This window comes from uncultured Photobacterium sp. (genome assembly GCF_947502415.1).
Taxonomy (GTDB): Bacteria; Pseudomonadota; Gammaproteobacteria; order Enterobacterales; family Vibrionaceae; genus Photobacterium.
On sequence record NZ_CANMZV010000029.1, the window covers coordinates 1 to 43,073 of the forward strand.

36 protein-coding genes and 2 riboswitches are annotated in these 43,073 nt (G+C 44.4%); of the genes, 13 read left to right on the forward strand and 23 right to left on the reverse strand.

Annotated elements, in window-relative coordinates; translation table 11 throughout:
• Window positions 1-160: 160 nt before the first annotated feature.
• On the reverse strand, window positions 161-799 hold the full coding sequence (locus Q0852_RS21110; protein ID WP_299021826.1) for a hypothetical protein: 639 nt from the start codon (window positions 797-799) through the stop codon (window positions 161-163).
• 374 nt (window positions 800-1,173) lie between these two features.
• Here Q0852_RS21110 and Q0852_RS21115 point away from each other — a divergent pair, with 374 nt between their 5' ends.
• Window positions 1,174-1,539, forward strand: coding sequence for a hypothetical protein (locus tag Q0852_RS21115; RefSeq protein WP_299021828.1), 366 nt, complete (start codon window positions 1,174-1,176; stop codon window positions 1,537-1,539).
• 259 nt (window positions 1,540-1,798) lie between these two features.
• Here the strand turns inward: Q0852_RS21115 and Q0852_RS21120 are convergent, their stop codons facing one another.
• The 3 genes from Q0852_RS21120 to Q0852_RS21130 all read right to left on the reverse strand — a co-directional run bounded on the left by Q0852_RS21120 (window position 1,799) and on the right by Q0852_RS21130 (window position 3,499).
• Window positions 1,799-2,251 (reverse strand): hypothetical protein, encoded by a 453-nt coding sequence (locus Q0852_RS21120; protein ID WP_299021830.1) that lies wholly within the window; start codon window positions 2,249-2,251, stop codon window positions 1,799-1,801.
• Window positions 2,252-2,366: 115 nt separating this feature from the next.
• Complete coding sequence (locus tag Q0852_RS21125) at window positions 2,367-2,849, reverse strand: class I SAM-dependent methyltransferase (protein ID WP_299021832.1); 483 nt, start codon at window positions 2,847-2,849, stop codon at window positions 2,367-2,369.
• Between the two features lie 134 nt (window positions 2,850-2,983).
• Window positions 2,984-3,499 carry a hypothetical protein gene (locus Q0852_RS21130; RefSeq protein WP_299021839.1) on the reverse strand — a complete coding sequence of 172 codons (516 nt, stop codon included), beginning with the start codon at window positions 3,497-3,499 and terminating at the stop codon, window positions 2,984-2,986.
• Between the two features lie 311 nt (window positions 3,500-3,810).
• Between Q0852_RS21130 and Q0852_RS21135 the strand changes: the two genes are divergently transcribed.
• The gene (locus tag Q0852_RS21135; RefSeq protein WP_299021841.1) at window positions 3,811-4,725 is read left to right on the forward strand and encodes a WYL domain-containing protein; all 915 of its coding nucleotides are present in this window, start codon (window positions 3,811-3,813) and stop codon (window positions 4,723-4,725) included.
• A 79-nt stretch (window positions 4,726-4,804) separates the two neighbouring features.
• Here Q0852_RS21135 and Q0852_RS21140 read toward each other — a convergent pair whose 3' ends face one another.
• The 6 genes from Q0852_RS21140 to Q0852_RS21165 all read right to left on the reverse strand — a co-directional run bounded on the left by Q0852_RS21140 (window position 4,805) and on the right by Q0852_RS21165 (window position 9,642).
• A complete protein-coding gene (locus Q0852_RS21140; RefSeq protein WP_299021844.1) occupies window positions 4,805-5,134 on the reverse strand; it encodes a hypothetical protein in 330 nt (109 codons plus the stop codon).
• Window positions 5,135-5,222: 88 nt separating this feature from the next.
• Complete coding sequence (locus tag Q0852_RS21145; protein ID WP_299021846.1) at window positions 5,223-5,729, reverse strand: hypothetical protein; 507 nt, start codon at window positions 5,727-5,729, stop codon at window positions 5,223-5,225.
• A gap of 65 nt (window positions 5,730-5,794) precedes the next feature.
• Window positions 5,795-6,397, reverse strand: coding sequence for a beta-phosphoglucomutase family hydrolase (locus Q0852_RS21150; RefSeq protein ID WP_299021849.1), 603 nt, complete (start codon window positions 6,395-6,397; stop codon window positions 5,795-5,797).
• A 182-nt stretch (window positions 6,398-6,579) separates the two neighbouring features.
• Window positions 6,580-7,377: a transporter substrate-binding domain-containing protein gene (locus tag Q0852_RS21155; protein ID WP_299021891.1), complete on the reverse strand. Its 798-nt coding sequence runs from the start codon at window positions 7,375-7,377 to the stop codon at window positions 6,580-6,582.
• Window positions 7,378-7,563: 186 nt separating this feature from the next.
• Window positions 7,564-8,697, reverse strand: a complete 1,134-nt coding sequence (locus tag Q0852_RS21160; protein WP_299021850.1) for a molecular chaperone DnaJ — start codon at window positions 8,695-8,697, stop codon at window positions 7,564-7,566.
• Between the two features lie 237 nt (window positions 8,698-8,934).
• Window positions 8,935-9,642 carry a helix-turn-helix transcriptional regulator gene (locus tag Q0852_RS21165; protein ID WP_299021852.1) on the reverse strand — a complete coding sequence of 236 codons (708 nt, stop codon included), beginning with the start codon at window positions 9,640-9,642 and terminating at the stop codon, window positions 8,935-8,937.
• Window positions 9,643-10,251: 609 nt separating this feature from the next.
• A riboswitch (glycine riboswitch) is annotated at window positions 10,252-10,411 on the forward strand.
• 20 nt (window positions 10,412-10,431) lie between these two features.
• Window positions 10,432-10,545, forward strand: a riboswitch (glycine riboswitch).
• 91 nt (window positions 10,546-10,636) lie between these two features.
• Here Q0852_RS21165 and Q0852_RS21170 point away from each other — a divergent pair.
• Window positions 10,637-12,013 (forward strand): sodium:alanine symporter family protein, encoded by a 1,377-nt coding sequence (locus tag Q0852_RS21170; RefSeq protein WP_299021894.1) that lies wholly within the window; start codon window positions 10,637-10,639, stop codon window positions 12,011-12,013.
• Between the two features lie 109 nt (window positions 12,014-12,122).
• Here Q0852_RS21170 and Q0852_RS21175 read toward each other — a convergent pair whose 3' ends face one another.
• Window positions 12,123-12,536 carry an ester cyclase gene (locus tag Q0852_RS21175; RefSeq protein ID WP_299021853.1) on the reverse strand — a complete coding sequence of 138 codons (414 nt, stop codon included), beginning with the start codon at window positions 12,534-12,536 and terminating at the stop codon, window positions 12,123-12,125.
• 114 nt (window positions 12,537-12,650) lie between these two features.
• Window positions 12,651-13,307, reverse strand: coding sequence for an HAD family hydrolase (locus Q0852_RS21180; RefSeq protein WP_299021854.1), 657 nt, complete (start codon window positions 13,305-13,307; stop codon window positions 12,651-12,653).
• 426 nt (window positions 13,308-13,733) lie between these two features.
• Between Q0852_RS21180 and Q0852_RS21185 the strand changes: the two genes are divergently transcribed.
• The gene (locus tag Q0852_RS21185; RefSeq protein ID WP_299021857.1) at window positions 13,734-14,039 is read left to right on the forward strand and encodes a high-potential iron-sulfur protein; all 306 of its coding nucleotides are present in this window, start codon (window positions 13,734-13,736) and stop codon (window positions 14,037-14,039) included.
• Window positions 14,040-14,134: 95 nt separating this feature from the next.
• Here the strand turns inward: Q0852_RS21185 and yegD are convergent, their stop codons facing one another.
• Window positions 14,135-15,487, reverse strand: coding sequence for a molecular chaperone (gene yegD, locus Q0852_RS21190; protein ID WP_299021860.1), 1,353 nt, complete (start codon window positions 15,485-15,487; stop codon window positions 14,135-14,137).
• Between the two features lie 186 nt (window positions 15,488-15,673).
• Here yegD and Q0852_RS21195 point away from each other — a divergent pair, with 186 nt between their 5' ends.
• Window positions 15,674-16,291 (forward strand): thioredoxin domain-containing protein, encoded by a 618-nt coding sequence (locus Q0852_RS21195; RefSeq protein ID WP_299021863.1) that lies wholly within the window; start codon window positions 15,674-15,676, stop codon window positions 16,289-16,291.
• 462 nt (window positions 16,292-16,753) lie between these two features.
• On the opposite strand, the gene Q0852_RS21200 is transcribed toward Q0852_RS21195, so the two are convergent.
• Window positions 16,754-18,382, reverse strand: a complete 1,629-nt coding sequence (locus Q0852_RS21200) for a methyl-accepting chemotaxis protein (RefSeq protein ID WP_299021865.1) — start codon at window positions 18,380-18,382, stop codon at window positions 16,754-16,756.
• 1,009 nt (window positions 18,383-19,391) lie between these two features.
• Between Q0852_RS21200 and Q0852_RS21205 the strand changes: the two genes are divergently transcribed.
• The 7 genes from Q0852_RS21205 (at window position 19,392) to Q0852_RS21235 (ending at window position 30,284) form a co-directional block, all read left to right on the forward strand.
• Entirely contained in the window at window positions 19,392-21,542 is a 2,151-nt protein-coding gene (locus Q0852_RS21205; protein WP_299021866.1) for an adenosylcobalamin-dependent ribonucleoside-diphosphate reductase, read from the forward strand.
• A gap of 17 nt (window positions 21,543-21,559) precedes the next feature.
• Window positions 21,560-22,249, forward strand: a complete 690-nt coding sequence (locus Q0852_RS21210) for an NrdJb (protein ID WP_299021867.1) — start codon at window positions 21,560-21,562, stop codon at window positions 22,247-22,249.
• Between the two features lie 536 nt (window positions 22,250-22,785).
• On the forward strand, window positions 22,786-24,444 hold the full coding sequence (locus Q0852_RS21215; RefSeq protein WP_299021869.1) for a putative transporter: 1,659 nt from the start codon (window positions 22,786-22,788) through the stop codon (window positions 24,442-24,444).
• A 243-nt stretch (window positions 24,445-24,687) separates the two neighbouring features.
• Window positions 24,688-26,376, forward strand: coding sequence for a methyl-accepting chemotaxis protein (locus tag Q0852_RS21220; protein ID WP_299021871.1), 1,689 nt, complete (start codon window positions 24,688-24,690; stop codon window positions 26,374-26,376).
• A gap of 201 nt (window positions 26,377-26,577) precedes the next feature.
• On the forward strand, window positions 26,578-27,513 hold the full coding sequence (locus tag Q0852_RS21225; RefSeq protein ID WP_299021872.1) for a LysR family transcriptional regulator: 936 nt from the start codon (window positions 26,578-26,580) through the stop codon (window positions 27,511-27,513).
• 194 nt (window positions 27,514-27,707) lie between these two features.
• Window positions 27,708-28,817 carry an NAD/NADP octopine/nopaline dehydrogenase family protein gene (locus Q0852_RS21230; protein ID WP_299021874.1) on the forward strand — a complete coding sequence of 370 codons (1,110 nt, stop codon included), beginning with the start codon at window positions 27,708-27,710 and terminating at the stop codon, window positions 28,815-28,817.
• A 60-nt stretch (window positions 28,818-28,877) separates the two neighbouring features.
• Window positions 28,878-30,284 (forward strand): YfcC family protein, encoded by a 1,407-nt coding sequence (locus Q0852_RS21235; protein WP_299021876.1) that lies wholly within the window; start codon window positions 28,878-28,880, stop codon window positions 30,282-30,284.
• A gap of 98 nt (window positions 30,285-30,382) precedes the next feature.
• On the opposite strand, the gene Q0852_RS21240 is transcribed toward Q0852_RS21235, so the two are convergent.
• The 9 genes from Q0852_RS21240 to pheS form a co-directional block, all read right to left on the reverse strand.
• A complete protein-coding gene (locus tag Q0852_RS21240) occupies window positions 30,383-32,179 on the reverse strand; it encodes a M3 family oligoendopeptidase (RefSeq protein WP_299021877.1) in 1,797 nt (598 codons plus the stop codon).
• Window positions 32,180-32,269: 90 nt separating this feature from the next.
• On the reverse strand, window positions 32,270-33,031 hold the full coding sequence (gene btuD / locus Q0852_RS21245; protein WP_299021896.1) for a vitamin B12 ABC transporter ATP-binding protein BtuD: 762 nt from the start codon (window positions 33,029-33,031) through the stop codon (window positions 32,270-32,272).
• A gap of 49 nt (window positions 33,032-33,080) precedes the next feature.
• Complete coding sequence (btuC, locus tag Q0852_RS21250; RefSeq protein WP_299021879.1) at window positions 33,081-34,073, reverse strand: vitamin B12 ABC transporter permease BtuC; 993 nt, start codon at window positions 34,071-34,073, stop codon at window positions 33,081-33,083.
• A gap of 122 nt (window positions 34,074-34,195) precedes the next feature.
• Window positions 34,196-35,242, reverse strand: coding sequence for a succinylglutamate desuccinylase (locus Q0852_RS21255; RefSeq protein ID WP_299021881.1), 1,047 nt, complete (start codon window positions 35,240-35,242; stop codon window positions 34,196-34,198).
• Window positions 35,243-35,386: 144 nt separating this feature from the next.
• Window positions 35,387-37,072, reverse strand: a complete 1,686-nt coding sequence (locus Q0852_RS21260; protein WP_299021882.1) for a DUF4105 domain-containing protein — start codon at window positions 37,070-37,072, stop codon at window positions 35,387-35,389.
• Window positions 37,069-37,275, reverse strand: a complete 207-nt coding sequence (locus Q0852_RS21265; protein ID WP_299021883.1) for a hypothetical protein — start codon at window positions 37,273-37,275, stop codon at window positions 37,069-37,071. Before Q0852_RS21265 ends, Q0852_RS21260 begins: the two co-directional genes overlap by 4 nt.
• Before the next feature lie 490 nt (window positions 37,276-37,765).
• Window positions 37,766-38,062, reverse strand: coding sequence for an integration host factor subunit alpha (ihfA, locus tag Q0852_RS21270; protein WP_299021885.1), 297 nt, complete (start codon window positions 38,060-38,062; stop codon window positions 37,766-37,768).
• 477 nt (window positions 38,063-38,539) lie between these two features.
• Window positions 38,540-40,927 (reverse strand): phenylalanine--tRNA ligase subunit beta, encoded by a 2,388-nt coding sequence (gene pheT / locus Q0852_RS21275; protein ID WP_299021887.1) that lies wholly within the window; start codon window positions 40,925-40,927, stop codon window positions 38,540-38,542.
• 18 nt (window positions 40,928-40,945) lie between these two features.
• On the reverse strand, window positions 40,946-41,929 hold the full coding sequence (gene pheS / locus Q0852_RS21280; RefSeq protein WP_299021889.1) for a phenylalanine--tRNA ligase subunit alpha: 984 nt from the start codon (window positions 41,927-41,929) through the stop codon (window positions 40,946-40,948).
• A gap of 710 nt (window positions 41,930-42,639) precedes the next feature.
• Between pheS and Q0852_RS21285 the strand changes: the two genes are divergently transcribed.
• The gene (locus tag Q0852_RS21285; protein WP_299021890.1) at window positions 42,640-42,897 is read left to right on the forward strand and encodes a YiaA/YiaB family inner membrane protein; all 258 of its coding nucleotides are present in this window, start codon (window positions 42,640-42,642) and stop codon (window positions 42,895-42,897) included.
• Window positions 42,898-43,073 lie beyond the last annotated feature (176 nt).

Sequence of the window (43,073 nt, forward strand, 5' to 3'; positions counted from 1 at the left end):
TCATAACAAAATGCCTCATGAAGATCTGGTTTGTTAAACTTGATTATAGTTGAGCAACACAGAAGTACAACAGAGCCTTATATTAACAGTAGTGCGTTACAGGGTTGCTTGCAATAGGAATAGATAAAAATACTATACGGATCAAAAACAAGATTCATGATCACGACTTGGGCGTTGTAAAAAAGCGTTGGTTTTCCTGCAAGATTGGCGCATAAACACGGGATATATCATCATCAATCACCGTAATTTGCTCTTCAACATGAGATAGCCGCCCATCAACATAGGCACTGATCACCACATCACCATTAGCTTGCTTGGTTGTCAGGAATAAATTTGAGTATTCATATTCAGAAAAAAGATTATCAGCTTCAAGCTCATAACCCAGACCTTTACAATTTATCTGGATCGTATGCGTTGTTGCTAACGATACTTTGCGTGTCGCGCACTGGTTATCGATAAGTGAAGAGTCAACGATATCTCGCCCCAGAGTGTAATATTTAGCCTTATCTCTAACGCCATGAATTTGCTTTATATGGCGTATCTTGGTCAAGGTATTATTAACTTTATCTATCTGCTCTCCGGACAAAAAAGCCAACTTATTACTTTTTATGGCTTCAAATCGGCCCTCAAACGCAAGAACCTGCTCCAATTGATCACAAAACGATTCACCGATCTTTTCATAATCGTACATCTTACCGACTAACGGATTCGCATTTGCCGGCAGCGACATTACAATCACTGCCATGACTAAGCCACCAATCATTATCCACGGTAGTATTGCCTGTATAAGCCTTCCCATGCTTACCTTCCCTAAGCGCAAGACACATATAATCCATACGCAAAAAGCATTACAATAAAAACTATCTCTTTAAGGTATCGATCAGATATGAAATAATTTTAATACAAAATGATTCCTCATTTTCTGATCTGAGTTTGAAAAAAGACTATGTAAAGCAACCTAAACAATACAAAAGAAGAAAAATTTAGCCATTAAGTTGGGATACACAGAGTCACCTTTGAGTAGATCTTTTCCATCCATCATCGCGATGGAGCTAGCGCTTATTACTGCCTATTCTTTGAGCAGCCAATTCGCTCAAATTGATTATTCCTTTTATCCGTATCATTGCTATTTTACTATTCCAACCTAAACTCGAACCGAAGGACAAACTTGCAATGCAACAAGTGAATATCATCGCCAACCCACAACTTGCTATTATTTTTAAAGGCTGGGCTACCGATTGGGCTAAAGAAAGCCAATCAGGGCAAAAAAACATGGCTAACAAATTCCACACGGTATACACCATTGCGGCCAAGCTATTCATCGATGGCGGTGAAGTTGAACTTCAGTTCTTGAACGCTCTACTTGCAGACTGCAAACAGAAATCAGAAATGGCAGAAGCCATGAACGAAAAAGTAAAAACAAGCCTACAAGGCAATGATGATCGTGCCCAGGCTATCATCGAAAAAATCAACAAAGCCGCACAAGATGCAGCCTACGTGGTACGTTACCTGGAACAGCTGTTGATGCCTGCGAAGTAGCGACCTCTGCTATATTTCAATAAATGGCATCGAACAGCTATTTCAACTGATGCCATTAATTCTGTATCTTATACCAAATTGAATAATAATCTGGCCTATCAGCGAGAATTAAAAGGTACAGATACAAGGCACTTGATTAAAGGTGTATACATATCCATCAAAATCAAGTAACACAGTAGCGCTACCTTTTAAACTCGCCCTTCTGGACACGTGCTTCAGAAACAAAAAATTCAAATGAGCTTATTGCTGCAACAGGAAATTATTGCGCCGCAGTTTGCTTCATAAAGTAATCTTTTGCATGCTGGACTTCAGCTTCAGTTGGAGTGTATGTCAACCACTCATCTTCTTCGTTTTTCTTATATTTCACTACGCCAGCATCAAGATCAAACTCATAGAATGGATAAACTTCTCGTAAATTAAAAAACATTGCTGGAGCGAAGAAAAGGATATCAGCGGCCAGATAACCGCCATTAAATTTCAGAGGTATTAAGCCATACATAGGTTCTTTACCTTCTTTAGCTGCTTTAAATTTATATTGCCCAAAACTTGTTGTTGAATATGTCTTTGATACTGGTTCTTCAATTAACATTGAACCCTGATCATTAACTGTCAGGTTAACACCGCTTTCATTTGATTGAATAACCGAACTAGCAGTACAACCAGATAGAGCAAAAATAGCACCAACAGCGACTAAAGAAATTTTATTCTTCATATATATTCTCTTTATTATTAGCCTATGAAACAGTAGGCATAATAATACCAGCTAAATGAATGCATTTCTCTTCCTCTATCGAAAACTAAACAACCCCATTGCTACTTTTTCATCACTACCGTCTGCCACTGCACATCAGAGCGCCCCATAGTATCTGGAGATAATTCCTTTTCAGGCTCACATGCAAAGCATGCTCTTTAGCTAGCAGATCTATTTCGTCAGTAGAAACACCATGATGAATTCTTCCATCTTCGAAAATACCATGACGTAATGAGAACACCAGCTTTCCATTCGGCATTAAAAGCTTTGCAAGGTTACGAAAAGCTCGTTTACGCTCAGAGCGAGGAATATGCATCCATACCGCGGAAACAAGAATAAGCTCAAAGCGAACTCCTAGCTCCATTACGGATGTTAACTCAGCAAACCACTTAGCATCACGTCCGCTTCCAGCACCTATATCTAATACACGCATATATTGTTCATTAGCCCCAAGCCAATACGGTTTCCAAGAAGCATGGACACTTTCAAACGACACATCCAGATAATCCCCAGCAAGACGCTGAGCATTCCTTTGATAGAAATGAATATTTTGACTCATAGCAAACACACTTTAGCTATGCAACTAATGACACCCTGCTCTTGATAAGCTTGAATTTCATCAATTAAATCCAAGGCAGGTAATCATCAAAGGTACGACTTTATTGTCAAAAAGGTAAGGATGAAAAACAGCGGCTACGCCACCACCAGCAACTGTTCCTTGCAGCATTCGCAGGTCTGAACATCATCTATGTACCCGCTAGGGCGGTAGTTTTTACACTGTATGCACTGGCTGAAATGTTCATCATTACCTAAAACAGCAATTAATGCATGGATGGCTTCTTCAATTTGGTCTTCAGAATAGCTTGCTACCGTAGTCCAACGATGAATTGAACAAAACCCTTCTTGTGGGATCACCTTACACAATTTTAGGCTAATAGGCTTTAAAATAGACTCGTGATACAAAGGTAGAGCGACATCAGTAGCTTGATTTCCAAAAAAGTTAATCGGCATATATGAGCCCATTGACACATACGGGAATGAACTCTGAAGATTTTCCAAAGTTAAATACTCATCACGTGCAATACCGAACTCAACTGCTTTGGCCTCAATATAAACCAGTACGCCCAGGCTAAGCTTTTCATCCAGGTAAACAACGCCCTGAGCTAACACTTTATAGGCTTTGATCAATTGCTGCTTTGTTAGCGCCACTCTTGCTACATCCTAAACTGCTGAACGACAAGTTGCTTCAACGCTCATGCTTGATAACAAAAATTTTGAACGGCGTATTTTCCACATCCGAAACAAAATGTCACCTTCAATAGCCCTTTTATTAAAAAGTTACTGTGAGGTCGTAGCTATTAAGTGAGATTTGATGAAATTATGCACTCTAACTTTCGATTAAATTCATAAGTTACTATGTAAAAAGCTAGAAATTCCATAAGTACATAATTCCCCTCCCCCTTGCATCTACTGATTTTCAGTATATATTAAGCCGCTTAATTAATACTGGATAAATATACATGACTCTACAGCAATACGATCACTCTTTAGATATAGCCACTAAACTCAACTCCATCAGTTCAGCTCAACGCGATCGTTTGACGTTTATAGACTTTGCTCTCTATTTTTTTGGGGAAGTGACACGCAAAGACTTAATCGATCGTTTTGCGGTAGGACATGCAGCAACAACGCGTGATCTCGCTCTGTATAAAGAGTTAACTCCAGATAACCTAAAACTGGATATGCGCTCCAAGAAATATTTCAAGCAGCTAGACTTCAAGCCGATGTTTAAACTTGACCTTAAGAAAACCCTGGCAACAGTTTCTCTTGGTTATGGCGATGGATTCTCCGGCCATCAGGGTTTTCCGATCAACTGCGAGTCACCTGAATCTCTGACCATTCCCAAAACCGCCATTATGGCAATGCTTTGCGAAGGAATTTACCGCAACAAAATTGTCGAAGTGGAATATATTTCAACTTCCAGTGGTAAAGGCATCCGCCAAATTGCTCCACACAGTTTAGTCGATTCAGGTAACCGCTGGCATGTTCGATCCTACGACCGCAAAAACCAGCAATTTATAGATGTGGTATGTAATCGCGTGATCACGGCTCGCATTTTGGAAGAATCACCAATGAGTCATGAACAGGTTGGTGAAGATCGCCAATGGCAGAAATATATCGAATTAGAATTAATCCCCCACCCCAAAATGAGCAATCAGGAAGCCATTGAACTCGATTATGAAATGCAAGACGGCAAGAAAACCATTGAAGCACGTGCAGCGCTGGCTGGCTATCTGTTACGTAAATGGGAAGTAGATTGTAGTGAAGATGGCCGTCTTCATAAATGTGTGGGCTACCAGCTTGCGCTAGCAAACCCACAAGCGTTATATCAGGTTAACAACGCCAAGCTAGCACCGGGATACAAAACACAATAGTTCTTATTCATGGAGCATCCAGAGTCGAGAGGGTTTACCACCTCTCGATACCCTAATTCTCGAATAACCTCTTCATCCCTTACTTCGGCACATTGAAGTTCTTATCATCCATACAAGTAAAGGTGTAATAACTACTGCGCTCATTGAAAGTTCGGAATCCTTTTCCGTGGCAGTAAGCGCCGTTAAGCTCGTGCATATAAGCTAACGTTTCTTCATTTTTTACCAAGAAGTAGCTTTCGTTTTCACAGATCACCCGGATCTTACCGTCATCTCCCTGTGAAAAAGCTTTAACTTTGGCGCCGCAAAGCGTAAAACTAACATCGACATAATCATCAGCACGTTGATCGACCGACTTTGAGCAAGCCGCTAGTAGCAATGACAAAAAAATAACACTAAAAATCCGTTTCACAGGCAGCACCTCACGTAAAAAGTGTTTGTTAACAGTGTAGTAACAACTTTTAATTGTAAGCAGAAAACTGCGCACAAAAACAGCAATTTTATCCTTTAAACTGTTTTTTCTTGCCCGGCTTCTCATCTATGCGTCGACGATGCCAAATTGAATAATGTCGCAACCCTGCCGGCCCATGAGCTATCAGCACCGACATCAATACAATCGTGATAAACAACGCAGGCTTATGCTGCGGAATCAATATAAATGAGCCAAGCAGCCCCAATTTAACAAATGTCAGCACGCCCTTGAGCTGAATCAGCCACAACTTAGAACGACTGATTTCCAGCGACATCATAATTACGCCGGTCACCATTGCCAAAACCCACCAGTTAAGCCATAGCTCCCGCTCAACGCCATACAAAATACCACCAGCTGAGCCCGCAATACCTAAGATATGCAACGCTCTTACCGAAGTCTTACTAAGACGCTGGATCCAAAACCGTGTTTCGGAAATAGAATATTGTTCTTTCGAAGCAGTAGAAGGATTCTGCTGACGCGAGTGCGTCGATTCTGGATTTGATTTTTTCATGGTGTCATCAGGGTATTCTTTCATTGGACAGAAGAATACCCTTTCTTGTAACACGTGTAATCAATTTTCAAGATAAACAAACGACTCACCTAGTGGCGAGATGCTTTCGTCAGTGAAGTGATGGCACCATCAACGACCATAACACAATCCATCCCAGCAGCCAGTGCGGCTTGCTGGCCAAGTTCAGTGTCTTCAAAAACCAGGCACTCTTCCGGAGCTAAACCAATTCGCCTAGCAGCTTCCAAAAAAGTATCCGGGTGCGGCTTGTGCCTTTCCACATTATCAGCCGTTACCAGTGCATCCAACATAGGTAAAATACCAGACGATTCCAGTAGAGGCACAGCATTCAAGCTCGCACACCCCGTTCCCACTGCGACCTTCTTGCTATCTTTATGCTCAGACAATAATTCAAAAGTACTGCTAATCACATCACCCTTGAATTCAATTTGATCAAAAAAGTGATATTTCGTATCAGCAAGGCGCTTGGTATCAAAATTTTGTTGATAACGGTGATTGATCTGCTGTGCCGTTTTAATTGATGGCATACCACCAAGGCTATAAATCCATTCTTCATCGAATGGAATCTCATACATTTCACAAGTTTGTTTCCAAGCTTGTATATGGGCTGGCATCGAATCGATTAACGTGCCATCCATATCAAAGATTAGTCCTTTATAAGCTGATAAATCCATAATGCTCCTGAGTTACTCTTTCTTAATAGCGAAAACCCTACCTACACACCATTTCAGTATTATTTCACTATTTCTACCATACGATGCATTACAAACATTTATCAAGTAAAACAATCACATCATTAAAACATTAATCCAGATTGAGATGTAATCATTCACAATCTTAATACACAATCACCATGTTATAAATCCAGCCTCACCAGCCCCCATTTTTCGGCAATACGATCAAAGAAACCTTGTGCTTTTTTCAATTCGATCCAGTGATTAATGTAATTGATCCATATTTGATCATCCCTGGGTAGCAGCATGGCAATTGGCGTGGGACGTCGCATCCCTTCAACCCGAGCAACTGTTAGTTGCGGGAACCGATTTGTAAGCATTGCAGCTTCAATATTAGAGGTAACAATCGCGCTGGATTTATTGGCAAGTAATTGCTGGTAGTCTCGAACAGGAGCCTGAACAACATCATGTTTTGCCTTCGGGAAAAACTCTTTAACTAACGTTTCTTGAAGTGTTCCCCTCGTTGATGAAATAATCACCGAGGATGAATTGAAATCACTCCACTTCCGATAACGTTTAAAATTCTGCTTTTGAATCACAGGTACAAAAGCCAGATTGAAATAAGGCTGACTGTAACCCGCAACTTTGGCTCGAGCCATATTAAGTGATGCGCTGCCGGTCATATCGTATTTATTGGTCACCACGCCTTTAACCAAGGATTTCCAGTCGGTCGCAACATACTCAACGGTTACGCCTAAGTCTTTAGCCAGCTCGGTGGTGATATCGATATCGAAGCCTTTATAAAAATTTGTCGCCGGATCACGTATAGTCATCGGGTTCCAGTCTCCGGTAGTACCCACACGGAGTACACCACTGTCCATGATCTCTTTCAGTCGACTTGGTGCAGCGAAGGAAGAACTAGAGAAAGCCGGCAGTAAGAGAACGACAGTAAGAAAAAAAGCTTTGATAACGTGCAACATTCCCATACACACCTCTCACCCAATTAACCTGAATTCACAAGCACGTAGGATTAAAGATAGCAGTATTGAAGTTATTTGATCCGCAGAAAAGTGACACGCTAAAAATCGTAACGTTACTATTAAAAAAAGGCACAAGTTGTGCCTTTTCGCTTCTTAATCCGCTTATTCGCAAACAATTACTGATAATTAATAAGGGCAAACCTGCTGCAACTGGTAATACGCCTCAGAAAAACCATCATTAGGAAAATACTCTTTATTGATCAATAAGCTTTTGCTTTCCGACCAGTTAGCCGCAAATGAGCCATTACCATAAGGGATGTTATAAATCATAAAATGACGATCCCTTCTGTCAAAAATCAAATTTGCCGCTAATCGACCAGCTCGAAGGTTAGAATTCTTGTAGTACTGAAAACCATTGTCACAACTTTTAACAACGTACGACCCTTTATCGCTTCGAACGCTGATATATGGCTGTTGAGTGTTACCAAAGTAGCGTAACTGCCAAAGGCCAGCGATATTCTCTAGCTTAATGCGCGGCTGTGGTTGTGGCTTTTCCTGAATCACGCTCGTTGACTGTGCCTCAACGTGAGAGAAAGAAGTCTGTTCATCGTCCGGGTTAGTCTCCAGAATCGTCACCCTGGCTTCAGGTTTTTTCTGTGGCTCTTCAAAGATATTAAGCAAAGCTAACCATGGCTCTTTTCCGAGAGAAAATAGCAAGCCGGCAATGATAATCGGCATCAGAAGCATCAAGGCAAAACGGCGAAAATTGACATGACCCAGAGCTTTGATCTGGCTTTGCACTTTCGGTGAGATATCACCTAACGAAGTTGAAAGCGACGAGCCAGATGTAGCTGAAACCGGAACCACTGCGCGAGTAGTATCACTCAGTTTCCAGCGCGCTTCATCCAGCTGTTTGGTTAGCCTGCGGTTTTCACGGCGCAACCATTTCAGCTCATCTTCAGCAGCATTGGTATAACGTTCACTTTTTTCACTGGATTGCTTATTTCTTTCTTGCTCTTCCTTAAACTTCTGATTTAGCTGTTCATTTAGTTTTTTCAACGCAATAAAATCACGCTCAAGCTGCTTCAGCTTTGCTTTTTCACCTTCAGCTAAGATGTCTTTGAGTTGAATCGTACGAACAGCTTCTTCATAGCCCTTACCAAGGTTCACCTTCTCATAAGCCTGAACAATCATTTGCATCAAGGCCTTTGAACCGCCTTTATCGGGATGAAGACGGCTGGAAAGCAACTTATAGCGACGCTTTACATCGGCACTGGTCGTTTTTTCGTCGGTGCCTAAAATATCGTGAAAAGAGGTCATTCTTATCTGCAGATGCCATTAACTACGATTACTATGCGCTATCATATAACGCATTCAACAAAACAGCATGCCTCATTAACCAACAAATCAATATATAAATTAACTTGCAACTAGATATGTTGACTTATACAGGCACGCTGAGTGTATGATATATATTATCGGCAAACCCTCAGCGATTTATACCCTACAGGCATAAATTGCTCGAAATTCAGAGATAATTGCTATTCTTATCACATTTTATGAATTCAGATTGTGCTTTCGCATTCTGAACTCACCTGGCGAGCACCCCATGTGCTTCTTAAACACCCGTGAAAAATAGGATACGTCCTTGAAACCAGCAGAATTCGCCACCTGTGAAATTTTCTCCCGGTCCGAACTCAACAAGCCGCAAGCCAAATCCAGCCGTTTCTTGATGATGTACTGTTTTAAGGTCACCCCCATAATGCTATGGAACAACCGGGAAAAGTAGGTCGGAGAATAATGGCAGGCATTTGCCAACTCTTCCTCTCGAAGCGGCGCACTAATATTTTCATCAATGATCTTCAGTGCAGGCCTAATAGACAGTTCGCGATGCTCAAACCCAGAATCTGCTTCACTTTCAACATGATGGGTATGCAAGCGACTAAAACATTCGTCCAGTTCCTGACGGGTTGCCGATGCTTCAATCACATCTTCACCGCCAGCACGGAGAACATTTAAAGCCAGGTTGGCGTCCAGTTTATGGTACACAACAACCACTTTGGCCAATGGAAAACGGCTTTTGAGCGAACGTAATAGCTCAAACCCTTCCGATGATGAATCAATAACCTCAAGGAAAATCAACTCCTGTCCAGTCATTGTCGAAAGTAACTCAAAAGGTGAAACATCAACGACATTGTGTGACAGCTTAAGATTATCTCTAGCTTCTGCCGATTTGTCATAATGACTACAACTAACCCAAATCACAAATTCACCTTACTAATAGTGTTATGATTGCACGCAAATAATTGCATGACGTGGTAAAACACTCCTTGTCGATGAATACAATTAATCGTTATAAGAATTGTTATGAGTAAAGCATCAAAAAACTGATGACATATGAATTATTAACGTTCAGAAACCTAAATAAATCCAGTTCACACCTTTTGTTTCAAATTTAAGCAATAACTTCCTAATTCTCTGCTACATTCTCACCTTCAATGGCTTACACCGTAAAAAACATTAAACTGACAAATTTAATATTCTTTTAGCGACTTAGTCGATGAATACATATAGTAAAAAAATCTATATAGAGCACCATTACAACTCAATATAAAATAGTATAGCTGACAATAAAAAAATAACATTGCAACCTTTTTTGCTACCACAAGCCACTTTTAAAGTACAACTGATTACATATCTTGTCTCAAATAGTCAACAAGCTTAGTTATAAGATCTAACGCACACTCTCAAATCCTTAGACTATTTTTTAGACTTTATCCTCACTAATATGGCAAAAAATTCAATTTCAGGAAATTTTTTTGCAGACAATCACATTTTTATCTATTAGTATTGCGGTCGAAAAATTGAGTTCCGATGAAGACAGCAGGAGAGTGGCACGATACGTAACGGTTTCTATATGATTTCCTAACGTTATCCGCCCGCCGAAGAAGTAAGCACATCACCCGACCCGAAGCTTTCTGGTCATGATCTGTAAATCTTTCAGGCACCGGAATATCAACACTACAGGTTGATATTTTGGTATGGACTGTTGTTGGAGGAGCCTCTGGAGAGATCCGTTAAATCGGACGCCGAAGGAGCAAGTTTTTGTTGCTGTGTAATTAGAGCAACAAAAGTGAAACTCTCAGGCAAAAGGACAGAGGAGATAAGATCAACAGCTCAGAAAATCTACAAACACTTTTCTGTAACACACATTTCCTGTTGTTTTTTATCTCTTCCTTTGATGTTTAAGGGGAGAATGATGAATTCGCTACATAACTTACTACAAACCATTGATAGCTTTGTTTGGGGTCCGCCTCTACTAATCCTGCTTGTAGGTACCGGTATCTACTTGACAGCACGCCTTGGCTTTATCCAGATCCGTTACCTGCCGCTTGCGTTAAGCTATGTCTTTTCCGGCAATAAAAACGGCAAAGGTTCTGGTGACGTTTCCAGTTTCGCAGCCCTATGTACCGCCCTTTCAGCAACCATTGGTACTGGTAATATCGTTGGTGTTGCTACCGCGATTAAACTTGGTGGTCCAGGTGCCCTACTCTGGATGTGGCTAGCAGCCCTGTTTGGCATGGCAACAAAGTATGCAGAATGCCTGCTGGCAGTAAAATACCGCGAAACCGACTCAAACGGCCAGATGATTGGTGGCCCGATGTACTACCTTGAAAAAGGTGTCGGCAGCAAATGGCTGGCTAAGCTGTTCGCTATCTTCGCCCTGGGCGTTGCCTGCTTTGGTATCGGTACTTTCCCGCAAGCTAATGCAATTGTCGACGCAGCTTACCTCTCGTTCGAAGTACCTCGTGAATATGCTGTTGTCATACTGACAGTACTGGTAGCAACCGTAACCCTTGGCGGTATCAAGTCGATTGCAAGCGTTGCCAGTAAAGTCGTTCCAGTAATGGCAGGCCTTTATATTACAGCCTGCATTACAGTGCTGTACTCTCAGGCAGATGCCCTACCGGCTGCTATCCAGCTGGTAATTACGTCTGCTTTTAACGGCCATGCAGCAACTGGCGGTTTTGTCGGTGCCGGTATTATGCTGGCAATCCAGTCTGGTATTGCGCGAGGCGTATTCTCAAATGAATCTGGTCTGGGTAGTGCACCTATGGCTGCTGCAGCGGCAAAAACCGATTCATGTGTTCGTCAGGGCCTGACGTCAATGACAGGTACTTTCTTCGACACGATCATCATTTGTACGATGACAGGTCTGACACTGGTAGTTACCGGTGCATGGGAAGGTGAACATGTCGGTGCGGCTATGACTACCTATGCCTTCGCCAGCGGACTAGATTCGTCTTTCTGGGGGCCGTTAATGGTATCGGTTGGCCTGATGTTCTTCGCCTTCACGACAATTTTAGGCTGGAACTACTACGGTGAGCGCTGTGTAACTTACTTGTTCGGTGTTAAGGCTATCCTGCCATACAAGCTATTCTTCCTGATTTTGGTTGCCGGGGGAGCGTTCCTGAAGCTGGATATGATCTGGATTATCGCAGATATAGTAAACGGCCTGATGGCAATACCGAACCTGATCGGTCTAATTATGCTACGCGAAGTTATTATTGCGGAATCGAAGCAGTTTTTCGAGCAACTGAAAGTTTCTCAAACTGCCAACGCCCAACCAGCGTAATTACAATTTCTGCGTCAGATAAAACATTAAAGCGGTATCAGTAGATACCGCTTTTTTTATTAATTGCGAGAGTGATAAGCGCCTAATACCAAACTGAACAATACGAATGCTAATCAAGATATCTTGTTAGTTGCTGGTATAAATCAAAACTGCTGTCTTCCAGCCAGCAATCAGAAATCAATCCGCCCTCTTGTTTGAACATAACCATTCCTGTCATGCCAACATGTTGTTTCTTGGCGGGGATCCTTGCCCACCCTCCATTATAGGTAGCGCTACAATGGTATAACGCGACAGTTTTATCACCATCGTTCACTATGTCTTTCACCGTAAATTTAACGTTCTTGAATCGCTGACACCATATCGAAATAAAATTCAGGTATTCATTGTGGCTCAAGGTTAAAGTTCGCCCTCCGGCCAAATGAAAATTAAATGGATCAGCTGCATATTCAGCTAACAATCGACCATCCGCCCGACCCCAAACATCAGTAAACCAGTGAACAACCCAGTCATTTTTATTATCCATGCACGACATCACTCCACTGCACATATTTTTGCGCTTCCTTAGGAAAGGGTAGATAAAAAAATGATAACTTGCAGTGATAGCTGCAACGCATTCGCTACTTAGTGGCAAAATTTGTTAGTGAATAGACAACTGAGAAAATGCCGCCTGGTAATGTACCAAATTAGGGATATGCGTATGGTGCTGGGTATTTTCCCCTACCGCGACAAAATCATATCCTAGCTCCTGCGATGCAAACTTGTTCCATTCACCATGCCCAAAAAAGACACGTCGCTTAAAGCTAAAACCGGTATCTTGCTTAGCTCGGAATGCCGCAAGGGCCATTATTTCTGTTCGGCTCATCGCGTCAGAAGAAGAAGCAAATGTAATATTGGAAACATCAATACCTACCGCTCGTAACTTAAGTTTCGCAACTGATTCCCAGCCTCCGGTCGCAATAGCCAGGTAAGTATCATCGCGCTCTTTCATCTGTTCAATAAAATCCTTGGCACCCTGTACCTGATTCAGTTCTGCAGGGTGCGTAGCCAAAAACTCACGAAGCCGTTCAAGATAACGCTTTTCCACTTGTCGGTGTATCAACAAACGGTTCGCTATCACTTCATTCCTGGCAAGAATCTCATCAAGCACACCAGACTCAGTTACATTCTGGTAATGACTCCAATCAGCATCAACATCAACTCCCAGAACATCTTTAATTGCCCGGCTATAGCATTTCGTATCAACACTTTCGCAATCAACTAAAGTGCCATCAATATCCATTAAAAATAAGTTCATTTTACTACCTTTGTTTTTTTCATGATTGGTAATGGGGGCATATCATGTGCTTGTTGGTTGTTGGCGGCAAGCAAGATCCCCATCCAATTTGTCGTTTTATGGTCGACTTCAAACCTTTAATAGTCAATGACTTAAAATCTTAATGAACAATGATCAAATATTAAACAGACACCCAAAAGTGTAATCCATTGCACTTTCTCGCGTTGTCGCTAACTCCTAATCCACACCATTTGGGCTTCCTTTCCTTCCAATTCGGAACTGGCAAGGCACTCATTTGCCAGCCAAACTTGTAATGCAAACCTGCATTGGTTGCACCGTAGCCGCAGAAAATTAATCTAAAAACCAACAAATAAAACCTGCTTGATCGGTTACCCCGGCCAAGCTGTTAAATAAACAGCAATGTCGAAAATACAAAAGGAAGTAGTAATGAAGAGCCAGTCTAGTCGCAGAAATTTTTTGAAACTCAGTCTTGCAAGTGTCATCGGAGTGACGGTAGGAAACAAAGTACTGATTAAACCTGCAAATGCTGCAGATATGGTGAAACTTACAGAAGATGATCCCCAAGCGGCAGCATTAAAATATGTTCACGAATCACCACACAGCGACAAGAAATGTTTTAATTGCGCCCTACTCCAAGGCAACGACGGCGACGAATGGCGTCCCTGTGCGATTTTCCCGGGTAAAACAGTCTCAGCTAATGGCTGGTGTTCAGCCTGGGCAAAGAAACCTTAAAGTGCGCCCTACTCCATTGTGGAATTGCATACACTACAGGCCCAGTTAAACGGGCCTGTAGGTTAAATTAATGGAAATGATTTACAATAGGCTCATCAAGCGAAGCAGTGATCAGCCCAACGCGCCAGACCTGCTGTTACGGAACCAAAATAGCTACCACTTACGACAGGTACATCCGGCAACTGTTGCTCAATACAAGAGCGCAAGATCGGTGAACGAGCTGTACCACCAGTCATATACGCAACATCTGGTTTCTTACCGCTTTGTGCAATAGCCTCGGTGACAAGCTGGCTCATTTTCACCCTTGGAGATTCTATAGACGCAGCCAAATCCTTCTGACTCACCGTAATATCCAGCAGCTCAGACAAGTTATCCAATGCCACTCGACAAGAAGATGTCTCTGATAAAGCAATCTTACACTCTTCAGCCTTTCTCACCAGCTGATAGCCTAACGTTTCATGGTAAACACGTAACAGGTTGAGCAGCTTCTCCGGCTCAGCAGCATCGCGCTTCAGTTGCTCCAGTGCTTTCAGGTTAGCACTACTGTAAAAATCAGTCTGTGCAACGATATTGTTAATAGCGATAGGATTCCAGAACTGGCTGAGCGGCATATCAATCCCTTTCAGGGTTTTGCTTCCCATGCCAAGTAATGGCATCAACTGGCGAAACGCAAGATGGATATCCAGATCATTACCACCAACCCGCAAACCGCTGTGAGCCAACAGACTGGCCTGGCGATCGGCTTTGCCCCGCCACTGCGGACCCATTTCGATAATTGAGCAGTCTGTAGTACCACCGCCGATATCAACCACCAGCACAGTCTTGTTTTCAGTTAATGTGCTTTCATATTCAAGGCCAGCAGCCACCGGCTCGAACTGAAATTCAATATTTTTGAAGCCGGCTCGTTTAGCTGCCTGTGTCAGGATCATTTCTGCTTGCTTATTGGCAGCCCCCCCTCCGGAGCCCTGAAAGTTAACAGGACGGCCAATCACTGTACTCGTAATATCTTGCTGTATCGTACGTTCTGACTGGTTTTTGATGTTTTTCATCATGGCGCAGACCAGATCCTCAAAAAAGCTGATCTGAACATCACGCAATCCGTTCGCACCCAGGAAAGATTTTGGTGACTTAACGTAATACACTTCCTCCGGATCCTCGAGGTAAAGATCCAAAGCTGCCTGGCCAAAATACAAATCACCTGGTTCAACAATGATGTCTTCGTCCCGATTCATGGCGATGGCGCGACGCAATACCTGCTCACCGACCTCTCCGAAGGGTGAAACCCCCATATGGCGGTAAAGGTACTCACTTACCGCTTCGCGTGTCGGGGCGCACAATGTGGAAGGAATGTACTTCTTATCGCCTTCAAGTGACAGCATCAGCGGATTGCCCTGCTTCATCACCGCAACCGAACAATTTGCCGTTCCGTAATCAAAACCTATGTACATACCGTACCTCCACATAGCAAAAGGCCGGCAATCATACTTAAATTATCGAATTGTTCAATCACTTAAACTCATCACAAACTATTACCATATAGGGTAAATTATTGTAAGTTTTGATTTAATACCGCGTATTTTCTAACGAAGTCAGCCATAATTAGGCATTACTATTTTTTAATTATCTCTGTAACCATGTTTAAATCAATCATTCCTTTGTTTATCGCCCTTCTTGCCATCACCGGCTGTAACGACATTTCAGCACCGCAAGAAGGAGAGAAATACACCATTGTTAACGAAACAGTAAATACCGCAGATGTAGTCGAAATATTCTCGCTTGGTTGCGGACACTGCCGTAGCATGGAAACCATGCTGCCGGAAATCAAAAAAATGGCAGGCGTCGACATCGACAAAGTTCATGTCACCTTCAACCAAAGTGCCCAAGTTGCCGCCTACATTTTCTACACAGCTGCAATCCAGACTGACGGAAAACCTGATGGTGCGCTGATGGAAGAGATGTTTGCTTACGTTCAGGATAGAAGTGACAACGTCACTGAAGAGCAGCGCAAGGCACAACTTACCAAAATATTCAAAAGCCGTGACCTGTCCAGCCCTTTTGATTTGACTGAAGAAGATCAAAAACAGGTTTACAAGAAAATGAATGAAGCTGAAAAGCTGGTTTCAAATGCGCAAATTGCCTCTGTTCCAGCTTTCTTAGTTAAAGGAAAATATCTGGTACAAACAAGTGCTCATGAAAGCATTGAAGATATGGCTGAAACCATTCGCTATCTATCTACAATGGAAAGCAAATAACTGAGATTTCTAACAGCCCCTATTAGGGGGCTGTTATTCCTTCACCTATTATCCTTCATCAAAGCCCCATTATTTCCCTATCAGGCTCATCACTACGTAGCCAACCCAAGAACGGGTGACACCAAACTGTACAAAAACCCCACTAATTTACCGCGAGAGCATACCTGTCCAATTAATCTATGTAATCAATAGCTTAGCCAGGACATTTTGTATGATAATTGGTGAAACAGATCACAAACGATTACCGTAACTTATGATAATTTACGAACCATACTAACAATCTACACAATCATATTTCTCCCCATTCACCTGTCTGAATGGGGAGTTTTTTTATCCAGAGTATGTCATTTGATTATTTCCGTAATCATTATCAGTCCAAAACTCCTGATCGCGTTCAAAATGGTGATAGACCGACAATAAGAAAAATAGATAATGTTAAGTATGATATTTTAATTTCACATATTAGATCTTGAATTGTTCAACAACTGTGTGAAGATTCTCAGAACGTTTTTTCAACTCTTCTAATTCAACTTCAGAATTTCTTGTCGCCAGATGGTTCTCATCTGCACTCATACTTAAAGATGAAACATTCCCTGACAGATGTTGTGCAGCATCCGATTGTTCTTTCATCGATTCAGAAATCTGTTCCATGCTATTTAGCAAAGAAATAATTTCTTCGGAAAATGTCACCAGTGAACTTCTGGCGCTATTGGCATGAGATGTACTCTCATTCACTAATTCAACTGATGAATGCATATTCGTTGTGGTCTTATTGGTGTCCGTGCGAATATTGTCCAGCATAGTTTCAATTTCGACTGTCGCAACCGATGTTCTCTCCGACAACTTCCTGACTTCATCAGCAACAACGGCAAAACCACGACCATGCTGACCGGCGCGCGCGGCTTCAATGGCTGCATTCAATGCCAACAGGTTGGTCTGATCTGCAATACCTTTAATCACTGAAACGATTGAATTAATTTCATTCGTACTCTTATCAAGGTGCTTCAGGTCGGACGCAAGATTAATGACTCCAGTCTGCACATCTTCCATGTCACAGACGACCTGATCTACAGTCGTCACAGTTTCCTGGGTCTGGTGTTCAAAGCGTTTAACCTGAGCATTAATATCATTAGCAATCATTGAAACACTCTGAATGCTGGCCGCTAGCTCTTCAATTGCAGCGGCACTGCTTCTTACATTTTCAGCCTGATCTACAGAACGCTGTGAAATACCATTAAAGATTGAATCCAGATTGACTGTAACTTCTTTTATTGAATGAGAGCCATCATTAATATCATGGATACGATTTCGCAAAGATGAGATAAAAACATTGAATGAACGCGTTATAATACCAATTTCATCGGTATTTGTTACCTTCAGGTTCCGGGTTAGATTCCAGTCACCATCAGCAAACTCCTTCAAAACGAGGTTGAGGTAATTAATAGGCTTCACCATTTTCACAGCAATGTAGTAAGTCATCAGAAGAGTTATGACCAGCAACGCAGCAGCAAATCCGACAACTTGAATAATCACTTGCTCTTCATGGGCTTCAATGTCACTCATCGCAACATCAACACCAATGACATAGTATTCACCATTTCCATTCCGGAAAGGGACAAAAACAGAACGCCATAAACCATATTCACCCTGGTATTCTTCAAACTGTACCTGGTGAGTTATAAATGCTCTATTCAAGCCTTTAGGTACAACCTTATACTCTTCTAGATACCAACTTTGATAATTACCTGTTCTCAGTTCATCTTCTGCCTGGTTAATGTAAGTATAATAAACTTTTCCATTTCTCTGAACTGTTGAATACGCCCAGTTAACATTTGCTGCTTTGACGTAAGAACTTATGCGCTGGCTGATTTGATCATAGTTAGTTGCTTTTTCTGGTAATTGATCGTGAGTTGACTCACCTATGATCATGTTTAATGCATATGCTGATGAAATTAACTTTGCATCTAGGCCTTTGATTGCAGTTTTATCTATTTCATTATAAGAATAAGTTGAATATGACGTTATGATAAATAAAGCAAAACACGAAAAACAGGCAAGAAGTTTGCCTCTTAATCCCCAATTAAAAGTCATGATAATACCCTTCAAGTTAAATCAATAATGATTTAACGATTCAACACAGATACCTAGCTTTACTGAATCAAACTAAAAATAGTAAATATAATAATTTTATTATTTGCTTTGATGTGAATGTTATAGCCATAAAAAAGTTAAAACGGCATTCGTAATACAATTCACAAGGCAAAGGCGAGATTACTGACTTTAATCATTAATATCAATAACCCTTTATTGAGTTATGTATCAATACATTGCAGAATATGACATCGTGACAGAATTTCACCCCTCAGCCATGAGCGCGCATAATATACTGATATTTAAAAGGTATTCCTTTCATGCGCCCATCGGACCTGAATAAAAAATCAGTCGGGAATGAATATAAATTCAACTGGTACGATCAGTGTTATTTATTCATTATCCCTTTAAGTCCCTCTCTCCCTTTAGTGTAAGCTACTGAATTGCGTCATATTTATGACTATCCAGCAGTTTTATTGACGCTCAATTGACACATCTCGCTTAAGCTTTAACAGACGAGTAGTGTTGTTTTTCTCCATGCGCCACTATTTTACTGATCATTTAATTAAATTGAGACTATTGATCTCATTGTACTACATTTATATTCGATATTACGTCAGATACTACATTTATTAAGAATAAAAATTATTTTTTGAAGACAAAACAAAAAATTAGTAATTAAAAGGTAACTATAAAATAATTTAGCCGACATAAAAAAATTGAATAAGAGCTTAGAACTGGCAAGAGTATTAATTAGTTTACAGAGGAGGACACTGAAGTGATCGATGGAAGCGCGCCACGGAATCGAACGGAGGTCCACAGATTTGCAATCTGGCTCAAGTCAACTCGCTTTCAAGACTTAAAAGAACAATATATAGTGGTTTGATCACCAACAAACCACAACATACCACGCCACACGCTCAATGATGTGCTATTAACATAAGTTAGGAAAGTAAATCCCGAACTATCCCATGTGTTGTATAAAAGACAAACATAAGGTGCACTCATAATGGCGAAGACTCCCGCAGCGCCTGAAGAATTTCAAGCAATCAATATCGCTTACCAGCCCACTTCGATGGAAATCTGGAACAGCAAATATCGCCTCAAGTCAAAGCATGGAGAAGCTATTGATGAAACGCTAGACGATACCTTCAAACGCATTGCCTGCGCACTTGCCGATTTAGAAGAAAATAAAGTCAGAGATCACTGGTACAACGAATTCCTATGGGCACTCCGTAACGGTGCGATCCCAGCAGGCCGTATTACCTCCAATGCAGGCGCCTTCGAACACAAACCTGCAACCTCAACCATAAACTGTACTGTATCTGGCACCATCCAGGACTCGATGGATGACATCCTTGGCAAGGTCCATGAAGCAGGCCTCACGCTGAAAGCTGGCTGTGGTATCGGCTATGACTTTACTACCCTGCGTCCCCGAGGCGCATTCGTCTCCGGTGCCGGAGCTTACACTTCCGGCCCGCTTTCGTTCATGGATATCTACGATAAAATGTGCTTTACCATCTCCTCTGCTGGCGGACGCCGCGGAGCGCAAATGGGCACCATGGATATCCGCCATCCGGATATTATCGAATTTATCCGCGCCAAACGCGAAGACGGCCGCCTTCGCCAATTCAATCTCTCTTTGCTAATCACAGAAAACTTTATCGAAGCCGTCAAACATAATCATCAATGGCAGCTGATTTTCCCTGTAACCGCCAAAGAAGTCCGTCAGGACAAACTGGATCTGAACAATGATGAATCGATCGTCTGGACAGACTGGCCTACCAAAGAAGAGCTAGTCGAAGACAGCGAAGGCCGTGTTGCATGTAAAGTCTACCGCACCCTGCCTGCCCGCAACCTTTGGAACGTCATTATGACGTCAACCTATGACTATGCCGAGCCGGGCTTTATCCTGATCGACAAAGTCAACCAGATGAACAATAACTGGTTCTGCGAAGAAATCCGTGCAACCAACCCATGTGGCGAACAGCCATTACCCCCCTATGGCGCATGCTTACTCGGCTCGATCAATCTGACGAAATTTGTCCGCGAACCCTTTACTGACAAGGCTTATTTTGATTGGGATGCCTATCGTCACGTCGTTGCCATTTTCACCCGCATGTTGGACAACGTTGTTGAAATCAACAAGCTACCATTAGAAAAACAGCGCCATGAGATCATGTATAAGCGTCGCCATGGGATGGGTATCCTTGGACTTGGTTCAACAACCACCATGCTCAAACACAAATATGGCAGCGCTACTTCTGTGGCATTTACCGAACAAATCGCCCAAGAGATGGCACTGACAGGCTGGAAAGAAGCGCTTAGCCTCGCCAAGGAAAAAGGCGTTGCGCCTGTGATGGAAGAAGAATTCGAAATCACCGCCAAAATGATGCGTCTGCGTCCGGAAATGGCCAAAGACGGAATCAAGGTAGGCGATAAAATCAAAGGGAAAGTCCTGCACGCCAAATATAGCCGATACATGCAGCAGGTTGCCGAAGTAGAACCGGCACTGGTCGAAGAACTGGCTAAACACGGCGCGCGATTTACCCATCACAGCTCAATTGCCCCAACAGGAACGATTTCGCTCTCTCTGGCCAATAACGCCAGTAACGGCATCGAGCCAAGCTTTGCCCACCACTACAGCCGCAATGTGATTGTGCCAGGGAAGAAAACCAAGGAAAGTGTCGATGTCTATAGCTTTGAACTCCTCGCTTACCGAGAGCTAATTAACGACAAGGCAATGCCTTACAGCAACGATGAAGCCTCGAAGCTACCGGAATATTTCATCACTGCCGATGATATTACCCCGAGTCAGCACGTTGAAGTACAAGCAGCAGCACAGCGCTGGGTCGACTCTTCAATATCAAAAACCGCCAATGTGCCGACCGACTTTCCGTACGAAGACTTTAAAGATATCTATATGGATGCCTACGACAAAGGGCTCAAGGGCTGCACAACGTTCCGCTTCAATCCGGAAGTCTTCCAGGGCGTATTAGTAAAAGAAAAGGATCTTGAAAACACGACCTATGTATTCACCCTAGAAGACGGCACCACCTTTGAAGCCAAAGGTAATGAAGAAATTGAATACGACGGCGAAACCCATACCGCAGCAAATCTTTACGATGCGCTAAAAGAAGGTTACTACGGCAAATTTTAAAGTAAGCAGGTCTTATCATGGTCAAAAAAATTGACAGCAAAATTATTGGATTCAAAGTCAAAAGCCAGGAGCAGGAGGCTCAACCAGCAGCACAAGCTAAGCCAGACGTTGAGCTTGAGCAGATGCATGAAGATATGAATCGCCCGGAGAAACTACTGGGAACAACCTACAAGTTAAAAACACCGGAACATATTTCTGAACACTCGCTGTTTATCACCATCAATGACGTGGTGCTAAATGAAGGTACTGAGTATGAAGACCGTCGACCGTTTGAAGTATTTATCAACTCAAAAAGTCTTGAACACTTCCAATGGATTGTGGCCCTGACCCGCATCATGTCAGCAGTGTTTCGCAAAGGGGGAGATTGCACCTTCCTAGTCGAAGAACTTCGCTCTGTCTTCGATCCCCGTGGCGGTTATTGGAACAAAGGCAAATACGTCCCTTCCCTGATAGCTGAAATCGGTAATGTCATCGAACAGCACCTAATCGAAATCGGCATGTTAACCAAACCAGAGGTTAACGAACACCAGCAAGCTTTTATCAACGCAAAAAAAGCAGAGCTTGCAACCAATTCCAAACAACAAGAAGAGGATTATGGTAATTTCCCGCCAACCGCGACCCTCTGTTTCAAATGCCATGCCAAAGCCGTTATCGTCAAAGATGGTTGCCAGACCTGCCTGAATTGCGGTGATTCTAAGTGCGGATAAGCTTTACTCTCCAGGCATGTATTCCATCGTTTACGCTCTCCTTCCAAAGCTGCCTTCGGGCAGCTTAACCGTCGCGAGCCGATTCATCACATAATCTTCACCCATAATTTACATGTGGTTATCTATCAAAAAGTTTATTCCAGCATATAGCACATTTTTCCAAACACCCCCTTAACTCCTTGTTTCTTTTTAGGTATTAATGGTTACTAAGTTAAGGCAACATCCCGACAGGGCATACTACATCGATAACTCAGATGGTCATTTTGTGAATTTATTTGGTTTCTCAATGTGGTATGAATTATTGATAAAAGAGATATCACCAGCAGTAGACAAAACTCCCTAACCACTCCTTTCGTTACCTGAAACGAAATCAGTTCTTACTGAGTTCTTTCGCCTACCCCTGGCGCCACAATACCGTCCCGGCGGTTTGTTGCCACTAAACCGATGCTGATAATGACGCTTATCTCAAGTGTGCCTTCCCTGTGTTGTAACTGACATCGGTTAAAAAAGATTTTTCATTAATCAGGAGACTCACCATGAGTGACATTGCACTCTCTATCAGCATATTGGCGCTGGTAGCGGTGCTTGGACTTTGGATCGGGAACTGGCGCGTCTATGGCGTGGGCCTGGGGATCGGCGGGGTGCTGTTCGGCGGCATTTTCGTTGGCCACTTTACCCACGACTGGGGGCTGGCTCTCGATGCAGAAACCTTGCACTTCATCCAGGAGTTCGGGCTCATACTCTTTGTCTACACCATAGGTATACAGGTAGGTCCCGGTTTTTTTGCCTCACTTAGAAGCTCCGGGCTAAAGCTCAATGGTTTTGCTGCCCTAATCGTGCTAATCGGCTGCATCGTAACCATTATTCTGCATCAACTGTTTGATGTACCATTGCCTGTTATTCTCGGCGTTTTCTCCGGGGCGGTTACCAACACCCCATCCCTCGGTGCCGGTCAGCAGATTCTGTCTGAACTGGGTGCCCAAGAAGGAATGCTGGATTTAACCGGTATGGGTTATGCCGTAGCCTATCCTTTCGGCATCTGCGGTATCTTGCTAACCATGTGGATCCTGCGTCTGGCTTTCCGTGTCGATGTTGATGCTGAGGCGGAAGAGTTCGAACGTAACCACGGCCATAAAAAAGAAAGCCTGCATACCATTAATGTGGCTGTCAAAAACCCCAACCTGAACGGCTTGCTACTTAAAGATGTTCCAGCTCTGACTGAGGGTGACATTGTCTGCTCTCGACTGAAGCGTGATACGCACTTATATGTACCTAAACCAGACACACTTATTGAAACCAATGACCTTCTGCACCTGGTCGGTGATAAACGTGCGCTTGAAAGGGCTCGTTTGGTTATAGGAGAAGAAGTAGATGCTTCACTTTCTACCCGCGGAACCGAACTTCGGGTTCAGCGCTTAGTTGTAACTAACGAAATTGTACTGGGTAAGAAAATCCGCGATCTGGACTTAAAAGAAAAGTATGACGTTGTGGTTTCGCGGCTCAACCGTGCAGGTGTCGAACTGGTGCCTACCAGCCAGTCCACACTACAGTTTGGTGACATCCTTAATCTAGTCGGCCGCCAGGAAGCAATCGAAGCGGTTAGCGGTATTGTCGGCAATGCTCACCAAAAACTGCAACAAGTACAAATGTTACCTGTATTCGTTGGTATCGGACTTGGGGTCTTGCTGGGTTCAATTCCTTTCTATCTGCCTGGTTTCCCTGCAGCTATCAAGCTGGGTCTTGCTGGCGGGCCGCTGATTGTAGCCTTAATCCTGGCTCGTATCGGCAGCATAGGTAAGATGTACTGGTTCATGCCACCGAGCGCCAACCTTGCTCTGAGGGAAATAGGTATTGTCCTGTTCCTTGCCGTAGTAGGCCTGAAATCCGGCGGTGGTTTTATTGATACCCTGCTTAACGGTGACGGTCTGAGCTGGATGGGGTATGGCGCCCTCATTACTTCAATTCCACTCATCAGCGTCGGTATTATTGCCCGCCTGTTCGGCCAGCTGAACTACCTGACTATTTGCGGCATGTTAGCCGGCTCGATGACCGATCCACCAGCACTGGCATTTGCTAACAGCCTTCATTCAACAAGTGGTGCGGCGGCCTTGTCTTACGCCACTGTCTACCCTCTCGTAATGTGTTTGAGGATCTTATCTCCTCAGCTACTTGCCATCCTCCTCTGGGCTATGTAGCGCTCTAGCAAGTCACCCTGCCAGATGATGGGCGGGTGACTTGCTTTTTTGTATTCTTATCCTGACGCCTTATTACTTTTCAGCACAATAAATGTGAGCCACATACAATTTTTTTACCTTTACTGCCCAATTGTCATAACACTCAATAAAGGAATTATTCCTTGTGCCGATAAAATCTACATCTAATAAGCGGCATTGAAGCTGCAAAATTATTTTTTTGATTGTAGAAGAGTCCGAGTTGTCATGAATAAATTGAAATTAAAAAGCAAATTGCTTTTACTCAGCTTGTTACCAATGTTCATTTTTATGGGCGTTGCAATAAGCATCGTTGTTTCACTGGAAAACAAAGCTTTAAACGAAGAGGTTACACACTTCAAGGAGCGTTTGGTCCAGGAACGTAAAGACAAACTTAAAGATGCTATTACTGTCGCCCAACATGGCGTCGATGCAGTACTTACTGACAATGACAACCCGGCAGTTGCACTGGAAAAAGTTCGCAAGCTATTAACTCCATTGCGTTTTGCCAACGACCGTTCAGGTTATTTCTTCATTTATGACATGAATGGTGTTAACCAAGCCCATGCAACTTCACCCGCCAACCATGGTCAGAACCGTCTGAACTTACAGGATGCAAACGGAGTTGCCTACATCAAAGAAATGATCCAAGCTGCGCGAAGTGGCGGTGGATTTGTCGGTTACAGCTACCCGAAAAGTAGTGGTGGCCAGCCTCAGCCGAAGCTGAGTTATGCTATCTCAGTTAACAATGGTAAGTGGTTTATTGGTACCGGCCTGTACATCGATGATATCGATACTGAAGTCGCCGAATACCACGGACAAGCAAAAGCCAGCATGGAAGAACGCTTTGAACTGGTTCTGCTGAGCGCGCTGGTTCTGGTTACAGTTTCCATTATCTGCATTCTGTTTGTTGCGGGCCGCATGACACGCCCAGTTCAAAATATGGCTCAAACCCTGAATGAAATTGCTGACGGTGAAGGCGACCTGACTCGCCGTCTGGACGTTCAAGGCCACGACGAAATTGCCGAGCTTGGTAGTGCTTTCAACCGCTTCGTTGAAAAACTACAGACCATCATCTCGCAGGTTTCTGATGTTACCGACAACGTAAATGGCGCTGCGGGCAATATCCATGAGCAAACCATTCGCCTGACACAACAGCTACAAGAGCACAATAACGAAACAGAGCAGATTGTTACCGCGGTAACTGAAATGAGCACTGCTGCTAGCGAAGTAGCAATGAATGCCAACGAAGTTGCCAATGCCACCAGCAATGCAAGTACAGACTCCTATTCAGCCCAAGAACGCGTTGATACCTCTGTGGTATCAATCACTGCCCTGGTTGATGAAGTAGATCAGGCAGCTCAGCACATTCACTCACTGAACCAACAGTCACAGAAGATCGATAACGTCCTTAAAGTTATCGGTGAAATTGCTGAGCAAACCAACCTGCTGGCACTAAATGCTGCAATCGAAGCAGCACGAGCTGGTGAGCAAGGTCGTGGCTTTGCCGTGGTTGCTGACGAGGTTCGCGGGCTTGCAAGCCGTACCCAGTCTAGCACTAAAGAAATCAAGGAAATGCTGGATGAGCTACATACCCTTGTTTCCCAAGCGGTATCATCTATGACTCACAGCCAGTCAACCTGTAACGAGGCAGTAGGCGCAGCTAACTCAATCACTGACAGTCTGTCAGCGGTGACCGGCGCAGTCGAGACAATTAATGATATGACAAGCCAAATCGCCACCGCTGCAACCGAGCAAAGTTCTGTAACAGATGAAATCAACCGCAACATGGTTGCTATCCAGGACATCGTCTCTGAGCTACTTCAGGCTGGTGGCACATCTGAGCAAGTGGTTAATGAGTTGAACAATGCCGGCACCGAACTGCAACAACTTGTTGGTCAGTTCAAAATTAAATAACTATTACAAATTCGGACATTCACCAAAAAGCCAGACAGGAAGTCTGGCTTTTTTTCTCTTCTTTTTTAGCCATTACATCCTAATTTCAACCTGAATAGTTTCCACTAACCATGTGATATTGTTTGATTTATCAAAAAGTCTCGCTGTCATGTGACTCCGAATCTGATACTTTATTTCAATGTGTTACTGATCAATATTGTTATGAAACTATCCCAACTCAATGCCTTTAAGGCTGTCGTCGAATGCCAGACTGTTACAGCCGCAGCCGATCGCCTGAGCCTTAGCCAACCCGCTGTTAGCCGATTATTATCCGGGCTTGAACAACGCCTGAGCTTCAAGCTGTTTATCCGTAAGGGAAACCGTCTAGAACTTAGTGATGAAGGACAAGCATTTTATCTCGAAGTAGCAAAAGTGTTTGATGCCGTATCGGGGTTGGATAATGCAGCCGATTCAATCCGCTCCCGCCATTTCGGTAGCCTGAATATTGCGGCAATGCCCCTGCTCTCTAATGCCTTCTTGCCCCGAATACTGGCGACGTTTCTGAAACAGGCTCCAAAGATGAAAGTCGGGTTCAAAACCTATCGCTCAGAAGATGTGATCCGTCGGGTACAAAGCCAAACAACAGATATCGGCTTTGCTTTTGTCGATGAGCACTTAGCTGGGGTGAAAGCACAGAAAGTGGAATCTGAGTGCGTTTGCCTGTTGCCCGCTGATTCTCCCTTAGCAAAACGTTCCGTAATTGATATCTACGATATCGCCGGACAGGTGCTGATCCGCCATGAAAAAGATGTTACTCAACGACGAATAGATTCTCTATTACGTCGCTATGATCTTTCTACCATTGAGCAGATCGAAGTCTCCCTCGCCAGTACTGCTGCCGCTCTGGTTCGGGAAGGTGTCGGTATAGCTATCACCGACCCTTTCACTGCCTATATGGAGAACGAACACCCTCAGGTTGTCATGCGCCCGCTGGTCTTCAGCCTGCCGTTTGAATTCGACATCCTTTACCCGGCATTAAAACCGGTTCACCGCCATGCAGAGCAATTCATCGAGCAATTTATGTTGCAGGCCGATCAAATGGATATCTACCTTAAAATCGGTCCAATGCGAGACCTTGACGAACGGCTTACTGAGTGAGATCACAGTTAACATGACCGTAACCAACAGAGGTGAACACGGTAAAAACCCCTATTTATCAAAAGGATAAAGCTATACCACTTACTAAGCATTACCTTTTTGCATACTAGTCCCCACCTTAGTCATTGGCAGCCATGAACGGTTCTTCCTTAGTCTGGAAAGCAGATAAATCAGATAACAAGAAGGAAGAACCTATGAACCCTCGTGTATCAGTGATCGGCTCTGGCAATGCTGGCCTAACCGCAGCCTACCACTTCACACTACAAGGCGCAGATGTCTGCCTGTATGGTGCTCCGGGATATGATCAACCACTGACTGATATTGAACAGCAAGGCGGTATCCATGCCCTGGACAGTTTTAATGATGTTCCTCTTACCTATGACGGGTTCCAGAAAATAGACAAAGTGAGCCGTGATCTGGCCGAAACCATCGCATACGCCGATATACTGGTGCTTCCTGTGCCTTCATTTGCCCAGGAACCACTATTTATCAACATGCTACCCCATCTTCGAGATGGTCAGATCATTATGCTGATGCCAGGTAACTACGGCTCACTGGTTCTGAACCAAATCAAGAAAGAACAAGGCTATGCGAGTCTTAACCTGACTTTTGTCGACGCTATTTCAATTCCTTGGGCAACCCGTATTGTCGGGCCAGCGGAGATTGCCATTCTGGGTATGAAAGAATTTTTGCCTGTCGCAGCCTTCCCGGCTAACCGTACACAAGAAGCGATTAATGCTCTACAGCCGGTAATGCCGCTGCCACTCAAGCCTCTCAATAATGTGATTGAAGCAGGCTTGGAAAATATCAACTTCGGTGGGCATCCATTGCTTACGACCCTCAACATGGGTCTGCTTGAAAACTTTGACGGCCAGTTTAATTACTACAAAGACTGCTGCTCAGTATCAACCGCCAAAGCGGCAGCTGTGATGGAAACTGAACGTCAGTCAATCGGTAAAGCATTGGGGCTGCAACTTCTTCCTGAGCTGGATGCAATGAACGCCTTGTACGACATGGACTGTAAGAGTGTTTATGAAGTAAACCGCACGTCAGAAACTCACGGCAAACTGAACAGCGCGCCAAATTCAGCAAGCAACCGCTATATCACTGAAGATGCCGCCTACCTGCTGGTTCCTTGCTATGAGCTGGGTCAGCTGGTTGGTATCGATACTCCAATGATTACATCATGCCTGCATATCGATAACGCCTATAACGAGACCAACTATTTCGAAACAGGAAGAACACTGAAACAAATGGGCTTAGACAACATGTCAGCACAGGAAATCATAGACTTTGTTGCATAACTAGGGTGTTGCCACCCATTTATGGGGTGAAAGCCCCATTTGAAACAAGAGGACACCCTTATGACAAAAATTAAATTTCCCTCTGCCTACACAATCCTGATGATTCTGACGGTTCTCATGGCTGTACTGACCTGGGTTATTCCGGCTGGACAATATCAGATGGAAACCAACGAAACGCTGGGACGCATGGTACCGCTGGTCGGAACGTATCAAACCGTGGACTCCAACCCACAAGGTTTCGTGGAAATATTAATGGCACCTATTCAGGGCTTCTACGATCCAAGCAGCTATGCTGCACGTGCAGTAGATGTAGCGCTGTTTGTTCTGGTAATTGGGGGCTTCCTTGCAGTTGTCACCCAAACTGGTGCTATTGATGCAGGTATTGCAGGCACAATGAAGCGTCTGGCCGGACGTGAAAAATGGATGATCCCTATCCTGATGGGCTTATTCGCGCTGGGCGGCACCGTATATGGCATGGCAGAAGAAACCATCCCCTTCTACGCACTATTGATCCCTGTAATGATAGCTGCAGGCTATGACAGCATTGTCGGTGTTGCGATTATCATGATTGGTGCCGGTATCGGCTGCCTGGGCTCAACCATCAACCCGTTTGCAACAGTGATTGCTTCCAACGCTGCTGAAATCAACTTTATGAACGGTTTTGCCCTTCGCGCCGTAATCCTGGTACTTGGCTGGCTGGCCTGCGTTATTTATGTGATGCGCTATGCCGAAAAAGTGAAACGCAATCCGGAACTATCCATTGTTGCTCACCAGAAAGAAGCAAACCTCAACCATTTCCTTCATAGCAAGCAACAGCAAACACCGGAGCTGAACAATACCCGAAAAGCCGTATTAGCTATCTTCGCTCTGACCTTTGCCGTCATGATGTGGGGTGTCTCCGTTGCCGGTTGGTGGATGGCTGAACTGTCAGCCCTGTTTATCGGATCCAGTATCCTGGTTGGCTTTGTCGGTCGCATGTCAGAGGTGGAAATCACCGACAGCTTCGTAAACGGAGCCCGAGATCTGCTAGGTGTCGCCCTGATCATCGCTATTGCGCGCGGTCTGGTTGTGGTGATGGACAACGGCAACATCACACACACAATCCTTCACTACGCAGAAAGCTTATTGGGTGGACTAAACGATGTCGCCTTCATCAATGCTATCTACTGGGTAGAAGCTGTAATGTGTCTGGTGGTGCCATCATCATCCGGTCTTGCGGTACTTTCAATGCCAGTTCTGGCACCACTGGCTGACTTTGCAGGTGTTGGCCGAGAGCTGGTAGTGACAGCCTATCAATCCGCATCCGGCCTGCCTAACCTGGTTACCCCGACATCCGGCGTCGTGATGGGTGGCCTGGCAATCGGTCGCGTCGGCTACTCATCATGGCTGCGATTCATCGGCCCGCTGCTAGGGTTCCTGACGGCTATGGTGATGGTGCTGTTGAGCCTTGGTGTCATGATAGGGTAATCGGTTATTAAGCCAAACATCTAAATGAAACTCTCCACAACGCGGTAGCTCAGTTGGCTATCAAAATAAAGCCAGACTTCATGTCTGGCTTTCTCTTGTTATAACGAATTTACTAATCGCTCAAACTCATCAATTTGCTGTTTAACCATATCAACGCTCTGCTGCCAGAACTCCGGCTGACGAATATCCATCCCAAGATGTTTCTTAACCACCTCTTCAGCTGTCATAGAACCCGTATCACACAACAAGGCTTTATAGTCCGAATAGAACTGCTCACCTTTCGCTTTGCGCTGGGCATAAACACCTTTACTGAACAGATAACCGAACAAATATGGATAGTTATAGAAGCTGATTTCAGGAATGCTGAAGTGCAGCTTGCTGGCCCAGAACATGCTGTTGGTTTCATCCATCACATCGCCATACCATTCATGCCAGGTCTCTGACATCAGCTGTTTTAGCTGCTCCGGTGTAAACTCTCCATCTTTACGCTGTTCGTAAAAGGCATTTTCGAACTCGTAACGAACAGGGATATTGACCATCAATGCCAGAGCGGATTGTGCTTCTTCCCACAGCATCATCAGCTTATCCTGATCATTCTGTGCTTTTTCCAGCAACGCATCACGAACGATATTCTCAGCAAAAATAGATGCTGTTTCAGCCAGTGTCATCGGGTACTCAGTTTGCACCAAAGGCATATCACGCATTACCCAGTTGTGGAAAGCATGACCCAGTTCATGCGCCAGAGTAAGAACATCCGACATGCTGCCGCCCCAGGTCATAAAGACCAGAGGTGTTCGAGTATCAACAAACTTAGTGCAGTAAGCACCTAAACGCTTTTTCGGCTGAGGTGCGGCATCAATCAGTTTCCTTTCGACCATCATGTCGACAAAGCCTGCCATTTCAGGATCAACTCCAGCGAACGCATCGCGGATAATCGAAATACCCTGCTCAAAACTATAGCTTTCGCCTTTGCTACCTTGCAGTGCAGGCATTGAAGCCAGCTCATCCCATGGTTTGAGCTTGTCTGTTTCAAACAGTTTTGCCATTTGCAGCCCGGCATTACGACCGACTGACTGGTTGTCTCTGGCAACCTGAATCATGGCATCCAGTGTTTGCTTCTCAATACGACTGGTGTGCAGACTCGTATCAAGGAAGTGTACCTGCTCGGTGTGGCTGCGCTTTTCATACTCCGTTAAGCGCCCACCAGCCAAGCCGTTAAGAATAGCGGCGAAGGTCTGCTCATGTACTTCCATGATGCCAGAAATCGCTCGCCATGCTGGTTCACGGCGTTCACTGTCCGGGCCATAAAGAATGCTCGCAGCCTGCGATAGACCCATGGTTTCTTCACTGCCGTCCGCAAGTTTGAGTGTTACTTTCAAACTACCAGTCAGGTTGTCATAAAGACGTCCCCAGGCATTACGACCATCCACATTCATTGCAGAAAGCAACTGCTCTTCGGCCACAGAAAGCAAGCGATTTCGCTTCAGGCGGTCGCGCTTGAGGCGAAAACGGTGATGCGCCAGACTGCCGATTTCCTGATTGCCGGCAAGCACAGCTTCAAAATCACCATCATCCAAATTAATCAGTGCCTGCAAATACGGATTAAGCGCCTGCTCGAACTTCGAAAATAACTGATCCAACTGGCCTGACAGCTTTTTCGCGCCATCATTCGCAGCATCGACTGAAGTTAAACAGTTGGCATAGCTGGATAAAGTACGAACTTTAACTGCAAGCTGATCTTTAAGAACAATAGCCTTCATCAGCTCATCAAGGCTGTCCGGATTTAAAGACGCCAACTGGATAGTTTTTTCTTCGATTGTTTTAATGTCTTGTTGAATTTTCGGATCAGAAAGATCCTGATAGGCAATCGACAAATCCCAGCTTGGTGCAGTCATTTATCACTCCTTTATTAAGAATAGTTTTAAGTAACTATACCCAAGTAACCTCAGATTACCGTTTTCAGAATGAGATCACTTGGGTATGACTTAATCAGAAAAAATCAGACATGACTTTCCGTCATGTTCAACCCGCTGAACACGGGTTACAAACGTCTGTTCCAGCCGCTCGACCGTCATTACGTCTTCCGGTGCCCCCTTCGCCACACAGGAACCGTTTTTCAACAGCAGCACTTTATCGGCTTCACGCAGGCTGCGATTCAAATCGTGATTAGCCATCACAACGGCGATGCCTTTTCCTGCCATCATACGGATCAGCTTATACATAGCGGCTTCCTGTCCGATATCCAGCGCCGCAGCAGGTTCATCAAGGAGCAACAACTTTGCTTCAGCATTCAGTGTAGGCCAGACCTGCAAACAAGCCGCCGCCAAACGAACACGTTGCCATTCACCGCCGGATAACTGCTGAATATTGCGCGTCAGTTTATCGGCAATATTCAGTGCCTGGCATACTTCATCTAAGGCTTCCTGGACTTTTTCAGGTTCAGCCTCTGTCAAAGCGGACAAGGCCAGCGAAAGATAATGGTAAACACCGACTGAAAATGCTGGGCGATCCTGCTGGGCAAGATAGCAACGCATCCTTGCCAACATCTGCAGGTCATAGTCGGTAATAGGCTTTCCAAGCAGATTGATCTCACCGTCCCCGTCGAACAAGCCGGAAAGCATCGACAACGCTGTACTTTTACCGCTGCCGTTTGGACCGATAAAGTGAATAATCTCACCCGCTTCTATTGAAAAAGATACAGGCAATAAGCGCGGCGGCATAGCCAAATTCCTGGCCTCTAAAATCAACCTTTCATCCCTATTGTCATATATGCTTTTTGATGTCATAGCGAAAAACTCAATCGATTGGGGATCTCAGCAACATCCAGATAAACACGGGGGCACCGATGCTGGTGATCACCACCCCCACAGGAAGTTCAGCAGAAGGCAGGATGATCCGCGATGTCGTATCGGCAACCGCCAACAGTAAGCCGCCAGCCATCGCTGATAGCGGCAGTAAATAGCGATTTTCCGTTCCCAACGTTAAACGCAGCAAATGCGGGACAACCAGGCCAATAAAGCCAATGACACCGCCCAGCGCTACCGCAGCACCAACCAGCAGCGAAATCACCAAAATCAAGCGCCAGCGAAAAGACTCTACATCAAGCCCCAGCTGTTTGGCCTGCCCTTCTCCCAACATTAGCAAATCCAGTTTTTTTCCTTGTATACACAACCAGGTCAAAACAGGGATAACCAACAGCAAAAGGGAAAGGTGTGTCCAGCTAACGCCGCCGACACTCCCCATCAGCCAATACATCAACTGGCGAAGGTTCAAATCATCACTGAAATAAAAAGCCCAGGTGACAATAGCGCCAGACAAGATCCCCAGCGCAACACCAATTAACAGCAGCCTGGCCGTAGAAACCTTACCCCGCCGGGACAATCCGACCAATATCGAAGTAAAACACAACGCACCAGCCATCGCAGCCAGCATCATCAGCATAGGGCTGGGATCTAAAGGAAAAGCGAACAACACAATAACCAAAGCAAGGCTGGCTCCGCCGGAAATGCCCAGTACACCCGGCTCAGCTAAGGGATTACCCAGCAATACCTGAAGAACGGCACCTGAAACAGCCAATGACGCTCCGATGGCAACCGCAGCCAGCAACCTTGGCATCCGCAGCTGAAGCAGTAACTGCTGCTCTAACCCACCATCCGGAGACCAGGGCAGGATAAATAGTTCACCGACTGCAAGGGAAAAAAAACTGGCAGTCAGCAAAGCAAAAGCCATCAAAATGAAGCTAAACTTCCACTTTGCCTGCTGGCGTGTAATGAGATCATTTAAATGCATTGGTCAAACACGGTAAAAAAGAAGCCTTAACCATACCTTTTCACCGTAAGATTGAAAAGCGAGCGCCACAGATTTGAATTATATATCAGTCAATTGCTGGCTTTTCGCCAAATTAAAGCACTTCATTGACGCAGTGTAACCTGTTCACCAAAGTCCACATCGGCCTGCCGGACCAGAAGGCAGGCCCGTTGACCTAGCGCGACACGGGAGTTCGGGAACACTACAGCCTCGCCTCCTGACAATGAAAAATATTCAACGCCTTCGTCGCTTCCCAGCAATTTGCCCTGTTCAAAAAACGTGAAATTGGCAAGATCATCAGGAAACGTAAAGCAAAATTCTTCAGAGTGTTTAATCAATGTACGGGTTACTTTGTAGATTTTGAGTTTGTCACTATACCACTCTAAAGAAAGCTCCGGCTCTGTCACTAATGTAAGCAACGCATCATAAAATGGCTCTAACGGTGACAAGTCGTTATCACCAAACTTAGCGACCTTCCCTAGCTCAAGCGTTAATGCCTGAGCAGCATAATACTCAGCACTGTGCCAACTGAAGGTTGGCGAAGGTGTATTCGACATCAGCACCGCTTCTATCCCTGCCCGCGACAACAATGAAAACATGCGATTACTGCGGGTTGGCTTAACGGTAAACGGGCTGACTGCAAAAGTATAATGTTTTGAATCTCGAATCGCGCTATGCATATCAAAGTGCCAGCGATCTTTGTTCTCTGACCTTGAACCGGCATAAAAATGGCTGACAGCCTTCTGGAGCTGATTTGCCACTATGCAATCAATGTTGCGCTCTTCATTATGGCCCTTGAAAAGACGATTCATGTTCTCTTTGATATAGCGGGTATGGACATTGATGGCTTCCGGGTGACCGATAATCAATAAGAGTCTGTGAGCAGGTATGAGCCTGCCCAGCAAAATCCCTTCAGCCAGTCTCTGCACCAATTCGATAGGGCTGGTTTCATCACCATGTATACCGGATGAAATTACAATGTCTTTCTCTCTGCCCTTCAAATTCGGAGGGGTAACCTGAAGTACACCACGCATTATCAACTGGCAATGCGCTCCGGATGAAGCAGTCCATCCAGTGGCTTCAAAAGGGTGTGATAAATCCAGCGTCGCACCAAGAAAGTCTCCGTCCTTGACCTGCTGTACTAACGCCATACATAACCTCCGTGTTATTACTGTTATTTAGTGGATGTCACTAAACAACAATACACAAAATAGTTACACATGTGTAATGCAAATGTTTCACCCCGTAACCAACGGAAACCGGCATAATCCTACAGCTCCCTCCCCCGCCTGTTGTTACTTCAGCCGATTTAACTCAAGAATGTTATTCATGGTAGTGTTCATCTGCTGTGTTGCAGCAACAACACGTAACCATTGTGTTTTCTCCTGTTCACTAACATTCACGACCGAGAAAATCTGCACCAGTTGCTTACGGGCTTTCATACTCTGGCATGCAGGCGACGATGTCAGTGCTGGGATTTCTTCCTGATCAGGAATGCCCTGAAGTCGTATTACCGGCCGGGTAATTTGTTTTACCGGCTGCAACAAGCAAGCATCAAACAACTTGTTCTGCTTCGGGTTTAACTGGCTGTGAATTTGATCAATTCTATTCTGGTTATCCAATTGCTGAAAATACCGTGTTCCTTCCGCCATCATCCGCCGTTCATTACGAACAAAAGCCAGCTCTTCAAGCAATATCTGAGCATTAAGCAGAAATTTGTCGGTCTTCAGACGTGCATAGTAACGATAATCACGCTTGATATTTTTCATCCGCTGCGCAGGCTCAATTGCCAGATAACTATCCATATCCGCAAACGTCGGATAACTCATCGATTCGTTAACAAAATCAATCGCATCGCTATAAAACGACTCTGTGCTTGAGAAGTAATACCCTTGCTGTTCGGCTGTCTCCAATGGGTAGAGCTTGTCCCCCTGAGCCAGCGGTGATGTTCTGACTGCAGCAAATAGCTTATCAGGACGGATGAAATCTTTGTTCAGCGCTTTATCAGTATTGATTTGCGGCATCAGTGAGCGCAGGTTTTGCTGCAACAAGGAGGCACAGTTCTGACTGAAAAAGCGGTATTCCCCGGTAAATCGCCAGTGGATATCAGCCAACTCCCTGACCATTTGCTCATTTTGTTGTTTATCAAGTGTTAGCGGCAATGAATAGACTTCCCGAAATTCGCTGATAGCGTAATCGCGGTAGACATCTATAAACGGGAATGCAAATAGATAGGCTTTATATCGGCCGGTCAGCGCCTTCACGGTATCCAGCTCAAACTCATCAATATGGGCCATATAGCCCAGAACCAAATGCTCGAAAATATTTGTGTCGCAGTCTTCTTTTTCTGGCAGCCCCTTTTCTGAGCTATCTTCAGGACAGATCACCAGACGCAGTGCAACATGACCAAAACGAGAACTTAAGTTCTTCCCTTCACCAGCAAAGAGCAAGTGAATTTCACTGACTCGTTCCGGTGCCACCCACACGACTTTTCCGCCTTTATAGCGGTCAACAACAAAGAACGGGACTTTATCCTGACACTTAACACCAATGGAAGAAGCTTGATAACGTTCCTGAAAATAACGGGCATAAACCGGCTGATAGCAGGCAAAGTCAGGTTGCAATAAATAATCTGACAAAACGTCAGCAAAAACAGGTGTAGCTTCACCTTCCTCCCCGCTGACAACCTCATTTAGCTGGTAAAAAGATTCATCAGCAACCAACAAAGGATTATCAGCAGACTGAATAAGCTCAACCAATAATTTCTTTCCTGACAGAGGCTGGCTTTCCGGTGATTTAGCCTGAAATATACGGGCCTGAGCCTCCTTAACAATAGCCTGGTGTAACTCAGCAGGCCCTTCAGTTAACTTCGCCTGCAATAATTGCCAGTCGTTAGCTGAGATAGGTTTCGATACTTGCTGAACAGATTGCTGAGCACACCCTCCCAGTAGCAGGGTGATAATTATAATTAATCGTTTCATCGTGAAGCCAATAGCGAGTCATCAAGTTTTGGACATTTGCCCTTATATTCGTTGTTAATGAAGATTCGTGTTTCAGTGTCATTCTTGTCGCATTTAACCCGGACAACAGAATAACCGGCACTAGCTGTGCCGCTTACCATCAGTAAGCCTGATAACAAAAAGAGGCTGCGGGATAGGTTGTTAGAGTATTGTGGTTTCAGCATTCGAATTATTGCTCCTGACGTTGTTATATCCATCCGACGCCGGAATAATACGGATATACCGATAGGCAATAATTGACTGACATCATCATCAACTACCTGAATGACAATAGAAAGCACCACATCTTAATTGAATGCCATTCCTTTATGTCACATAGGTAGGCCTATATAGACAAGAATACTCAACAACTATCATATCAACAGTTGTCACCCATGATTTCTGGGAAATCTATTTTTATACCAAACTGAATAATAATCTAATCCAATCAGAGCACTCTCAGCGGATTGAGAACAACCCAAATTGATGAAGATATAGTGGCTCTACACCAAAACAATTTGGGGCAGTTATCGAGCGGCTGAAGTGCTCCCAAAGGGCGAGTTTATTGTTCAGTTTGGTATTACAGGGCATCAATGGTAGTAGATGGCAGAAAAAGAAAACCCAAGTGAGCCTACACACCTCACTTGGGTTCTGTTGTTATCAAACTCAAAACTGCTATTTTTCGATTTCGATACTTTCTACGCGAGCTTTAAGTTTTTGGCCTGGGCGGAAAGTAACAACACGGCGAGCAGAGATTGGAATATCTTCACCCGTTTTAGGATTTCTTCCTGGTCGCTCATTCTTGTCGCGAAGGTCAAAGTTACCAAAACCTGATAGCTTTACCTGCTCACCACATTCCAGAGCTTTCCTGATTTCTTCAAAGAAGACTTCCACCGTATCCTTGGCGTCCCGTTTGCTCAATCCAACATTCTCAAACAGGTTCTCAGCCAAATCGGCTTTTGTGAGCGCCATAGATCATTCCCTCAAGACTATGTTGAATGGATAGTAGACATAAAACTAGTTATATCCACGACGAATTAGTTACTTGAAACCAAAGCAAACTGTCAGCGACTCGCTATGCACCCTAAGCCACATGACAACCGCCTTGGTTCAACTAGAGACAAGTTTAAGCCAACTTGCTGATTTCCGCCAACTTTTTTAATTAAACTTGGTACTAAATTATTGTTTTTTAATAGCAAGAAAAGGCAAATTTCATGCATCTGGTTGTGCTTCCGATTCAATCGGTGCAAAAATAACCACTATAAAATCATTGCTATGCCGTATAACTAACTATAATCCAACCTGGATATAGTAAATACCGCTATCTATCAGATTATTATGGTGTTTTAGATTCAGATCAAAAAAAAGCAGCCTGAATAGGCTGCTTTCATAAAACAATGACTTAAATAACAACAAATTCTTGTCAATCTAAGTCAATGCTACCGACAATTAGTCACGCAGAGATGCGCCGAAACGCTCTGCCAGTACAGCAACAATGCTTTCAACTGCACCAGAAATATCTGCTTCTTCAAGCGTACGCTCAGCAGATTGTAGTGTCAGCGCAATTGCCAGGCTCTTCTGACCGTCTTCGATACCTTTACCACGGTATACATCGAACAGGTTCACGTCTGTCAGCAACTCACCACCGTTTTCGCGGCAAGCTTCAACAACATCACCAGCAACAACGTCTTCGTTTACTACTACCGCGATATCACGACGGTTGGCAGGGAACTTAGAAACCACTGCAGCTTCAGGTAGAACACGTGTATTGATAGCATCCCATTCGATTTCGAATACAATGGTGCGTCCGTTCAGGCCGAACTTACGCTCAAGCTCAGGGTGAACAGTACCAATAAAGCCTACTTCTTTGCCTTCTACTACGATTGCAGCAGTCTGGCCAGGATGAAGTGCTGGGTGCTTCGCTGGTTTGAAACCAAATGCAACATCGTTTGCAGTCAGTTCAAGTACCGCTTCCAGGTCACCTTTCAAGTCAAAGAAATCAACAGTGTTGGTTTCGATGTCCCAATGTTCTTCACTACGAGCACCTGCAATAACACCCGCCAGCATTGGCTCTTGGCGCATGCCGTTTTCAGCAGTCTCACATGGGATAAAACGTAGACCGTATTCAAACAGACGAACACGTGGTTGCTGACGTTTCTGGTTGTGAACAACTGTGTTCAATAGGCCTTGGATTAGACCAAGACGCATTGCTGACATATCCGCTGAAATAGGGAACGGTAAAATTAGCGGTTCAACACCAGGAACAATCAGTTTTTGCTGCTCTGGTTCAACGAAGCTGTATGTGATTGCTTCGTGGTAGCCACGGTCCACAAGAAGATCGCGTACACGCTTAAGCGGTAAGTTCGCCTCTTTGTGATCGTTCATGCTTAGTGCTGCAACCGGTGACTGATTTGGAATGTTGTTATAACCGAAGATACGGCCAACTTCTTCAATCAGATCTTGCTCGATAGCAATGTCAAAACGCCATGTTGGTGCCGTCGCAGTCCAACCCTCTGTTGTTGTTTCAACAGTTAGGCCTAGACGCTCAAGAATTTCTACCACATCTGCATCTGCAATATGATGACCAAGCAAGTTGTCTAGTTTCGTGCGACGTAGCTCAACCTTGTTAGGCTTAGGCAGATCAGCTTCAGACTCTACAGTCACAACCGGCGCAACCTCACCACCGCAAATCTCAACGATCAGCTGAGTAGCACGCTCCATTGCACTTACCTGTAGCGAATAATCTACGCCACGCTCAAAACGCATTGAAGAATCCGTGTGCAGGCCATAGCTACGTGCGCGTCCACGGATTGCATCAGGTGCAAAGAAAGCACATTCCAGCATGATGTCTGTTGTACCAGCCATAACACCTGACAGTTCACCACCGAAGATGCCTGCGATAGCCAGTGCCTTGCTGTGGTCAGCTACAACTAGCGTATCTGCGTTTAGCTCAACTTCAGAACCGTCTAGAAGCGTTAGCTTCTCACCCTGCTCTGCCATACGCACCTTAATACCACCTTCGATCTTAGACAGATCAAATGCGTGCATTGGCTGACCTTGCTCTAGTAGAACGTAGTTAGTGATATCAACAACAGGATCGATAGAGCGGATACCACAACGACGCAGCTTTTCTTGCATCCATAGTGGCGTTTCAGCTTTAACGTTCACGTTCTTAATAACACGGCCTAGGTAACGAGGACATGCTGCGCCTTCTTTAACTTCAATCGATACAGTGTCATCGATTGATGGTGCAACAGCATCAAACTGAGGCTCAGTAACGTCAGCACGGTTTAGTACACCAACTTCACGAGCAAGGCCACGAATGCTGAAACAGTCTGCGCGGTTAGCAGTTAGGTCAACGTCTACAGTAACGTCGTTAAGACCTAGGAATTCACGGAAATCAGTACCTAGTACTGCGTCTTCTGCAAGTTCCATGATGCCGTCTGACTCAACGTCGATACCTAGCTCAGTGAAAGAACAAAGCATACCGTGAGAAGGTTGACCACGTAGTTTCGCTTTCTTGATTTTGAAGTCGCCAGGAAGCACTGCACCAACAGTTGCAACCGCTACTTTAATACCAAGACGGCAGTTAGAAGCACCACATACGATGTCTAATAGCTCTTCTGCGCCAACATCGACTTTCGTTACACGTAGCTTGTCAGCATCAGGGTGTTGAGCACATTCAACAACTTGACCAACTTTAACGCCAGTGAATGAACCCGCTACAGGAAGAACGTCGTCTACCTCTAGGCCAGCCATAGTAATTTGGTGTGTTAGTTCGTCAGTGGTAACCGCAGGGCTAACCCACTCACGAAGCCATGATTCGCTGAATTTCATTGTGATTAAACCTCTGGATTACTTAAACTGTTTTAGGAAACGAAGGTCGTTCTCGAAGAACGCTCGTAGGTCGTTTACACCATAACGAAGCATGGTCAGACGCTCAACGCCCATACCAAATGCGAAACCAGAGTATTTCTCAGGATCAATACCTACACTGCGTAGTACGTTCGGGTGAACCATACCGCAACCAAGTACTTCCAACCACTTACCATTCTTGCCTTTAACATCTACTTCAGCAGATGGCTCAGTGAATGGGAAGTAAGATGGACGGAAACGTACTTCTACTTCTTCTTCGAAGAAGTTACACAAGAAGTCGTGAAGAATGCCTTTTAGCTGTGCAAAGTTAACATTCTCGTCAACTAGCATACCTTCCACTTGGTGGAACATTGGCGTGTGTGTTTGATCGTAATCGTTACGGTAAACACGGCCAGGTGCGATAAAGCGCAGTGGTGGCTGGCTTTCTTCCATTGTACGGATCTGAACACCAGACGTGTGCGTACGAAGCATCAAATCTGGGTTAAAGAAGAAGGTATCGTGATCCGTACGTGCTGGGTGATCTTCCGCAATATTCAATGCATCGAAGTTGTGGAAAGCATCTTCGATTTCTGGGCCAGCTTCAGTTGTAAAACCAAGCTCACCAAAGAAACTTTCAATACGTTCGATCGTACGAGTAACAGGGTGTAAACCACCGTTCTCGATACGGCGGCCAGGAAGAGAAACGTCAATCGTTTCAGCTGCTAGCTTAGCTTCTAGCTCTGCACGTTGCAGAGCGTCTTTACGTTCTACTAATAGTGCTTGAACAGCTTGCTTCGCTTTGTTGATCTCTTGACCCGCAGTGCGACGCTCTTCTGGCGGTAGTTTACCTAGTTGTTGTAGTTGAAGGGTTAAGTGGCCCTTTTTACCTAGGTACTGGACACGGACTTCGTCCAGAGCGGCTAGTGATTCAGCCTGCTCAATAGCTGCCGTTGCGTTGGCAATAATCTCGTCTAGATGTTGCATCGTTTCCTCATCCACCCACAGGTGGCGTCCTTAAGGGAGATATAAATTCGCGTAACGATACATACTAATGAAACATGCGCCTAAATCCAAATCGAATCGCATCAAAAAGGTTGTTTTGAACGAAAAAAAGTCGCCTTTTTACGCTTTGGCGACTTTTCATTTAAGTAGCTGTTCAATCAGCGACATTTTCTCAAACTAAAGAGGAATAAAAATCCGGGTAAAAGGAAAGCACAGCCCCCATCAGAAACCACCATATAGCCAACAGACTCACTACGTTAGCAGGTACTACCCGCTGATGTACTTATTTCATCACGATGTTCAAGCGCAGCGTACAAAGCCCAAAGAGTTCCTTCGCTCATGATTTACAATGGCATAAATGATCGATTTGCCCCCTTCACCTGTTCCGGAAGCAAAGGCACATGCATAAAATCGGCTCGGATATGGCGATATTCAGGCTCATCATCAAAAGCTTCAAACCCGTTACCAAAACGCGTTTTTAACTACACCAACCTCCTTTGCATCGTCAACATCATACAACCCCATGCAATCAACTGAATTATCATAACGGTAAATGTTTGATCCGAGCCTAAAAATAAAACCAATACGTAAACATGAATAAATGTTGTTTGCGTATTACCAAAGACTCAGCTAACTTTAATCGAACAGCGTTTTATATGGTTATACATATCCCAAAAACAAGGAGACACACAATGAGAGAACAAGATAAATACTGGCTTATTTACGCGAAAGTGACCTTTGTTATCGCCGTTGTTGCCATGGTGATCAGTATCATCAAGCTCCCCGGAGATCTACTTGTAAAAGGTTATTACAGTATCTGTAGCCTATTTCTTATCAGCGCAACTATCACACTAAGCAAAGCAGTCCGCGACCAAGTTGAATCAAACCGTTTATTAAACAAACTCGAAGAAGCTAAAAACGCCCAGCTTCTGAATGAGCTAGATGATTAAGCGATGACGATACCTCATGTTGTTAGCTTACTGGTCAAACAACTTGCTGCACTCCAGCAAGTCGTTACTCTGCTGGAAGACAAAATATTAACCACCAGCTGCGTATTCCGGCCCATGCTGAACACTCATTCCGGTTCAATGTGAACACCTATTCTGGTTTAACGTGAACACCCATT

Coding starts and splice junctions, on each gene's coding strand:
- Q0852_RS21110 (WP_299021826.1), bottom strand. CDS start 799: ATGGGAAGGCTTATACAGGCAATACTACCGTGGATAATGATTGGTGGC.
- Q0852_RS21115 (WP_299021828.1), top strand. CDS start 1,174: ATGCAACAAGTGAATATCATCGCCAACCCACAACTTGCTATTATTTTT.
- Q0852_RS21120 (WP_299021830.1), bottom strand. CDS start 2,251: ATGAAGAATAAAATTTCTTTAGTCGCTGTTGGTGCTATTTTTGCTCTA.
- Q0852_RS21125 (WP_299021832.1), bottom strand. CDS start 2,849: ATGAGTCAAAATATTCATTTCTATCAAAGGAATGCTCAGCGTCTTGCT.
- Q0852_RS21135 (WP_299021841.1), top strand. CDS start 3,811: ATGACTCTACAGCAATACGATCACTCTTTAGATATAGCCACTAAACTC.
- Q0852_RS21145 (WP_299021846.1), bottom strand. CDS start 5,729: ATGAAAGAATACCCTGATGACACCATGAAAAAATCAAATCCAGAATCG.
- Q0852_RS21150 (WP_299021849.1), bottom strand. CDS start 6,397: ATGGATTTATCAGCTTATAAAGGACTAATCTTTGATATGGATGGCACG.
- Q0852_RS21155 (WP_299021891.1), bottom strand. CDS start 7,377: ATGTTGCACGTTATCAAAGCTTTTTTTCTTACTGTCGTTCTCTTACTG.
- Q0852_RS21160 (WP_299021850.1), bottom strand. CDS start 8,697: ATGACCTCTTTTCACGATATTTTAGGCACCGACGAAAAAACGACCAGT.
- Q0852_RS21170 (WP_299021894.1), top strand. CDS start 10,637: ATGAATTCGCTACATAACTTACTACAAACCATTGATAGCTTTGTTTGG.
- Q0852_RS21175 (WP_299021853.1), bottom strand. CDS start 12,536: ATGGATAATAAAAATGACTGGGTTGTTCACTGGTTTACTGATGTTTGG.
- Q0852_RS21180 (WP_299021854.1), bottom strand. CDS start 13,307: ATGAACTTATTTTTAATGGATATTGATGGCACTTTAGTTGATTGCGAA.
- Q0852_RS21185 (WP_299021857.1), top strand. CDS start 13,734: ATGAAGAGCCAGTCTAGTCGCAGAAATTTTTTGAAACTCAGTCTTGCA.
- yegD (WP_299021860.1), bottom strand. CDS start 15,487: ATGTACATAGGTTTTGATTACGGAACGGCAAATTGTTCGGTTGCGGTG.
- Q0852_RS21195 (WP_299021863.1), top strand. CDS start 15,674: ATGTTTAAATCAATCATTCCTTTGTTTATCGCCCTTCTTGCCATCACC.
- Q0852_RS21200 (WP_299021865.1), bottom strand. CDS start 18,382: ATGACTTTTAATTGGGGATTAAGAGGCAAACTTCTTGCCTGTTTTTCG.
- Q0852_RS21205 (WP_299021866.1), top strand. CDS start 19,392: ATGGCGAAGACTCCCGCAGCGCCTGAAGAATTTCAAGCAATCAATATC.
- Q0852_RS21210 (WP_299021867.1), top strand. CDS start 21,560: ATGGTCAAAAAAATTGACAGCAAAATTATTGGATTCAAAGTCAAAAGC.
- Q0852_RS21215 (WP_299021869.1), top strand. CDS start 22,786: ATGAGTGACATTGCACTCTCTATCAGCATATTGGCGCTGGTAGCGGTG.
- Q0852_RS21220 (WP_299021871.1), top strand. CDS start 24,688: ATGAATAAATTGAAATTAAAAAGCAAATTGCTTTTACTCAGCTTGTTA.
- Q0852_RS21225 (WP_299021872.1), top strand. CDS start 26,578: ATGAAACTATCCCAACTCAATGCCTTTAAGGCTGTCGTCGAATGCCAG.
- Q0852_RS21230 (WP_299021874.1), top strand. CDS start 27,708: ATGAACCCTCGTGTATCAGTGATCGGCTCTGGCAATGCTGGCCTAACC.
- Q0852_RS21235 (WP_299021876.1), top strand. CDS start 28,878: ATGACAAAAATTAAATTTCCCTCTGCCTACACAATCCTGATGATTCTG.
- Q0852_RS21240 (WP_299021877.1), bottom strand. CDS start 32,179: ATGACTGCACCAAGCTGGGATTTGTCGATTGCCTATCAGGATCTTTCT.
- btuC (WP_299021879.1), bottom strand. CDS start 34,073: ATGCATTTAAATGATCTCATTACACGCCAGCAGGCAAAGTGGAAGTTT.
- Q0852_RS21255 (WP_299021881.1), bottom strand. CDS start 35,242: ATGGCGTTAGTACAGCAGGTCAAGGACGGAGACTTTCTTGGTGCGACG.
- Q0852_RS21260 (WP_299021882.1), bottom strand. CDS start 37,072: ATGAAACGATTAATTATAATTATCACCCTGCTACTGGGAGGGTGTGCT.
- Q0852_RS21265 (WP_299021883.1), bottom strand. CDS start 37,275: ATGCTGAAACCACAATACTCTAACAACCTATCCCGCAGCCTCTTTTTG.
- ihfA (WP_299021885.1), bottom strand. CDS start 38,062: ATGGCGCTCACAAAAGCCGATTTGGCTGAGAACCTGTTTGAGAATGTT.
- pheT (WP_299021887.1), bottom strand. CDS start 40,927: ATGAAATTCAGCGAATCATGGCTTCGTGAGTGGGTTAGCCCTGCGGTT.
- pheS (WP_299021889.1), bottom strand. CDS start 41,929: ATGCAACATCTAGACGAGATTATTGCCAACGCAACGGCAGCTATTGAG.
- Q0852_RS21285 (WP_299021890.1), top strand. CDS start 42,640: ATGAGAGAACAAGATAAATACTGGCTTATTTACGCGAAAGTGACCTTT.